General features: G+C 62.6%; 43 protein-coding genes. 9 read left to right on the forward strand and 34 right to left on the reverse strand.

The window, feature by feature from the left end; genetic code table 11:
• Positions 1-325 precede the first annotated feature (325 nt).
• The 8 genes from Q0K12_RS04955 to hsdR all read right to left on the reverse strand — a co-directional run bounded on the left by Q0K12_RS04955 (position 326) and on the right by hsdR (position 12084).
• Positions 326-970, reverse strand: a complete 645-nt coding sequence (locus tag Q0K12_RS04955; RefSeq protein ID WP_297260661.1) for a flavodoxin — start codon at positions 968-970, stop codon at positions 326-328.
• A 112-nt stretch (positions 971-1082) separates the two neighbouring features.
• Positions 1083-1589 (reverse strand): cupin domain-containing protein, encoded by a 507-nt coding sequence (locus tag Q0K12_RS04960; RefSeq protein ID WP_297260662.1) that lies wholly within the window; start codon positions 1587-1589, stop codon positions 1083-1085.
• 401 nt (positions 1590-1990) lie between these two features.
• Positions 1991-3223, reverse strand: coding sequence for a sensor domain-containing diguanylate cyclase (locus Q0K12_RS04965; protein WP_297260663.1), 1233 nt, complete (start codon positions 3221-3223; stop codon positions 1991-1993).
• Positions 3224-4367: 1144 nt separating this feature from the next.
• On the reverse strand, positions 4368-4922 hold the full coding sequence (locus tag Q0K12_RS04970; RefSeq protein ID WP_297260664.1) for an NAD(P)H-dependent oxidoreductase: 555 nt from the start codon (positions 4920-4922) through the stop codon (positions 4368-4370).
• 442 nt (positions 4923-5364) lie between these two features.
• On the reverse strand, positions 5365-6015 hold the full coding sequence (locus Q0K12_RS04975) for a TetR/AcrR family transcriptional regulator (protein WP_297260665.1): 651 nt from the start codon (positions 6013-6015) through the stop codon (positions 5365-5367).
• Positions 6016-6047: 32 nt separating this feature from the next.
• Positions 6048-7412 (reverse strand): restriction endonuclease subunit S, encoded by a 1365-nt coding sequence (locus Q0K12_RS04980; protein ID WP_297260666.1) that lies wholly within the window; start codon positions 7410-7412, stop codon positions 6048-6050.
• Positions 7409-8827: an N-6 DNA methylase gene (locus tag Q0K12_RS04985; RefSeq protein ID WP_297260667.1), complete on the reverse strand. Its 1419-nt coding sequence runs from the start codon at positions 8825-8827 to the stop codon at positions 7409-7411. The genes Q0K12_RS04980 and Q0K12_RS04985 overlap by 4 nt, the downstream gene beginning before the upstream one ends.
• On the reverse strand, positions 8824-12084 hold the full coding sequence (hsdR, locus tag Q0K12_RS04990; protein WP_297260668.1) for a type I restriction-modification system endonuclease: 3261 nt from the start codon (positions 12082-12084) through the stop codon (positions 8824-8826). The genes Q0K12_RS04985 and hsdR overlap by 4 nt, the downstream gene beginning before the upstream one ends.
• Positions 12085-12281: 197 nt before the next feature.
• On the opposite strand from hsdR, the gene Q0K12_RS04995 reads away from it, so the two are divergent.
• The gene (locus tag Q0K12_RS04995; RefSeq protein WP_297260669.1) at positions 12282-13193 is read left to right on the forward strand and encodes an AraC family transcriptional regulator; all 912 of its coding nucleotides are present in this window, start codon (positions 12282-12284) and stop codon (positions 13191-13193) included.
• 391 nt (positions 13194-13584) lie between these two features.
• Here the strand turns inward: Q0K12_RS04995 and Q0K12_RS05000 are convergent, their stop codons facing one another.
• The 8 genes from Q0K12_RS05000 to Q0K12_RS05035 form a co-directional block, all read right to left on the reverse strand.
• Positions 13585-14085, reverse strand: a complete 501-nt coding sequence (locus Q0K12_RS05000; protein WP_297260670.1) for a cyclophilin-like fold protein — start codon at positions 14083-14085, stop codon at positions 13585-13587.
• Between the two features lie 198 nt (positions 14086-14283).
• Entirely contained in the window at positions 14284-15570 is a 1287-nt protein-coding gene (locus Q0K12_RS05005) for an aldo/keto reductase (RefSeq protein WP_297260671.1), read from the reverse strand.
• A 158-nt stretch (positions 15571-15728) separates the two neighbouring features.
• Positions 15729-16700, reverse strand: a complete 972-nt coding sequence (locus Q0K12_RS05010; RefSeq protein WP_297260672.1) for a DUF6282 family protein — start codon at positions 16698-16700, stop codon at positions 15729-15731.
• 46 nt (positions 16701-16746) lie between these two features.
• Positions 16747-17115 carry a putative quinol monooxygenase gene (locus Q0K12_RS05015; RefSeq protein ID WP_297260673.1) on the reverse strand — a complete coding sequence of 123 codons (369 nt, stop codon included), beginning with the start codon at positions 17113-17115 and terminating at the stop codon, positions 16747-16749.
• A gap of 142 nt (positions 17116-17257) precedes the next feature.
• Positions 17258-18007, reverse strand: coding sequence for a glucose 1-dehydrogenase (locus Q0K12_RS05020; RefSeq protein WP_297260674.1), 750 nt, complete (start codon positions 18005-18007; stop codon positions 17258-17260).
• Positions 18008-18069: 62 nt separating this feature from the next.
• On the reverse strand, positions 18070-18951 hold the full coding sequence (locus Q0K12_RS05025) for a carboxymuconolactone decarboxylase family protein (RefSeq protein ID WP_297260675.1): 882 nt from the start codon (positions 18949-18951) through the stop codon (positions 18070-18072).
• Between the two features lie 401 nt (positions 18952-19352).
• Positions 19353-20255 (reverse strand): aldo/keto reductase, encoded by a 903-nt coding sequence (locus tag Q0K12_RS05030; RefSeq protein ID WP_297260676.1) that lies wholly within the window; start codon positions 20253-20255, stop codon positions 19353-19355.
• A 23-nt stretch (positions 20256-20278) separates the two neighbouring features.
• The gene (locus tag Q0K12_RS05035) at positions 20279-21415 is read right to left on the reverse strand and encodes an aldo/keto reductase (RefSeq protein WP_297260677.1); all 1137 of its coding nucleotides are present in this window, start codon (positions 21413-21415) and stop codon (positions 20279-20281) included.
• A gap of 588 nt (positions 21416-22003) precedes the next feature.
• Here Q0K12_RS05035 and Q0K12_RS05040 point away from each other — a divergent pair.
• The 8 genes from Q0K12_RS05040 (at position 22004) to Q0K12_RS05075 (ending at position 32967) form a co-directional block, all read left to right on the forward strand.
• Positions 22004-22222 carry a hypothetical protein gene (locus Q0K12_RS05040; RefSeq protein ID WP_297260678.1) on the forward strand — a complete coding sequence of 73 codons (219 nt, stop codon included), beginning with the start codon at positions 22004-22006 and terminating at the stop codon, positions 22220-22222.
• Positions 22223-22228: 6 nt separating this feature from the next.
• A complete protein-coding gene (locus Q0K12_RS05045) occupies positions 22229-22813 on the forward strand; it encodes a hypothetical protein (protein WP_297260679.1) in 585 nt (194 codons plus the stop codon).
• Positions 22810-24333 carry a type I restriction-modification system subunit M gene (locus Q0K12_RS05050; RefSeq protein ID WP_297260680.1) on the forward strand — a complete coding sequence of 508 codons (1524 nt, stop codon included), beginning with the start codon at positions 22810-22812 and terminating at the stop codon, positions 24331-24333. Before Q0K12_RS05045 ends, Q0K12_RS05050 begins: the two co-directional genes overlap by 4 nt.
• Positions 24320-25396 carry a RhuM family protein gene (gene rhuM / locus Q0K12_RS05055; protein ID WP_297260681.1) on the forward strand — a complete coding sequence of 359 codons (1077 nt, stop codon included), beginning with the start codon at positions 24320-24322 and terminating at the stop codon, positions 25394-25396. Before Q0K12_RS05050 ends, rhuM begins: the two co-directional genes overlap by 14 nt.
• Positions 25397-25769: 373 nt before the next feature.
• The gene (locus tag Q0K12_RS05060) at positions 25770-26963 is read left to right on the forward strand and encodes a restriction endonuclease subunit S (RefSeq protein ID WP_297260682.1); all 1194 of its coding nucleotides are present in this window, start codon (positions 25770-25772) and stop codon (positions 26961-26963) included.
• A gap of 148 nt (positions 26964-27111) precedes the next feature.
• Positions 27112-28602 carry a P-loop NTPase fold protein gene (locus tag Q0K12_RS05065; protein ID WP_297260683.1) on the forward strand — a complete coding sequence of 497 codons (1491 nt, stop codon included), beginning with the start codon at positions 27112-27114 and terminating at the stop codon, positions 28600-28602.
• Positions 28603-28867: 265 nt separating this feature from the next.
• Complete coding sequence (locus Q0K12_RS05070; RefSeq protein ID WP_297260684.1) at positions 28868-32146, forward strand: HsdR family type I site-specific deoxyribonuclease; 3279 nt, start codon at positions 28868-28870, stop codon at positions 32144-32146.
• A gap of 11 nt (positions 32147-32157) precedes the next feature.
• On the forward strand, positions 32158-32967 hold the full coding sequence (locus Q0K12_RS05075) for a SprT family zinc-dependent metalloprotease (protein ID WP_297260685.1): 810 nt from the start codon (positions 32158-32160) through the stop codon (positions 32965-32967).
• Positions 32968-33284: 317 nt separating this feature from the next.
• Here the strand turns inward: Q0K12_RS05075 and Q0K12_RS05080 are convergent, their stop codons facing one another.
• From Q0K12_RS05080 to Q0K12_RS05165, 18 genes are all read right to left on the reverse strand, one after another.
• Complete coding sequence (locus Q0K12_RS05080; protein ID WP_297260686.1) at positions 33285-34058, reverse strand: hypothetical protein; 774 nt, start codon at positions 34056-34058, stop codon at positions 33285-33287.
• A 2-nt stretch (positions 34059-34060) separates the two neighbouring features.
• The gene (locus tag Q0K12_RS05085) at positions 34061-35035 is read right to left on the reverse strand and encodes a serine/threonine-protein kinase (RefSeq protein ID WP_297260687.1); all 975 of its coding nucleotides are present in this window, start codon (positions 35033-35035) and stop codon (positions 34061-34063) included.
• A gap of 237 nt (positions 35036-35272) precedes the next feature.
• Entirely contained in the window at positions 35273-36016 is a 744-nt protein-coding gene (locus Q0K12_RS05090) for a PP2C family serine/threonine-protein phosphatase (RefSeq protein ID WP_297260688.1), read from the reverse strand.
• Positions 36013-36939 (reverse strand): lytic transglycosylase domain-containing protein, encoded by a 927-nt coding sequence (locus tag Q0K12_RS05095; RefSeq protein ID WP_297260689.1) that lies wholly within the window; start codon positions 36937-36939, stop codon positions 36013-36015. The genes Q0K12_RS05090 and Q0K12_RS05095 overlap by 4 nt, the downstream gene beginning before the upstream one ends.
• A gap of 324 nt (positions 36940-37263) precedes the next feature.
• Positions 37264-40809 (reverse strand): type VI secretion system membrane subunit TssM, encoded by a 3546-nt coding sequence (tssM, locus tag Q0K12_RS05100; RefSeq protein WP_297260690.1) that lies wholly within the window; start codon positions 40807-40809, stop codon positions 37264-37266.
• The gene (gene icmH, locus Q0K12_RS05105) at positions 40806-41705 is read right to left on the reverse strand and encodes a type IVB secretion system protein IcmH/DotU (RefSeq protein WP_297260691.1); all 900 of its coding nucleotides are present in this window, start codon (positions 41703-41705) and stop codon (positions 40806-40808) included. The genes tssM and icmH overlap by 4 nt, the downstream gene beginning before the upstream one ends.
• A 3-nt stretch (positions 41706-41708) precedes the next feature.
• Positions 41709-43040 carry a type VI secretion system baseplate subunit TssK gene (gene tssK / locus Q0K12_RS05110; protein ID WP_297260692.1) on the reverse strand — a complete coding sequence of 444 codons (1332 nt, stop codon included), beginning with the start codon at positions 43038-43040 and terminating at the stop codon, positions 41709-41711.
• A gap of 9 nt (positions 43041-43049) precedes the next feature.
• The gene (gene tssJ / locus Q0K12_RS05115; protein WP_297260693.1) at positions 43050-43763 is read right to left on the reverse strand and encodes a type VI secretion system lipoprotein TssJ; all 714 of its coding nucleotides are present in this window, start codon (positions 43761-43763) and stop codon (positions 43050-43052) included.
• Entirely contained in the window at positions 43760-45100 is a 1341-nt protein-coding gene (tagH, locus tag Q0K12_RS05120; protein ID WP_297260694.1) for a type VI secretion system-associated FHA domain protein TagH, read from the reverse strand. The genes tssJ and tagH overlap by 4 nt, the downstream gene beginning before the upstream one ends.
• Before the next feature lie 40 nt (positions 45101-45140).
• A complete protein-coding gene (locus Q0K12_RS05125; protein ID WP_297260695.1) occupies positions 45141-46619 on the reverse strand; it encodes a sigma-54 dependent transcriptional regulator in 1479 nt (492 codons plus the stop codon).
• A complete protein-coding gene (gene tssH, locus Q0K12_RS05130; protein ID WP_297260696.1) occupies positions 46616-49282 on the reverse strand; it encodes a type VI secretion system ATPase TssH in 2667 nt (888 codons plus the stop codon). The genes Q0K12_RS05125 and tssH overlap by 4 nt, the downstream gene beginning before the upstream one ends.
• A complete protein-coding gene (tssG, locus tag Q0K12_RS05135) occupies positions 49276-50334 on the reverse strand; it encodes a type VI secretion system baseplate subunit TssG (RefSeq protein ID WP_297260697.1) in 1059 nt (352 codons plus the stop codon). Before tssG ends, tssH begins: the two co-directional genes overlap by 7 nt.
• Complete coding sequence (gene tssF, locus Q0K12_RS05140) at positions 50301-52061, reverse strand: type VI secretion system baseplate subunit TssF (protein ID WP_297260698.1); 1761 nt, start codon at positions 52059-52061, stop codon at positions 50301-50303. The genes tssG and tssF overlap by 34 nt, the downstream gene beginning before the upstream one ends.
• Positions 52058-52450, reverse strand: coding sequence for a type VI secretion system baseplate subunit TssE (gene tssE, locus Q0K12_RS05145; protein WP_297260699.1), 393 nt, complete (start codon positions 52448-52450; stop codon positions 52058-52060). The genes tssF and tssE overlap by 4 nt, the downstream gene beginning before the upstream one ends.
• A gap of 3 nt (positions 52451-52453) precedes the next feature.
• Positions 52454-53929 (reverse strand): type VI secretion system contractile sheath large subunit, encoded by a 1476-nt coding sequence (tssC, locus tag Q0K12_RS05150; protein WP_297260700.1) that lies wholly within the window; start codon positions 53927-53929, stop codon positions 52454-52456.
• A gap of 29 nt (positions 53930-53958) precedes the next feature.
• Positions 53959-54528, reverse strand: coding sequence for a type VI secretion system contractile sheath small subunit (gene tssB / locus Q0K12_RS05155; RefSeq protein ID WP_297260701.1), 570 nt, complete (start codon positions 54526-54528; stop codon positions 53959-53961).
• A gap of 16 nt (positions 54529-54544) precedes the next feature.
• Positions 54545-56083, reverse strand: coding sequence for a type VI secretion system protein TssA (tssA, locus tag Q0K12_RS05160; protein WP_297260702.1), 1539 nt, complete (start codon positions 56081-56083; stop codon positions 54545-54547).
• Positions 56084-56632: 549 nt separating this feature from the next.
• Positions 56633-56884 (reverse strand): hypothetical protein (locus Q0K12_RS05165; protein ID WP_297260703.1); only part of this gene is annotated, 252 nt, incomplete at its 5' end.

Raw genomic sequence — 56884 nt, forward strand, 5'->3', positions numbered from 1 at the left:
GCTGTCGATGTCCGTAAGGCTCCTTTGTCGCCTAACGGACACGGCCCTTTGGGCCGCCTTTCGGTCGCCGCCGGCGCTGGAGGGGTTCCCCTTCCCCCCAAGCCCCCCATCCCTTCCCCAGCGCGCTTTTGCCGCTCACTTTTGGCCGGGTGGCGCTATGTTGCCGCCTCGTTGCCAGCCTGTCTGCGAAAAAAACTGCCGCCGTCACGGAAAGTCCATGATGGCGGCAGGTATCCGCACGGGGGGACGCAGGGGGGAAGAAGGCGGCCGGCCATGCGTCCGTCCGGGCCGCGGGGGCATGCGACTGCGGCGGAAAAGCGGGGCCTCAGATGAGCCCCAGCTCCGACAGCCAGGCTTTCACGGACGGCTCCGCGCCGTCCACGCGCGAGCCGCGCACCTCAAATCCTTTCAAAAGGCGGGCCTGCGGGCAGAGACGCCGAAGATCCTGTTCGCTCTTGCCCAGGCGGCTGCCTTCATGCGTGCAGAAGGGGACGAGCGTCCTGCCGCCCACCGGATGGCTTTCCAGAAAGGTGAACACCGGCATGGGAAAGGTCCCCCACCAGTTGGGATAGCCGAGAAACAGGGTGTCGTAATCCGCCGGGTCCGGCTGCATGGGCGCGATGGCCGGACGGGCGTTGCGCCGCTGCTCCTGTTTGGCCATCTCCACCACGGCGTCGTAGTCCTGCGGATAGGGGGCGAGGGGCCGGATCTCCGCCAGGTCGCCGCCCGTCAGCCGCTGGATGCAGGACGCGAGCCGGCGGGTATGGCCGGAATGGGAAAAATAGACGATCAGCATATTTTTTCCTCCTGTAGTGGCCGCATGGGCCGTATGTCCCCGCAGCAGCGGAACAGTCGCAACGGCGACCGCGCCAAGGGCGGCGCTCCGCAGGAACTCCCGCCGCGAGCAACGGCCGTTGCGCTGTGGCGTGATGAGGTGGGCGAGCATGGTGGGGGGCGATTTTTGGGACATGATATCCTCCTTGTGCGGTAAAGCGGCGGCAGAGACGGCGTGAGGCGGCGACAAACGTGGGCGAGGCGCGGCCTGCGCGCCTGTGCCGCGTGTCGCGGGAGATCCTCGGCGGCTACTTGCTCTCCACGTTGCCCGCGTACTGCTCATCCGTCACCGGTTCCAGCCACTCGACGACCTTCCCCGGCTCCTTCTCCTCGCAGATGGAAATGTGCGTCATGGCGCTCCCGGGAGCGGCTCCGTGCCAGTGCTTGACGCCCACGGGGCAAATGATGACGTCCCCGGCGCGGACCTCCTGGATGGGCTTGCCCCATTCCTGCGTCCTGCCCACGCCGGAGATGACGATGAGCGCCTGTCCCACCGGATGGACATGCCAGTGCGAGCGGGCCCCGGGCTCAAAGGTCACGCTGCCGCCGCTGGAACGCATCTCATTATTGGCCGGATAGAGCGGGTCGATGCGGACGCTGCCGGTGAAGTACTTGGGCGAGCCCTTGACGGCGGCCTGTTCGCCGCAGCGGATGATGACCTGCTCTCTGGCGTTCTCCGCCGCGGCGGGCTGGCTCATGCTCATGGTGGCGGCGGCGGAAAGGGAAAGCAGGCTGGCGAGTACGGTCTTCTTCATCACATCTTCCTCCTGAAATTGTCCGTGGTGATGAAGAGAGCATACGCTTTGGCTGCGGGCAGGCCATTCACGATACTTGCAACTTTTTGCCTGATCCTCGCACGCGCCCGCCGGATCCGGCAAAGCGGCCAGTGTCGGGAAGCGGAAGGCATGTCAGGCGGTGGTGGCGGAACGGGAGAGGGCGCTTTGCCTTTTCAACGGCCAACCGTTTTCAAGGGGGAGGGCTGGTACGGACGGCGTGGCGCAAGGGCTTGCGTGCGGCGGCCGCCGGACGGGGCAGGGCGGGAAACGGGGACACGCCGGCGGGGCGACCTCTCCACCGCCGGCGCGCAAGGGAGAACAAGAGCGTGGGCGGTACGGCGGGAAAGAGCGCCGCTCGGGACAGGTTGCGGACTCCGGGCCTAATCGCCGCCAGCGGGCGCAAGGGCGTCGGTCTGCCCGAGGGTATGGAAGGTCCTCTTATCGGAATACATGGCCTTGTCCACCTTTTCCACGAAGAACTCACCCAGGGTCAGATGGCCCCGCTCTTCCGCGAGCATGTCGCTTTGCGGGGAAATGGCCCCAAAGCCAAAGGAGATATGGAGCTTGTTGCCGTTTATTTCATATTCCTCCTCAAGTCGCAGCTTGATGTGCTCAAGCTTCTCCGGGAGGAGCCATTCCTTGTTTGGCGTGCAGTAAAAGACGGCGACGAATTCGTCTCCGCCAAAGCGCGAGGCGAAATCATGGGACGAGAGGCCGTCCGAAAGTCTGCGTGCGAACTCGACAAGCACCTTGTCCCCGATGATGTGGCCGTAGTCGTCGTTTATCTTCTTGAAATCGTTCAGGTCGAATACGCACAGGAAAAGGCGCGGATCGCCGCTCGCATAGATATGCTTGAGATGCCGTTCAATGGCTGGCTCGAGCAGCTCCCAGAAGGAGCTTTTATTGTAGAGATTGGTGAGGGAGTCCGTCCTTGCCTGTCGGGATATTTCCCTGTTCTTGTTGAGAAGCACGGCAAACTGCGTCACCACAAGGGAAAAGAGAAGGCAAAGGGAGAACGCGGTGGCGGCATACAGCATGACTTTCCGGGAATCGATCCAGCCGTGCACGGGGCTGATGTCGAGGTACCAGGTCACGTTTTGCAGTGTAATGGCTTTTTGCCGGACAGCTGCGCCGTCCAGCGGCGTGCCGGAGGCCAGCAGGACGGATCGCTCGCCGCTGGCGGGGTCCTTGCGCCAGAGCGCCCAGGAAAAGCCGGCGGCGGCCAGGATGCCGAAATCGACCCGTGTGGTGAGGATCTGGGGAAAACGATAGGTGACGATGCAAAAGCCCCAGAAGGTCTTTTCCCGCTCCCCGGGGCTGCGCGGCAGGAAGATGGGCTGCCGGAAGGCGAGTCCCGTGCCGCCCTGCGGCAGGTCGAACGGGCCTGAAAGGGTCATTTTCCTCGATTCCTTGGCAAGGATGGCTTCCTGTTTCCTGTCCTCCGCCCGCAGGAGATTGTGTCCGAGGGCCTGACTGTTGGTCACATAGGGAAAAACATTGCTGACGATGCCGTCTTTCGCAAGATTGATGTTTATGATCTCCGCATTCGCCTTGATGATACCCTCCGCGAGCTGCTCGAATTTGTCCGTCTTGCCGTCCTGCAGGACAAGCATGGTGTAAATGGGGCTGAGGTTTTGCGCCAGAGACTGGAAAAGCAGAGAGATCTTTTGCGAAATGTTGTGACTGTAAAACTGTGACGCCTGCTGCAGATCGCGTTTTTCATGCTGAACGGCATAAATGATCCATGCCGCCGCGACAAGGAGAGAGAGAGAGAGAGCGTGAACGACGCGCAAAATATGGTATATATGTTCAGCTTTTTCGTGTTGTGCGCTAAATGATCATGTTCCATATGCATTCTCGAATGGACGACAAAAGGGAGCAGACTTCCGCAGCGGCACAAACGCCGTGACAGGCAACGGAAAGGATCTTCCGAAAAGGGACAGCAGGCGGGAGACAGACCCGAAAGCGATGAGAACGTCTGCGGGGCAGTAGGCAGTGGGGAAAGGAAGCTGAGCGGGGTGACACATGACGGCTTCCTGCGGAGGGCTGGCGTCCCTCCCTGCCGCCGCGGCAGGGCAGGCGACGCCCCCTTCCCTTCATGCTGGGGAACGATCAGTGGTAACGCAGCGTTTTCACAAGGACTGGCATAGGTATTTTCCCTGGGCAAGAAGAACGTATGCGCAGGCTATATGCAAAAAATACGAACTCATACGACTAATTTGCGTAATCCACGAAAATATTTCCGTCAAGGGATTTGTGCGGGCGCGGGCATATTTTTTGCGTTGCCGCTGCGTCGAAGCGTTCCCGGCAGCGGGAGGGCGTATGTTCCCTCCGCGTCATCGCGCATGCGGCCGGCGGAGGCAGGCGCGTTGCCGTGCGCGCAACGGCAAGACGAAAGGGGCCGCCGGGCGGCGGACAAGGAGGAAGGGCGCTCCGCCGTCTGCCGTGGATCGCCGGAGCGGCAGGGGTAGGCGGGGGCACGGCGCTCCCGGGGCGGCAGGCGGCGGGATCGCCATAAAGCAGGACGCCCCGCGTCCGTGCCGCGTATCAGCGGTCGGAACGGCGGGGCGGGCGTAGCAAGAGCGCTTTCCGGATGCAACGCTTGGCGCTTCACGCCAGGCGGTCTATCGTTTCGCGCGGAACGCGCTCTTCCGCTTGGTTCTGGACGGGCGGCCTCGTGTCGTCGCTCTGCATGTTGCCTTTTTCAACGGCAACACGCTTGAACCGTCCACGGCGCGGTGGGCTGGCGTGTGTCGTTCACAGGGAAGCGCCGAGCGTGCGGGCTTCCCGCAGGGCGGGATGCCCGGCCACCGCGCCCGCCTCAAAGACGCCCCCGGCCAGCACTTGTCCGCGGTCCCGCCAGTGGAGGAAGCCGAGCAGGGCGTGGTAATAGTCCAGCACAGGTTTCCAGTTTTCCGGGCTGTTGCCTTCCGCCGCCATGAGGAGCGCGCAATCCTTGCGCGGATTGGCATAGCCGGGCCGGCATTCGGCCACGGCAAACAGGCGGTCAAAGGCGGTCTTGAGCTGGCCGGAGAAGCCCCAGTAGTACATGGGCGAGGCCAGCACGACCACGTCCGCCGCCGTATAGGCCGGATAGATGGCCGCCATGTCGTCCCATTGCACGCAGGGATGCGCGGCATCCTTGCCGCCCTTCACGCAGCCGAGACAGCCGCGTATGTCCATCCGTTGCAGGTCGAAGCGGGTGACCGTGTGTCCGGCCTCGGCAGCGCCTTCTGCGAAGGCGTCACAGAGCAGAGCCGTATTGCCGTGGAGTCGGGGACTGCCGTTCAGGATGACGATGTGCTTGCTCATGATCTTTTCTCCTTGAGAGCATTTTTACCTGCGGTCTGTCGTTTTGCGGAAAAAACGCGGCTTTTCGTTCACGTTGGGCCGGGTGACGCTGTGCCGCCTCGCCTTTTGCCTTTTTCACAGGCAAACGCTTCATGCGCGGACAAAGGCGGCGCGGCCGCGAGCGAGAACGTCGCCGGCGCGAGGGGGGATCCCTGCCGTACCGCGTATGACATTTTTTTAATGACTACTAAAAAAATGTCAATGGCCAAAGAAGGGCGGATACAGGGCACGCGTGCCCGGCGCGGGCGTGAGCGCATGCTCAGTTTGAAAGGCGTGGCCACAGGGCTTGGCGTTTCGGGGAAAAAACGCGGTTTTCCCGCCTGGTTTTGGCCTGACGGAGCTATGCCGCCGCGCACATGTCGCCTTTGTCAACGGCAACATGCGGGAATGGTCATCAGGGGCGTTAGCGGCCGGAAGCGGGGCGGGGCGGGGGGAGCAGGCGGACGGCAAGGCCCGCAATGGCGGAAAGTTCAGACAGGGACAGACCGTCCCGTGCCTGCAGGGAGAGGCCCTCAAGCAGGGTGTTCAGCGCGCCGGCCAGCGGCCCGACGGGCGTATCCGGGGGGAGCTGCCCCTCCCGGACGGCCCGGCGCAGGCGGTCGGCAAACAGCGTCTCGGTAGCCTGCCGCAGCTCGCGCACGGCGGCGATGATCTCCGTCTCGTCGTCAGCGATGTTGACGGCGGCCAGCACCACCATGCAGCCGCAGGGCGTGTGCGGGGAAAGCAGGATGCGGGCCGCGTCCCGAAAGAAATGCGCCACGGCCGTATGCACGTCGGGCTCTTCCTGAAAGCGGCGGGACGGGGCGTCCCAGTAGGTATGCTCATAATGGCGGAGCGCCTCAAGGAAGAGGGCGGCCTTGTTGCCGAACGTGGCATACAGGCTGGGGGGATTGATGCGCATGGCCGCGCACAGCTCCGCCACGGAAGCGGGCGCGTAGCCCCGCCGCCAGAAGACTTCCAGCGCGCTGTGCAGGGCCTGCGCCCGGTCAAAGGCGCGAGGGCGGCCCTTGCCGCGGCTGGGGGAGGACTGGGGGGCGCGAGACTGAGCGGACATGACGTTCCTGAAGGTAGGGGAAGGGCGACGGCTCAGGGACGGGACGGACAGTCCGCCCGGCCCAGCTCGCCCCGGAAGGCGCGGGCAAGGATGGCCTTTTTCATGCGCTCGATGTGCGCCACGACGGCATCGGCGGCCTCCCTGAGGCGCTGCTCCCTGCCGAGGAGATCGTCGAGGATGCGGACGATTTCCCGCTGTTCGGGAAGCGTGGGGAGAGGAATGGTTAGGCCTAATAATTTTTTTTGAGAAATATTCCTCATTCCATCCTGATTTCCTGATGCGGCATTTTCAATTTGTCTTCTATATTGTTCTGACATAGAAAAAAACAGAAGGTAGTTTTTTAGTGTGCATCTATCAATAGAAAATCTAAGAATTTTATCTGATAACATCAATTTTTTTGTAATGTTTTCGACGATGACACAATTTCCAACCAGCTGGATAGTATTTGCCCGGCTAAATAAAAAGTCTCCTCTTTTTATCTGAATATTTTCATTATATAATGATGCGTCTGGACACGTTTTGCTCTCCATTTCATTAAAAAAACCCCACGTTACAGCACTGACCTTGATAATGCCTACTTCATTTTCGTGTGGAGGCCTTTCCTCACACCGTATATTTTTCCCAGCCTCAATGTTCGTAATAATGTGGGCAAAGTCTTTTTCTTCCCAACTCTCCTTGCTTATCCCCTGTTCCTCCCGCCATTTGGCCGTCAGTTCTCCCGTGAACGCCTTGTGCAGGATGGCAGCCCTGCGGAGGGCCACACTGTCCCGCACTGCTTCCGCCTTTTGCCGGGCCTCGTCCAGCCGGGCAAAGAGGGATTCGATATGTCCGACGATGCGTTCTTGCTCCTCTCGCGGAGGGAGGGGGATGGGGTAGCGCCGTACATGCTTGGGCTGTGCTCGCATTAGTGAGCCACCAACACCTGAGACATTGGAAAGCATGTATTCTCTAAAGTATGCTGATTGCATACATAGCATTATATATTTTGATGAAATATCTTTGTTTCGGAAAACTATCCATTCCGAAGACGCAGCAAGACGATTAGCTGTGTATCCGACAACACGCCAAACACGATTTATACGTGGATTTATTTTACATAATAAGACATCACCTAGCTCGACAGATTGCTTTGAAGAACCGATTTCCTTACCTGAAAGAATTTCCGGATAACCGGTGATACAGCTGGGAACGCTGTAAAGTTCAAAGATATCTTCTTGAAAAAGTGCTGGATTGATGGTTTCGCCCGCATAATGATTGCAATCTCCCAACCGCACCCATTTCCAGCCCTCGGGCAGAGGGTAGGGCTGTTCCTGCACGGGGATCTCCGGCAGGGGGGCGCTTTCCGGCAGCAGAGAGGCGCGGGACGCGGCGGCATTCTTGCGGGGGCGGGCCATCATTCCGCCTCCTTGCCGGTCAGGCGTTGCAGCTCACGCACTACGCCCTGCATCAGGTCCATCGCCTCGTCGAGCAGGGCAAGGCATTCCTCGCCGCTCTCGACGGGGTCGGGCAGCTCGGTGGCGTCCACCAGCGCGGCGTCCCGGATCAGACCGAGGTCCAGACTGTCCCCCCGCGCCGCGATGGCCTCCCGGCTGAAGGCGCTCCAGCGTTCATCCCGCACGGCGTGGCGGTCCGGCGCGGCATAGGCCGCCTCAAAGGCGGCGAAGTGCTCCGGCCGGAGCGGGTTGGTCTTGCCGAACGAGGGCATATTGGTGCGCAGGTCATAAAACCAGACCTCGGCGGTATTGCCCCTGTCGCTCTGGCCGCGCGCAAAAAACAGCACATTGGTCTTGACGCCCTGGGCATAAAAGATGCCCGTGGGCAGGCGCAGGATGGTGTGCAGGTCGCATTTGTCCATGAGGTCCGCCCGGATGCGCGCGCCGTCGCCGTCGGCAAAGAGCACATTGTCCGGCAGCACCACGGCGGCCCGACCGCCGCGCCTGAGGCTGCGGTAGATATGTTGCAGGAAATTCAGCTGCTTGTTGCCGGTGGGAAAGGAAAAGTCGTCCCGGCTGGCCCGCTCGCCGCCCTTCTTGGTGCCGAAAGGCGGATTGGTCAGCACGAGGTCGTAGTCCTTGAGGTCCTTGCCCGCCGTGGACAGGGTGTCGGCAAGGCGTATCTCCCCTTGCAGGCCGTGCAGCATGGCATTCATGAGGGCAAGGCGGTGGGTGTCGTGCACCAGTTCGCAGCCGGTGAAGGCCTGCGTTTTCTGGAAAACGGCCTGCTCCTCGTCCAGATCGAAATAGTCGTCGGTACGCGCCTTGAGGTATCTGTCCGCGGCGATCATGAAACCGAAGGTGCCGCAGGCCGGGTCATTGCAGCGCTCCCCGACTCGCGGCTCCATAAGGCGCACCATCACGTCGATGAGCACGCGCGGGGTGAAATACTGGCCCGCGCCGGACTTCTTTTCATTGGCGTTCTTTTCCAGCAGGCCTTCATAAAGGTTGCCGAGGCCTTCCTCCTGCGCGGAATACCAGTCCAGCGCATCGATGCTGGTGATGATCTTTTCCAGATTCTTCGGCTCGTCGATGTTGGACACCGCGCCCTGATAGATCTCCCGCACGCGGCCCGTGCCGGTCTCGCCCAGCTCGGCAAGCGCCCGCTTGTACACATGCTTGAGCTCGACGCCGCTGCAGGCGGTCAGCGCATCCCAGCGGCAGGCGGCGGGGATGTCGTCTTCCCTGCCGGTCTCCTTGGCCATTTTCAGGAAGAGGAGATAGGTCAGCTCGGTAACGTACTGGTGGTAGGTAATGCCGTCATCCCGCAAAACATTGCAGAGGGTCCAGAGTTTGGCGACGATCTCCTGAGTGGTCATGCGGCAAGGCCTCCATCATCGTACAGATAGGCATTCAACTCGTTCACAAGGTTTTCCAGCTCATTGCGGAACAGCTTGTTCAGCGCCGCAAAGCCGCCCCTGTCGCGAAAGACGACGCTCTCGTCAAAGGTGCGCACGGACAGCACGGACTCGTTGAGCAGATATTTTTCCATGCGGTCGATCCATTTTTTTTCGGCGGCGGAAAATTCGTGGGCCTGCTTCAGCCGGGCCACGGCGCGGCGGACGCGCTCCTCGTGGCCGAGCAGCTCCGCATTGACGCCGTAACAGCGCACAAGGCCGATGATGTCCGCCGCAATGTCCGTATTGCTCATGCGGGACAGGGCGGAATTGAGCTGCCGGACGGTGAAGCCCTCCCGCCCCAGGGTCAGGCGCAGGCTCTTAAGGCTCTCGCGCGTGAGGTCGGCCGGGCGCGTGCAGATGAGGTTCATGGCCGCGATCTCGTCGCGGTGCTCCCGCACGAAACGGGCAAAGGATTCCAGATAGTCGGCGGGGCGCAGATGATCCTTGCCGTAGCCCTGCGTATGGCTGGTGAGCGCGTCCGGCGTATCGGAAAGGACGATGGGGCGGCTGCCCGTCCCGTCCGACGCCCGCAGAAGGGCCAGCGCATCCCGCCGGGCCAGCAGAAGGTCTCTGGCCTCCAGGGGCTGCGCCGTCCGCACGCGCCGGATGAGGGACTCCGGCGTGTCGCCGCAGAGGTCGGCAAACTGCTGCCGGGCCTCCTCCGGCAGGCGGCGCCTGCGGCGTTGCAGCAGGCCGAGGATCTGGCTGACCTGGCTCTGGATGTGTTCCGGCTCGTCCATGACCTCCAGCCCGTCCAGCAGCAGATCAAGGCTCGCCGAGGGATTGCTGACCACCGGCCGCATGCTGGTGAGCGGCTCAAGGGCGCTGAACTGGCCTACGGCGTCGTAGACCTCGAAATGCGTTTTGCCGATGGCCGGGCACAGGCGGGTGGCGCGGCCGAGCATCTGCTCGAAGAGGATGCGCGACTTGACCCGCCGCAGGAAGACGAGGCGGGTGATCTCCGGCACGTCGATGCCGGTAGTGAGCAGGTCCACCGTGACGGCGATGCTGGGAAAGCTCTCGTTCCTGAAACGGCGGATGGCCGCATCGATGTTCTTGCGGTTGCCGATGCTGCCGGTGATCTTCATGACGGCATCCGTATCCACCAGCTCCTCGGCATAGATCTCCTTGAGGATGCGGACGATCATGTCCGCGTGACGGTCGTTGACGGCGTAAATGAGCGTCTTGCCGGAGGAGGCGTCCTCCGGGTCGATGCCCTTGGCGATCTCTTGCAGGATCTCCCGGTTGAAATGCTCGTTGATGACGGTGCGGTTGAACTCGTCCACCTCGAAGTCGAGTTCATCGTCCAGAAGGGCGGCGTTGGTGATCTCGCCGGTGGCGGGGTCGAAGAGGGCCACGGTATCGCCGGGCTTGTAGTGTATGCCCTGCTCGCTGAGGCGCGTGCTCAGCTGGTGCGGGGCGTCGTAATCCGCCAGAAAGCCGTCGATGACCGCCTCACGGTACGAGTAGGTGAACACGGGCGGCCCGAAAATCTGCGTGGTCTGGAGCGCTGGCGTGGCCGTCAGGCCGATCTTGACCGCCTGGAAATAGTCGATGACCTCGCGGTATTTGCTCTGGTAGTCGCGCTGGTCGCGGTAGAGCTGCTCGCCGTCGGTCATTTCCCGGTCGAGGATGTAGCCCCGGTGGGCCTCATCGACGATGACAAGGTCGTAGTCGCTGACCGAGGGCATGCTGTCGCTGCCTTCGCCGTAGAGGATGCGCCTGACCATGCTCTGCACGGTGGCCACATGCACGCGGGTCTCCGTATCTATGCCCGTGTCCGTCAGGCCGCATACGGAATAGATGCCGCTCAGCGGCTGGAGTTCCTCCAGCTTCACGTCCTTGAAGACGTCCAGCGCCTGCGTGCCCAGCGCGGTACGGTCCACAAGAAAAAGGATGCGCCGGAAACGTCCGCTCTTCAAAAAGCGGTACATCAGGCCCAGCACCGTCCGGGTCTTGCCCGTGCCCGTCGCCATGGCCAGCAGCAGCGCCTGCGCGCCCTCCATCACGGCCCGTTCGGCCGCCGCAATGGCGCGAAGCTGGTATTCACGCAGATTGAGGCCGTCTTTGTCGGTCAGGAAATCGGCGGGCAGGGCGGCAAGACGCTGGTTGCCCCGCTCGTCGTCCCGCGTGAGCAGCGCCTCCAGCCCGGCGGGGCTCATCCAGCCGTGCAGGGCACGCGGCACGCCGGCGGCCTGCCGCACGTCCTGAAACCAGATGCCGGACGTTTCCGCATACTGCCGGATATAGGGCCTGCCGTTGGCGGCAAAGAGGAAGGGAACGCGGAAACCCCGCCATTCCCCGATGACATGGGCCGCGTGTTCCGCGCGGATATGGCGGGCGTAGTCCTTGCACTGGTGGTCGAGCACGGCGGGGATGTCCTTGTGGCGGGCTTTGGCCTCGATGATCCCCACAAGGCGCGTCCCCACAAAGAGGGCGTAATCGGCATAGCCCCTGCCGCCCGCCTCGGCATCCGTGGGCCATTCGGCTATGGCCAGATTGCGCCCGGCCTGCGGCCGCGCGCCGAGCGCGTAGCGCAGGCTCTCGGAATCGGCCTCCCAGCCCACCTTTCTGAGCTGCTCGTCGATGAGATAGCGCGTTTCGGCCTCGGATATGCGGCGAGCGCCCGCGGCAGCGGCGGCACGTCGGCGGCGCACGTCTTCCGGCTCGGCGGCGTTGCGCGCGGCATGGGCGACGGCCTGTTCCGCCAGTTCCGCATCCTGCCCGGCTTTGCCGCCGTCTTCCTGCCGGGCGTCGTCCGTCGCGGCGGGCGCTACAAAAGCTTCCGGCCGGGAGGTCTCGTCGCCGTAGGTCTGGGAGAACCAGCCGCACAGGCTGTGCGCGATCTGCAGGAGGACGCGCGTCTTTTCCGGGGAAAAGGGGCCGCCCTCATGCGCCGCCCTGTTGCGCTCCTTGCGCAGCAGATGAAAGGCCGCGGCCACGTCGGAGGGCAGCACGTCCCGTTGCTGCAAAATAGCGATGCGCGTCGCCGCGTCGCAGCGTTCGGGCAAGGGAATATGATCCTGCGCGCACATGACCCGGATCATGCCCTCACACAGCAGGCCCGTCTTCATCAGGCAGGATTGCGGGTCCGAATGCAGATAGCGTTCGGCCAGCATGCCGAGCTCGGCCAGCTCGGGAAAGCGTGCCCGCAAAAAGGCGAAATTGGATGCCATATCCTCTCCCTCGGAAAAAAGCTCTGCCGGGCAGGCGCGAACGCGCGGCGCAGCTTCCCGCCCGCCGTGCGGCATGACCGCGCAAAAACCGATGCTGTCAGTCTATATCGTTTCCGGCAAAAAGGCAAAGCGGGCCGCCTCCCCCGACGTTGCGGCGCGGCGCGGAAAGGCATACGCTGGACGACGGGAGGCATGCCATGACTGATGACGGACAGGCGCTCATCAACGAGCTCAACGAACGGCTGAAAGAGATCCTGCTACGGCATGTGCCGCGTCCCGCGGTGCTGCCCGGGCCTGTTGACGGGGTGTTCCTCGTCCGGCGGGAAGCCGTCAACTGTTCGGAAAGCTGCTTCACGCGGCCGCTGGCCTCGCTGATCGTGCAGGGCGGCAAGAAAGCCGTGCTCGGGTCGCGGGAATACACGATCCACGCCAATCAGTGTCTGCTTGCCGCGGTGGACATGCCGAGCCTCTCCCATGCCGTGGACCCCACGCCGGAACGGCCCTTCCTTTCCCTCTTCTTTTATCTGGACAGGCAGATGCTCGGGGAGCTCATCATGGCGATGACGCCGGAAGAGCGCGCGGCGGGCGTGGACGACAGCGGGGTGGCCGTGGCCGATGCCGACCCGGATCTCATGGAAAGCGTGCTGCGGCTCGCCGAACTGCTGGACAAGCCCCGGCAGATCGCCGTGCGGGCCCCGCTCATCCTGCGCGAGCTGCACTACCTGCTGCTGGCCGGGCCGCAGGGCGGCATTTTGCGGGGACTGTACGCGCATGGCGCGCAGAACGGCCAGATCCTGCAGGCCATCGCCCTCATGCGGCGGAACATGACGAGGCCCCTGCGCATGGACGCGCTGGCACGGCAGGTCTGCATGTCCGTCTCAAGCCTGCACCGGCATTTCAAGAGCATCACCGGCCTGAGCCCCCTGCAATATCACAAGCAGCTCCGCCTTTACGAGGCGCAGCGCCTGATGCTGGTGGAAAACGAACGCGCGGCCAGCGCGGCCCTCTCGGTGGGTTACGAAAGCGTGACCCAGTTCACCCGCGAATACAAGCGCATGTTTGGCGAGCCGCCGCACCGGGACATCAGCAGACGGCGCTGTCCGGCGTAGGGGGTATTGACGCTATTCGCTGCCTGTTTGGGGGGAAGGGGAACCCCATCCCTTCCCCAGCGCGCTTTTACCGAGAGAAGCGTCGGAGATATGCGGCGCCCCGCCCCAAAGGCAAGCGGGGTGGCATCTTATCCATGAGAGCATTTTCTCTCTGATACGCTTGGCGTTTACAGCCATACGGCCTGTCGCTTCGCGGAAAAACGTGCTTTTTCCCCCTGGTTTGGGCCGGGCGGCGCTGTGCCGCCTTGCGTGCTGTCTTTCTTAAAGACAACATGTTAAAATAATTTGTAAAATTGTGAAAGTGCGTCCTGGAGAGGCTTCTCCCGCCAACATGCGCTCAGAAAAAAGGCGGACCTGCGGACAGGTTCGCCTTTTGCTACGTTTGCGGCCTTTACTGGCCTTCTCCCTGCCGGGGGATCGGCTCCATCTGGACGGGGACATCGTCAGGGATGCCCGCAAGGTGCTGCATCCCGCTGATTATCCGACCCAGCGGCACAAGCCCTTCGGAGTGCCGGAAGTCCCGGTAAAAAATGGCCAGATTGCCCCACGGGGCATAATAGGCGAACGTGCCGGCCGCCGGGTCGCAACTGGACGGGGAGCCTTTCGTTTGCAGCTTTTTCGGCAGATAGCCTATCTTTTCCGTCTTGTTGTAGTCCTCCAGCGTCAGCCGCAGGGGCAGCATGGCGTAAAAATCCCGGCTGGCGGGATGATCGTCCAGCTGGACGATGGCCTCCCCGCCGTCGAAGCTCAGACGCACGCGCAGACTCTCGCCGTCCTGATGCGCTGCGGCGGGCGAGGCGGAGAGCCGTTCGTTCGGCGTGCCCGCCGTGGCCACGGCGGCAAGGCTGAGAAGGAGCAGGGCGGTAGGAAGGATGTGCTTCAGGGTGTTCATGGCGTTTTCCGGGGTTGTGGTTGGGGATGAGGGCCGGTCTGTCCTCAGAGCGTTTCACCTTTGAAAAAAGGTGAAACACGAGGCAGCGGCACAGCGCAGCCCGGCCAAAAGTGAGCGGAAAAACCGCGTTTTTTCCGCGAAACGCCAGGCCGTATGGTTTGAAAGGCCAAGCGTTTCAAACGGAAAATACTCTCAGGTTCAGAGGCGCAGCTCGCGCCGCACACGCTTCAGCTCCGCGGGGATGTCGATCCCCTGCGGGCACTTGGGCAGGCACTGCCCGCACTGGTCGCAGGCCTGCGGCCCATCGCCGCGCTGGATGGGCGACATGGAATAGCGTATCAGGCGATGGGCGCGGGCCATGTCGCCATCGGCCTTGTACTGGTTGAAGACCATGTTGAACAGGTAGCCTATGGCCACATTGCGGGGACAGGGGATACAGTTGTAGCAGCCGGTGCAGGGGATGGCTCCGTCAAAGGAACGGTACCGCCGCGCGGCGCGTCCGATGACGGCCACCTCTTCCGCGCTCAGCATGCCCGGCGCGGAACGGGACGCATAGGCCAGATTATCCATCACGTTCTGCATGCTGCCCATGCCGCTGAGCACCACGCTCACTTCAGGCATGTTCCACAGATAATCCAGCGCCCATTCCACCGGGGAACGCTTGCGCTCCGCCGCGTCGAAGATTTGCTGGACTTCCGGCGGCGGCGTGACGAGGAAGCCGTTACGCAGAGGCTCCATGATGGAAACGCCCATGCCGTGCGCGGCGGCGTACTTGAGGCTGACGAGCCCCGCCTCGTGTTCCGTGTCCAGATAGTTCTGCTGGATGAGGCAGAAATCCCAGTCCGCATTGGCGTCCACGATCTTTTTGAACAGGGTGACGTTGTCGTGGAAGGAAAAGCCGGAAAAGCGTATCTTGCCCTGCGCCTTGAGACGTTCCATCTTCTCGATGAGCCGGAACGGGACGACCTTTTCTTTCCATCCCCGGTGCATGATCATATGGATGTGATAAAAGTCGATGACGTCCGTTTGCAGGCGGCGGCGCGATTCATCGAAAAAACGTTCAAAGTCTTCCGGGCGTTCCATGATCCACCAGGGCGACTTGGAAGTAAGATAGACCCTGTCCCGATAGCCTCCGGCCAGCGCCTTGCCGGTGACGGTCTCGCTCTGCCCGTCAAGATAGACGTAGCCGGTATCCACATAGTTCAGGCCCTGATCGACGGCATGGCGCACCATGCGGATGACCTGCGCTTCGTCCACGGTCTTGCCGTCGGCAAGCATGGGCAGGCGCAGCATGCCGAAGCCCAGTGCCGAGACGCTGACGCCGGTCAGTCCGTGCGGACGGTAGCGCATGCCGGGCTGATGATTGCGGATATCCGCCGGTTGCTGGGCCGCCGCCCAAACAGCCGAGAGCGGGGCTGACGCGCCGATCACGCCCCCGCCTGCCGCCAGAGTCGCCGTCCCCTTGAGGAATGTGCGTCGATCCATGTGTCGCCTCCGTATGAGCGCATTTTGCGTTTGAAACGCTCTGTGTTTCAAAGCTACGGCCTGGCGTTTCGCGGAAAAAAACGCGGTTTTTCCGCTTACTTTTGGCCGGGCGGCACTGTACCGCCTCGTGTTTTGCCTTTTTTCAAAGGCAAAACGCTCTATTGCAGTCCCACGAGTCGTGCGGGAAGGACCTTGACCATATGTTCCACCTGGGCTCGTGGCAGGCCGCCCGCCAGCAGAAAGCCGATGGCATCCCGCATGCCGGTCAGCGGGTCGGGCAGACCCGCCTGTCCCATGTCCGTGGAAAGGAAGGTGCGCTCCGGCGCGATGCGGGCGAATTCCACAAGCTTTGCCGGGGACATGGGCGGGAAGGGCAGCGGCGTTTCCGGCCCCCAGAAGCAGGGCAGGCAGCACAGTTCCACATAGCCGCCCAGTTCGACGATGCGGTCTATCTGCGCCGGAGTCATGGTCCAGATAAGGGAATTGACGTGGGTCGCCACGAACTTGCGCACGCCGACCTCCCGCGCCGTGCGGGCCAGGAGGCAGCTTTCTTCCGGCGAACTGTGGCCGGTGGCAAAGATGATGTCCGCCTCGGCACAGATCTCCATGACCCGCACCACCTCCGGGAGCACCCGGCGCGCGGCGTCCAGCACCGGGATGCCGGGCCCGCGCCGTTCATGCGCGCACTGATAGGCGGCGTCCTGCGTCGGCATCCAGATGCAGCGGCAGAGATTGCCGGTGGTTTTGAGCGCCTGCCGGGCCGCATGGACGTTCACCTTTTCGCCCAGCAGACGGTTCATGATGATGCTGCCGAAGACCTCGATACCGGGGAGCGCCTCTCGCACGAGGAAGGCCCGGTCATGACAGCTCCAGTCATTGGACTTGTACATGATGGCGCGGTACCCGGCCTGTTTGGCAGCACGAGCAAAGGCCAGTTCGTTGATGGCGCGCGGGCGGGAGTCCGGCGCGGCATGGATGTGGATGTCGCTCACCCCGGCAAGCAGGTTGTCGTCGCCGGCAGCCGTGCCCCCGTTCGCCCTCGCCGCTTCCGTCAGCAGGGCGCATCCCGCGGCAAAGCCGGTGGCCATGATGAATTCCCGCCGGGAGAGACTGTGTCTTTCCTGTTGCATACGCTTTCTCCATGATGTCGCGTTCTGCGCTCTTGGGCGGCATGGCCTACTGTTGCGGGGGAGTTTCACCGGAGGTATGCTTGTCTCGCAGCTCCACGGGAACAGCCTCCAGCAGGACGCGCCGGGCGATCATGTCCTTTGTGGTCTGGAAATACTTCTGGAAATGCGGCGTGTTGCGATGCCGCTCATAGGCGGCATCATCGACATACATCTCAAAGAACGTCAGCTTCGTCGGGTCCTGTTTGTCGGCAACGGCATACAGGGCGATGACGCCCGGCTCGACGCGCAGCGATGCGGCCATTTCCTCTCTGACGGCGATCAGGAAGGATTCCAGGCATTCCGGCTTGATGTCCAGCCGGGCGATGCGGACGGATGTGGCCTCCGCCGCATGGATGATAGGTGATCCTGTCAGCATGAAACAAACTCCCATAAGCAGGGAAAGCGCCTTTTTCCTCATGATCCAGCCTCCCCACGGCGTGTATGTACTAAACGATGCGGGCCGCCTGCGGCATGGTTAGCGTGTGGGCGGGGCCTGTTCCAGCCGCCGCCCGCACGGCTTACTGCGCCGTATAGCCGCCGTCCACCGCGATGCCCTGACCGGTGACGAAGCCCGCTTCCTGACACGACAGCCAGACGACGCAGGCGGCCACTTCATCCGGAGTCCCCACGCGCCGCATGGGCTCGATGACGTCGGTGATGGCCCCTGTCCGCATCATGTGTTCCACCATAGGCGTCATGATGGTGGCGGGGCAGACGGCATTGATGCGGATGCCGCGCGCGGCGTATTCCAGCGCCGCGCACTTGGTCATGCCGAGCACGGCATGCTTGGAGGCGTGGTAGGCGACACGCCCGGGCATGCCGATCAGGCCGCCGATGGAAGAGCAGTTGACGATGGAATAGCCGTCCCCGCCCTGCGCGAGCATCTGCCGCAGTTCATATTTCATGCAGAGGAACATGCTGCGGAGGTTGACGTTGATGACCCTGTCGAACTCGTCGGAGCTGACTTCCGCCGTTTCCACGTCGTCGCTCATGATGCCGGCGTTATTGTAGGCATAATCCAGCCGTCCGAAGGTCCGGCATGTCGCCTCGATCATCCGTTTCACCTGCTCCTCGTCCGTGACGTCGCAGGTCACGCAGGCGGCGGCATGTCCCTCGCCGCGCAGTTTCTCCACGATGGCGCGCAGCAGCTCCTCCCGTCTGCCGGCCAGCATGACGGACGCGCCCCTGCGGGCAAACATGATCGCCGTCGCCTCGCCTATGCCGCTGCTGGCTCCGGCCACCAGCACGACCTTGCCGTGAATGTCCATGTCTCCTCCCTGAAAGCTGGGCTTGGGGTATGTGTTTCTGTTCGCTTGAACGGGCTGTCGCATCAGGAGTCCTGCAGGACGGCATTGACGCAGGCAAGGGCGTTCAGCGTCCGCGGGAAGCCGATATACGGCAACATCATGGCCAGCGCGTCGATGAGGTTCTGCTTGCTGTTGCCCACATTGGCGTTGCCCTGCACATGGGCCTTGACCTGCGCCTCGCAGCCGCCCAGCGCGCTGATGACGGTAAAGGTCAGCAGTTCGCGCATCTTCAGATCGAGCCCCTTGCGGGTATACACGTCGCCAAAGCAGAAGGCGGAAAGGAAGTTGACCATGATGTCCTTCTGGCCCTGCGGGGTCGCGGCGTGCATCTTGTCGATGGCCTCGCCGAAAATGCCCTTCTGTACCGCCAGACCGTCCGCAAAGCGGCTGTCTTCCGTCACCGTGCCCTGATTTTCCAGCGGCAGGGCGATGCCGTGGGCGGCAAAGACCTCATTGACCAGGCGCAGGGCGCTTTCCGTGCGGGGAAAGCCGATATACGGCGCACACTGATACAGCGCCTCGCGGATCTCCACGGGGCTGACGCCGCAGCGCAGGGCCGCTTCCGTATGTTCCTTCACCTCATCCAGCGTCTGGATGGCGGCAAGGGTCACCAGCGCCACAAGGCTCTTCTGGCGCTTGTCGAGCGTGCCGCCGTCCACGATCTCGCCGTACACGAGGCGGTCACGCATGGCGGCGAGTTCGGGGTCCGTCTTTGCCAGAGACGAGCCGGCCTCGCCCATGAGGGCCTGCCGGTTTTGGGCCGCCGTGCTGATCCTGTCCATGTTCTTTGCTCCCTTGTCGTGTGTTGTCGCCGCCCATGCCGGCGGCAGGTTGCCCAGCAGGAGGGTCATCCCGCAGAGAATGGAAAAAAGATGCCGGGCCGGTGAGATGCCGAAAACCTTCATGCTGTCCTCCTGTGTGGCGTGCCGGGCGGCACTGCGCTGTCCGGGGTATCCTGTTTGCTGTAATGGAGAGTAGGCCAGTCCCGCAGGCGGCGGAAGGAACGATCTTCGCAAAAACTTGCCTGATCTTCTCAGACGGCCAGCCTCGCCACAGCCAGGCAATATAACTTTGCACATAATTTCAATAAATAAACGAGCCGTACACGCTCCTCTTGCCTTTGGGGAGAGGCTGCCTCGTGTCCCCGACGCTTCCCACGATAAAAGCGCGCTGGGGAAGCGATGGGGGCCTGGGGGGAAGAATGACGGGAAGGCCTTTTCTCGTTTCGCTACGAAAAGACTGGGCCCTCCCGCGCTACGGGGTTCCCCTTCCCCCCAAAACACGCAGCATATAGCGTTGACAGGCCCTACGGGGCGATGACCACGGGATAGGTCCGCTCCGTCACCGTCTGCGGATCGTCGCCGCCGCGCCTGCCGGTATCCAGCCCGTCGATGGCGGCCATATCGGCAGGGGAGAGGGCAAAGTCGAATATCGCCAGATTTTCCGCCATGCGCTGCGGATGCACGGATTTGGGGATGGCCGAATGTCCCCGCTGGATATGCCAGCGCAGGACGATCTGCGCCGGGGTCCTGCCCAGCCGCCGGGCCAGGGACACGATGACCGGGTGGTCGAGCACATGGCGCGCCTTGCCCGGCGCGGCGTCATAGATGTTGACCCCGCCGAGGGGAGACCAGGCCTGCGTCACGATCCCCAGACGCGCGTGGGCCTGCGCCAGCTCTTTCTGCGGGAAGAAAGGATGGAGTTCGACCTGATTCACGGCCGGGGCAAGCGAGGTCTCGGCCATGAGGGCTTGCAGATTGGCCGCATCGTGATTGCAGACCCCGATGGCGCGGATGCGTCCCGCCGCAAGGTGCTGCTCCAGCACCCGGTAAGAGGCGACGGTCTGCGAAAAGCGGGAGGGGAGCGGCCAGTGCAGGAGGAACATGTCCACATAGTCCAGGCCCAACTTGCCGAGGCTCCTGCCCAGTGCGCGCGCCGCGGCGTCCTGACCGTAGTCCGTCGGCCACAGCTTGCTGGTCACGAAGATGTCGGCGCGGGGTATGCCGCTCTGTCGGACGGCTTCGCCGACCTCCCGTTCATTATTGTAGGCGGCCGCCGTATCGATGAGGCGGTACCCGGCCCGCAGGGCCGCCAGAACGGCTTCCGTCGTCATTTCCGGGGCGATGCGGTACACGCCGAAACCGAGGGACGGCATCATGACGCCGTTATTCAGCCGCAGCCGGCCTTCGTTTGGCAAGGCTTCGTTCATATGCTGCTCCTTTCCGGCAAGAGTCATTTGTCGATCTGGCTTTCCGTGAAGGCGTCCGCACGATGCCCCACAAGATGGATGCGGGAAAGGTCGGACGCGAATTCCTTGAGTTCCGCGGGCGACAGACTGACGGCGACGGCTCCGGTCAGCTCGTCAAGATGGGCCGGGTTGGTGGTGCCGGGGATGGGGGCTATCCAGGGGGCTTGCGCCAGCAGCCAGGCCAGGGCGAACTGGGCCATGGTGCAGCCCTTACGCTGGGCCCATTCGCGGACCAGATGCGGCAGGGGCATATTCCGCTTCAGGGCTTCGGGCGTGAACTGCGGCAGCGTGGACAGCCGCCCGCTGGGGAAGCGGCTGTTCTCGTCGATGGCCCCGGTCAGGAAGCCGCGGCCCAGCGGGCAGTAAGGCACAAGACCGATGCCGAGTTCCCGCAGGGTTGAGAAGATCTTGGTTTCCGGTTCGCGCCAGAGGAGGGAATACTCGCTCTGCACGGCGCTCACGGGCTGGACGGCGTGCGCCCTGCGGATGGAACGGGCGCTGGCTTCGGACAGGCCGAAGTGCAGGACCTTGCCTTCCTGTATGAGGTCCTTCACCGTCCCGGCGACGTCTTCCATAGGCACGGCGGGATCGACGCGATGTTGATAGAGCAGGTCGATGCGGTCGGTACGCAGACGCCGCAACGAGCCTTCCACCGCGCGGCGGATATGGTCCGGCCTGCTGTTCAGGGCGGTCGGCTTTCCTTCCTCGACGCCGAAACCGAATTTGGTGGCGATGACGACCTTGTCCCGGACCGGCGCGAGCGCCTCCCCGACCCATTCCTCACTGGTATGGGGGCCGTAGACCTCCGCCGTGTCGAAAAAGGTCACGCCCCTGTCGAAGGCCCGCCGGATCAGGGCGATCATGTCCTTTTTTTCGTATGTGCCGCCGTAATAGCCCACCATAGGCAGACAGCCCAGCCCGATGGCGGAGACCTCCAGCGTCCCCAGCCTGCGGGACGGCATGGGAGCGGGCTGCCGTCCGATCTTCGGCTGTGCGTCCTCTCCGGCGGCCCATGCCGCGCGGGGCAGGGCGTGGGCAAGGAGCGTCATCGTGCCGAGGGCCAGCCCCCCGGCCAGAAAACCACGGCGACCCGACAGGGAAAGTTCCTTTGCAGCGTCCATGATTGCCTCCATTGCAAAAGTTCACTGTTGCTTTTCCGTATAGCCGGGAAAACGGCGGCAAAAAACGTGCGTTTTTGGCAAAAACTTGCCTGATCCTGTCACAGGGAGAAGGGCGGAGGGCGGCGGACAGGCGGAACGGGCAGGACAGCGGAGGAGGGTGGACAGCCTGCCGTGGCCGGAGAGAAGGGCAAGGCGAGGCGGCCGCCCCGCGTATTGCCGTTTTCAGAGGCAAAATGCCCCGGGCCATGGAAAAATGATCTATTGAAATTATGTGTAAAATTTGTGTCGACAGGTCCGGGGTGGTGGCTTCACGGTATCCGCAAAAGCGATTTTTTTCTAAAAAACAATATTATTTCAATATATTATATCGTTATTTTTTGAATTGTCCGTGCGCATTGACAAGAAAAAAAATTATGGCTATTTTTCATATGCAGCATTAATGATGCTGCAAAAAAAGAGATGGAACGCCGTGAGCGCACCGCACGGATCCGCCCAAAGGAGCAGGGCGGCCCCGGCGCGCGGCAGCCTGGCAGGCGATGCTCGAACCGCCCCGGTCCCTGAACCGCTCCGCATCCGCAGGGAGTAAATATGGTTTTCAACGTTAACATGAAGACTCAGAAGGTCAAAGTTGACAGGACGGACGTGATCTTCACTGTTCGTGAAGATCGCTCGAAGCTGGGTGACCTGCATATCTCCAAGGGGGCTGTCGTCTGGTTTCCCGCCAATGCCCAGAGGGGCCACAGGGTCAGTTGGCGCGAGCTGGCCGCATTCATGGAAGAGGATGGAGAAAGATGTGAGACCCGCTGAGCAGCCATGATCCTTCAGCTTTCACAGATCGCCGAGGTCCGGCCGGGCTTTCCCTTTCGTAGCAGCGTCGAGTCGGACCCGGCGGGCGACGCGCTTGTCGTCCAGCTCAGGGACGTCTCCCGCGAGGGCGGGCCGAACTGGCCCGCCCTGCTGCGCACCCGGCTTTCCGGGCGCAAGCCCTTTCCTTTTTTGCAGGATGACGACATCCTGCTGTCCATACGGGGCGGCAAGTATTTTGCCGTCCATCTGGCACAGGTGCCGGAACCGGCGGTAGCGGCCCCGCATTTTTTTGTGTTGCGGGCCGGCCCGGCGGTTTTGCCCGCCTTTCTGGCCTGGCAGCTCAACTACGGCCCTGTCCAAACCTATTTCCAGCAGGTACAGGCCGGGAGTCTGCAATTGGGCCTGCGCCGCCAGGATGTGGAAGAGGCCCCCGTGGCCGTGCCGCCGCGTGAGCGGCAGGCCTGCCTTGCGGCGCTTGCCGGCAACATCCGCCGCCAGCAGGATATTTTTCGTCAACAGATCGCCAACGCGGACCGCCTGCTGCACGGGCTGGCCGCATCCCTGCACGATCAGGAAAGGAAGGACGCATGAGCGAGACCGTTACCGCCATCGAACAGGATACCATCAACAAGGCCGTGTGGGCGGCCTGCGATACCTTTCGCGGCACCATCGACGCCAGCGTGTATAAGGACTTCATCCTTGTCATGCTCTTTCTGAAATTCGTTTCCGACGTCTACAACGACGAGCACACCCGGCTCATGCAGCAGTACGACAACGAGAAACTGGTCACGGCCATGATGCGGCAGCAGCGTTTCACACTGCCCCACGAAGCGAACTTCTGGACGCTCCACGCCCAGCGGCACGCGCCGGGCAACGGCCAGCGCATCAATGAGGCGCTGGCGGCGCTGGAAGAGGCCAACGGCAGCAAGCTGCGCAACGTTTTTCAGGACATCAGCTTCAATACCGACAAACTGGGCGAGGAGAAGCAGAAGAATACGCTTCTGCGTACCCTGCTGGAGGACTTCGCCAAGCCGGAACTGGATCTTTCGCTCTCGCGCGTGGGCTCGCTGGACATCATCGGCAATGCCTACGAGTTTCTCATCGGCAAGTTCGCGGCCGATGCGGGGCGCAAGGCCGGGGAGTACTACACGCCGCCGGAAGTGTCCGACCTGCTGGCCCGCCTGCTGGACCCGCGACCCGGCGAGAGCATCTGCGATCCGGCCTGCGGCTCCGCCTCCCTGCTCATGAAGTGCGGCCGCCGCATCTTCCAGAAGACCGGCCAGCGCGATTATGCCCTGTACGGGCAGGAGTCCATCGGCGCGACCTGGGCCCTGGCCCGAATGAACCTCTTCCTGCACGGGGAGGACAACCACCGTCTCGAATGGGGCGACACCCTGCGCAATCCCAAGCTGCTGGACACGGACGGACGCCTGCTGCACTTTGATGTGGTGACGGCCAATCCGCCGTTCTCGCTGGACAAGTGGGGCATCGAAGAGGCGGAGCACGACCCGTTCGGGCGCTTCCGCCGGGGGCTGCCGCCGCGCACCAAGGGGGATTATGCCTTCATCCTGCACATGATAGAGACCCTCAAGCCCGGTTCGGGCCGCATGGGGGTGGTGGTGCCGCACGGGGTGCTGTTCCGTGGCGCGGCGGAAGGCCGCATCCGCAACCAGCTCTTGCGGGAAAACCTGCTCTCCGCCGTTATCGGTCTGCCGGAAAAGCTCTTTTTCGGCACGGGCATACCGGCGGCCATCCTCATTTTCCAGAAGCGCAAGACGGACGAGGATGTCCTGTTCATCGACGCATCCCGCGACTTCCGCCCCGGCAAGAATCAGAACCAGCTTGCGCCGGAGCATATCGAGCGCATCGTGGAGACCTTCACGGCCCGCCGGCCCGTGGAGAAGTACGCGGCCCTCGTGCCCATAGCGGACATCCTCAGCGAGCATGACGGCAACCTCAATATCCCCCGCTATGTGGATACTTTCGAGGAAGAGGAGGAGATAGACCTGCTGGCCGTGCGCGCCGAGCGCCGCAAGCTGGATGCCGAGCTGGCCGCGCTGGAAACGCAAATGGCCGCCTACCTCAGGGAGCTGGGCTATGGCGATGCGTAGGCTCCCCCCCATGCCGGAGATCCTGCCGCCGGAAACGCCGCCCCCGCCGGACGCCGCGCCGGGCGTGGCCGTCTTTGCCACGGCGGACGGCAGCGTGCGGGTGGAGGTGCGCCTGCAGGGCGGGACGGTCTGGCTGTCCCAAAAGCAGCTTGCCCAGCTCTACGGCGTCACGGTGTCCAATATCAATAAGCATCTCAAGGCTATTTTCGAGGATGGCGAGCTTGAACCAGCGCGAACTATTGAGCATTACTCAATAGTTGCAACTAATGGAAAACATTACACAACAAAACATTACAACCTGGATGCCGTCCTGCATGTGGGCTACCGGGTACGCTCCACGGTGGGGGCGCTGTTCCGGGCCTGGGCCACGGAACGGCTGACGGAATACATGGTGAAGGGCTTCACCATGAACGATGATCAGCTCAAATACGGCGACGGCTACGAGGAGCACTTCCGCGAGCTGCTGGCCCGCATTCGGGACATTCGCGCCTCGGAGAAACTCTTTTACCAACAGGTGCGGGATCTCATTGCCGCTACCAGCGTGGACTATGCCAGGAACAAGAACGAGGAACCGGTGCGCAACTTCTTTGCCCATTTGCAGGATTGCATGCTCTATGCGGTCAGCGGGCATACGGCGGCGGAACTCAAGTTCCTGCGGGCGGATGGCACAAAACCCCATATGGGGCTGACCTGCTTCCGGGGCGGCATGCCGTGTCTGACGGATGCGGATGTGGCCAAGAATTATCTGACCGCCGCCGAACTCGCCGACATGAACCAACTGGTAACCATGTTTCTGGACCATGCGGAAATGCGCGCCCGGCGTCATCAGGACATGACGCTGGCGGACTGGCAGGAGCAGGCCCGGCGCTTTCTGGAATTCAACGAACGCAGCATGCTTTCCGGCTACGGCACACGCCGCAGCGAGGATGCAAAGCAGTATGTGCGCACGCAGTACGCCATCTATCGGCAGCGTTGCGCGCTGGAGGAAGCACAGGCCGACGCGGCGCAGGATGCCGAGGACGCGGCCCGCCTTGCCGCGCTGGAATGTCGTCAGGGTGGATAGGGGCGGTTTTATATATTGAGGGGGGAAGGGAAAGCCCTCGCTCTGCTGTCGATGCCCGTAAGGCTCCTGCGTCGCCTAACGGACACGGCCTGCGGCCGCCCGTCGGGTCGCTGCTAGCGCGAGAGGGGTTTCCCTTCCCCCCTCAAACTCCCCCTATCCCTTCCCCAGCGCGCTTTAATCAGGTTAATCAGGCGCTGCGATAACGCCGCCGCTTTCCTGATGCACAACGTCCCCGCAGGAGGCGTACCACAGCGAAAAACCGTAAGCCCCCAAAGGTGAGGGCCTGCCTTGCCTGAGCCTTGCCGTTTTTGTTACTGTTCAATCAGCCGCCCCGACAGCCTGCGCGGGCGAAACAGAGTGTGAGGATGACGCTATGCTGCCGGAAGGGTGGAAAGAGACTACGCTTGGTAAATGTGTAAAAATATATTCTGGATACGCACCTCAAATTGTCGATCCCAAGGATGACGGGACTTATCCGTATGTCAAGGTTGATGATTTAAATAATTGTGATAAATATCAAAAAAATAGTAAGCAGTATTTTTTTGATGAAAAATACTGTATTCCTCTTATGTCTGTTATTTTCCCAAAACGTGGGGCGGCAATAATGAATAATAAGGTTCGTATTGCGGCAACCCATATCGGATTGGATACAAACATGATGGCTGTTTATCCAATTGGTTCTGTATGTCATACAGAATTTATTTATTATTTTATAAAATATTCTGGGTTATATCGAATTGCTGACATATCGTCTATTCCTCAAATTAATAATAAGCATATACTTCCGTATAAAATTAATTTGCCTCCTCTTTCTGAACAAAAAAAGATAGCCGCCATCCTTTCCACATGGGATAAGGCCATCAGCACGGCCGATGCCATGCTGGAAAACAGCCACCAGCAGAAAAAAGCCCTCATGCAGCAGCTTTTGACAGGCAAGCGCAGATTGCCGGGATTCAGTGGGGAGTGGGAACTAGTAAAATTAAAAAAAATTGGAACTACGTATGCAGGCTTGACTGGAAAATCAAAAGAGGATTTTGGTCAAGGAACCCTTTTTATACCTTACTTGAATGTATTTAAGAATTCATTTGTAGATAATACAAATTTTGAAAAAGTTATAATTTATGATAATGAAAAACAAAATTGTGTCAAATATGGCGACATATTATTTACGATTTCATCAGAAACCCCACATGAAGTAGGAATGTCATCTGTTTTTCTTGATCATATTGAAAATGTTTATTTAAATTCTTTCTGCTTTGGTTTTAGAATGAAAAATTTTTCAATACTCTTACCTCAGTATGCTCGCTTTTTGTTTAGAGGTAACAAATTTAGAGGAAACATAGCATCTCTTGCTCAAGGAGCTACTCGATATAACCTTTCAAAAACACAATTTCTTGAAATTGCTGTTTTACTCCCTCCCCTCGACGAACAACGCGCCATTGCCGCCGTGCTGGATGCGGCGGACAGGGAAATAGCCCTGCTGGAACAGAAGGCCGCCCGCCTGCGGGAAGAAAAGAAAGCCCTCATGCAACAACTGCTCACCGGCAAGCGCCGGGTGCGGGTCTAGAGCGTTTTTTCTTTGAAAAAGATAAAACGTGAGGCGACAGCAAAGCCGCCCGGCCAAAGCAGGCGGAAAGACAGCGATTTTTCCGCGAAGCGCCAGGATGGTGTGAATCGCGAAGCCTTTCAAACGGAGAATGCTTTAGAAGATGCGTATGGACGCTTCGGTTTCTCTTGAAAACATAACGTTTGCAGACCGTGATGAATTCAATCGCAAGGCCATTGCCGAAAACATCATCAAGCTGCTGGATGCGGATGTGGACTTCTGCCCGATGGTCATCGACGGCGGTTGGGGCACGGGCAAGACGGAGTTCTGCCGCAAGCTCATCAATCTGATAAAGGAGCAGGACGCCCAGCGCCAGGCGAGCGCCCAAGAGGTTACTGCCCGTGCGGATCGGACAGCGGCAGGCGCGGCCGGTGGCGCCATGCCGGGGGACACCGCATCCCAGCCCGCAGCGGACGAGAGTCGCCCCGCGGCCGTGCAGGCTGCGGCCCTGCCGCCGGAACGGGCCATCATCTATCTGGATGCCTTCGCTTCCGAGACCGTGGACGATCCGCTGCTCTGCATCCTGGCCGCCATCCGGGCCGAGTTCCCCGAAGAAAAGAAAAAAGAAATCAGCCGAAAAGCTTTGCCCGTGGTGAAGACGCTGGGCAAGGTCGCGGGCAAGGCCGCGTTTGCGCATCTTTTCAAGCAGGATCTGGAAGAAGTTTCCGAAGAGCTGGCCGAGGCCGCCAGTGAGGGCGCTGATGCGCTTGTCGAGCAGACCGTGGACAAGCTGCTGGATCAGTATGCCAATGCACAAGGAAATATTGATGCCCTGAAAAACGTCATGGCCAAGGCCGCCGAAGAACGGCCCATCCTCTTCTTTATCGATGAGCTGGACCGCTGCCGGCCGGACGTTGCCCTCAGCATTCTGGAACTTGTCAAACATGTATTTGACGTCCCCGGCATCAAATTTGTTTTTATCGCCAATATGCAACAGCTCAAGGCTGTGATCCGCAAGCGCTACGGACAAGACGTGGACGCGGACGTGTATCTGGAGAAGTTTGTCAATTTATCTATCAACATCCCTTCTGTGCACATAATAAACCATCAAAGTGCTGCCAGTATTTTGCTTAAAAATGAATTCAATGATATAGAAGTGCTCAGAAAAGAAGAAAGTTTTTGTAAAAGAATTTCTGACCATATCATTGTGAAGCACAATATAAGCTTGCGAGGTATTGAAAAATTTGTTAAAAATATAAAAATATATAAAACCATCGCAGATGATTTCTCATTACAGGACGATAATATAGATAGCTTTATATTTCTATTGTCAATGTTTATTTTTTCATTTGACAGAGATATTACCAATAAAGTTCTGAATGACAATATTGACGACAGTATTGTAAAGTTTGTTGGAGAGTCTCAAGATGCTGAACTTGCCAGATGGATATTTTGCTCTGTAAATGTTATACAACATGGAATTCATATTTTAGATAATAAAATAGGGCTGACTAATTCTGATATGTATATAATTAGAGATATACTAAACACATCTGATAAAACTTTCAATGAGTCTAATTTTAAAAATAAATGTTTTTATTTGAAAGCAAATTTTATTAATTATATACGGAAAATGAACATGATTTCAATTAAATGGTGATACTACATCCGAGGTCTATATCTGGTCGAGGGACAGCGACCTGGCCGCGTATGGGCGTTGCTGCTGAACTTTTGCTTTTTCGCCTCGTCCATGCTGCCGGGGGACGGTTGCCGAAGGGAAAGCGACCGCGTTACCGTACCTCTGATCGACCTGAATAAAGCGCGTTGGGGGAAGGATGGGGGGCGCGGGGGGAAGGAAACCCCCTTGCGCGCCAGCCAAGGGGGTTTCCTTCCCCCCGCAACATGCCCCCAGAGGACAGACTCACATGCACCTCACACCGGAAGACCGCCTTTCCAAGCTGCCCGCGCTGGCATTGCTGTGCGGCATGGGCTATCGTTATCTTTCGCCGGAGCAGGCCAATGCGTTGCGCGGGGCGGCCGATGGCCGGGGCGGCGCGGTGGTGCTGGTTCCTGTCCTGCGGCGCTGGCTGGAGGAGCGCACCTTTCAGGTGGGGGGCGCGGCCTTTTCCCTGTCCCCGGCCAATGTGGACAAGATCGTCGCCGCCCTGTGTCCTCCTCTGCGGGACGGGCTCGTGCCCACCAATGAACATATCTACGACCTGCTGCGCCTCGGGATCACGGTCACGGAAGAGATCGACGGCAGGAGCACGGACTGCACCATCTCCGTGCTGGACTGGGAACAGCCGGAAAACAACGTCTGGCACGTCACGGAAGAGCTGGCCGTGCTGGATGCGGCGGGCTTGCACAAGGTCGTGCCGGACATCGTCTGTTATGTGAACGGCCTGCCGCTGGCGGTGGTGGAGTGCAAGCGGCCGGATCTGCCCGGCTGCGACGGCAAACCGCCGTACACGCAGGCCATTTCCCAGATGATCCGCAATCAGGGGCGCGAATACATCCCGCAGCTTTTCATCTATACGCAGATGGCCCTTGCCGTGGACGGCGCGGACGGCAAATACGGGACGTGCGGCACGCCTGCGCGCTTCTGGGCGAGCTGGCGGGAGGAGGAGACGCCGGATGCCGCCATAGCCGCCTGGAAGCGGGGCGCGAACGCGGACGATGCCGCCGCCATCCTGACGCGGCGGCCCGCGGACGCCGGGGAGGCCTGGCGCGTGGCGCGGCAGGGCGTGCTCACCGGGCAGGATCGCTGCATAGCGGGCCTGCTGCATCCGCGGCGTCTGCTCGACGGCATGCGCTACTTTACCTTGTTCGAGACCGGGCGCGACGGCCTGCACCGGCTGGCGGCCCGCTATCAGCAGGTCTTCGGCCTGCGGGCCATGCTGCGCCGCTTGCAAAACGTGGAGAACGGCAAGCGCGGCGGCGGGGTCATCTGGCACACCACGGGCAGCGGCAAATCGTATACTATGGTCATGCTGGCGCAGGCCCTCGTCCTGCTGCCGGAGCTGAAGCAATGCCGCATCGTGGTGGTCACGGACCGTGTGGATCTGGAAAGGCAGATCCTGAAAAATTTCCTGAAGAGCGGCATCCTCGGCAAGAAGGAGGCGGCCGAAGCCCGCGTGCGCACGGGCCGCAAGCTGGCCGAAAAGCTGGGCGGGGGAAAGGAGCGCATCCTCTTCACCATCATCGACAAGTTCCACAGCGCGGCCCAGCGCGCGGAATGCCGCAACGACAGCCCGGACATCATCGTGCTGGTGGATGAGGGCCACCGCAGCCAGAGCGGGGAAACGCACCAGCTCATGCGCCGGGCCCTGCCCAATGCGGCCTTTATCGCCTTTACCGGCACGCCGCTGCTGGAAAAGGAGCGCTCCCGAACGGAAGAGACCTTCGGCCGCATCATCCACGCCTACACCATGCAGCAGGCCGTGGCCGACGGCACGGTGACGCCCCTGCTGTACGAGGAGCGGATACCGGAACTCTCGGTCAACGAGGAAGCCATAGACGCCTGGTTCGACCGCATCACCGCCCGCCTGACGGAAGGGCAGCGCGCCGACTTGAAGCGCAAGTTCTCCCGTTCCAGCCAGATCGACAGGGCCCGCGGCCGCATGGAGCTCATCGCCGCGGACATCGCCTCCCACCTGCTCACCCTGCCCAAAGGCATGAAGGGGCAACTCGCCTGTTCCAGCAAGGGCGCGGCCGTCGCCTATCAGGAGATATTCGAGCGGCAGGGGCTGATCTCCTCGGCCGTGGTCATCTCGCCGCCGGACAGCCGCGAAGGGCACGAGGACGTGGACGCCGAAAGCCGGGATGCCGTCAAGGTCTGGTGGGACAAGAACGTCGGCCGGGAACCGGAACCCAAATACACCCAGCGCATCCTTGACCGCTTCGCCACGGACGGGGCCCCGCAGCTGCTCATCGTGGTGAGCAAGCTGCTCACCGGCTTTGACGAGCCGCGCAATATGGTCCTTTACATCGACAAGCCCCTGAAGCAGCACGAGCTGCTCCAGGCCATCGCTCGCGTAAACCGGCTGCATGAAGCGAAAAGGTTCGGCTATCTGGTGGACTACAAGGGGATACTCTCCGCGCTGGACACCAGCATCGCCAGCTACGCCGAACTGGCGGAGCGCGTGCAGGGCTACCAGGAGGAGGACGTGCGGGGGCTGTGCGTGCCCATGTCCACGGAATACAAGCGCCTGCCGCAGCTGCTGGAGGCGCTGGACGCCCTGTTCACCGGCATCGATCCGGCGGACGCGCAGGCGCTGGTGCAGCGTCTTGCCCCGGATATGGGACTGCGGGACGGCAAACCGGAGGACAGGAACCGCAAGCGCCGCGACGATTTCTATCTTGCCCTGCGCGCCTATGAGAACTGCCTGACCGTCGCGCTGCAATCCGCAAGCTTTTATGAGGACCGCTCCTTCAGCGATGCGGACAGGGAGCATTTCAAGCAGGCGGCGCGCCGCTATGCCGCCGTGCGGCAACAGGTACGCCGTCTGGCGCAGGAAAGTGTGGACTACGACGCCTATACCGCCAGCATCCGCGATCTGCTGGACAAGCACATGGCGGGCGTCGCCATACAGGAGCCGGAAGGCATCTACCGCGTCGACGATCTGGGCAGGGGTGATCCGGCCCGCTGGAGCGACGGCAAGGCCCGTTCGGAAGCCGCGGCCATCGCCAGCCGCCTGACGCGCAGCATCGACGTGAAACTGGCCGACGATCCGTATGCGCACGCCTATTTTTCCGAGCTGCTGAAACAGGCCATCGCTCGCAGTCAGGAGCTGTTCGACGCGCCGGTCAAGCAGTACCTGCTGTTTGCCGAACTGGAAAAAACGGTGCAGGCCAACCGCGTGCCGGGTATCCCCGCCGGGCTGGCGCAACATCCCGATGCCCGCATCTGGTTCGGCATCCTCAAGATGCGGCTGGGCGGCCACACCCCGGACGAGGCGGCGGACGACGGCGCGGCCCTTGACGTCTGGACGGAGCTGGCCCTGCGCATGGAGGAGATCACCACACGGGCGCGGAGGGAGTTCTCCCTCAATATGGATGACAGGGAAAGGGCCATCAGCAAGGGGCTGCTCGAGCTCTTTTTCAGCGGGGACGCTCCGGCCTGTCTGCAGGAGGCCATCGAGACGGCCCAGGCCGTCATCAGCGACGTCATCCACAGTCTGCGCGTGCGCGGGCAACAGGCCTGACGCGGGGGGGCATGGTGTCCGGCAAATCCGCAGGTCTGCCGCAAGAGGAGGAAGTCTCCTTCCTCTATGGCGCGGAGCGCTTCACCTGCCGTCTTGTGCGGCGTGCGGCGGCACGCGGCAGCCTGCGCATATCCGTGACGCCCGCGGGGGAGATACGCGTGGCCGCCGACGCGTCGCTGCCGCTGGACAGCATAGTGGAGAGCCTGCGGCAGCGTGGCCGCTGGATCCTTGAAACGCGTGAACGCTTCCGGGCGCAGCGCGCCCATGCGCTGCCTTTGCGCTTTGTGGGCGGCGAGACGCATTTTTATCTGGGGCGGCGGCATCAGCTCCACATCGTGGATGAAGGGCAGGGCAAGCATGTTCGTCTGCTGCGCGGCAAACTGCTGGTGCCCAGCCGCTACCCGTGGAGTGAAGCGCCGGACGTGCAGGCCCTGCGCGCGGCGGAGGTGCGCCGCCGTCTTGACGACTGGTACCGGCGGCGGGCGGCGGAATTGCTGCCGCAATATCTTGCACGCCAGCTCCCGTTCGTCCCCTGGGCGGACAGGCCGCCCCTGCGGCTGGTGCGCATGAAAGCCCGCTGGGGAAGCTGCACCCCGCAGGGCGTGATCCTCCTCAATCCCGATCTTGTGCGCACGCCGCGTCACTGCATCGACTACGTCATCCTGCACGAGCTTTGCCATCTGCGCGAACACCGGCATTCGCCTTTTTTCCGACAGCTGCTGACGCAGGTCTGCCCGGACTGGCAGGCTCGCCGCGCCGAACTGGACAGGATGGCGGAGATCTGGCTGGGGCGGGAGGAGGGACGCAAGACCCGGGACTGAGAGAGGCGGCACGGCGGAAGCCATGCCGCACCTCGTCCGTCAGAGCGACGCCGGCGTGGCGGGCTGCTGCATGCCCGTGGCGCTGGACGCGCTCAACGGCCGCCAGCCGCTGGAGGGCATCCCCCCGCCCGTGCTCCTGCACGTTTGCGGCCTGTCAACACCATCAGTTACTTGTTTGGGGCAGGGACATGAGGCAACCCTGCCCCGAAGGCAAACGGAGCGTGTAGGGTCTGTTTATTTTATCTATTGAAATTGTTTGAAAAAGTTGTGTTGACACGCCCTGGAGCGTTTTGGCGTTTTCAATGACGGCCCGTCCATCAGGCGATGGCGAAGGGGAGCAGCTCCACCTCCCCGTCCTGCTCCGTCTCCGGCAGATAGTTGCCCAGAAAGACGCCACGGGGGATGCCCTCCACCTTGCAGTAACAGGCCTCGTTTTCCCCTATGGCATTGCGGGCCGCGCAGGCGGAGAAGGGGATGCCGTTCATGGTCCCCTGTATGCCCGACACGGGATAGTCAAGCCGGCTTTTTTGCGGAACCGCGCCGCGCGGCCCCACCCCAAAGGCGCTTATCTCCGCTTCCGTAACGCCGATGGTGAAACCTTCCTGCCGTCCACCGGCGGGGGCGATCTCCAGCCACAAGCCGATCAGGGGGCTGAGGATAGCCCGCACATGAAAGGGCGTGGCGAGCGTCGCGCCCGGCCGGAACCGGGCGGCCATGAGCTGGGCCGCAAAGGGGGCATGCGCCGGGCAGACTTTCGCATGGCGCATGAGCGGCGGCAGCGCGGGCATCCGCCCCTGACCGTAGAGGACAAAAGCCGTGCCGGGCTGGCTTTCCCGCCGCAGCGAGAGGGCGAGCAGGCTTGTCATGCGCAGCACATCCGTGCCGAAGGCTTCCGGCTCGCCGGCCATCACCCAGGCCTGCACGGCGGGATCGTCAAGTATTTCGGAAAGCTGCATCCAGTCCTGCGTCCGGCCGGCGAGTTCCTCCCAGCGCAGGACGGCGGTAGCGAAACCCGCCTGTCGGAGCTGGCTTTCTTCTTCATGGGCGGGAGATTTTCCCAGAACGCAGAGCAGAGCTTTGGGCAGGGGCATGGTCAGACCTCCTTTGGGGTGAGACGGGCGCGCAAGGTGGCAAAGCACCTGGCGGCAAGGTTGTGGGGACGAAAGGCATCTTCCAGTTCCGGGGCCGGGGGACGCCGGGACGGGGAAAAGTCAAGGCCGCGCAGCAGCATTTTTCCTTCCGGCGTGCTGCCGATGGACAGGCGCGGCCGGGGCATGCCGCTGTTTCTGGCTTCCAGCGCCGAGCGCCGCGCAAAGGGGTGGACGCCGTCGAGCAGCTCGGCGATCGTGCAGCAGGCGGAAAAGACGTCGTCGGCAAAGGACGGCGGGCCGCCCTCGAGGCGTTCCGGCGACGCGTGCAGCAGGCTGTAGGTCGTCAGGCCGAGATGGGAGCGCAGGCTCTGGCTGATGGGGGAGGCGGCGCGCCCCGGCTGGGGGAGGACTTCCGCCGTGTTGAAATCGAACAGGACAAGGCGGTCGTCCCGTTCCAGCATGAGGTTGGCGGGCTTCACGTCGCCATGCGCTATGCCCAGACCATGCAGCAGGGCCAGCGAGCGGAACAGCTGCCGCGCAAGGGGGATGGCCGCCGTCCCCAGTCCCGCCGGATGCCGACCCAGCATGTCGTACAGCGTTCGGCCCGACAGGAGCTCCATGCTGAGGCACAGCCGGCCTTTTTCCTCGTGCAGGTCATGGACGCGCACCACGCCGGGATGCGACACATGGCGGACAACGAAGAACTCCCGGGCCAGAAGGCGGCGCGCCACGGGCGAATGGGCAAATTCCGCACGCAGGCATTTTACGGCGACCTGCGGAAAGCCGTCGTCGTATTCCAGCCTGAGCAGATCCCTGGCGGCATGGACCTCGCACAGTCCCCCGACGCCGAGCCGGCGTTCCGGCAGGAAGCGCAGGGAGGCGTGTTCTCCGCTGGCGCGCGCCGTGCGGACGCCGGTTCCGGTCTGTGCCGGTCCCTGATCGCGCCGTGAGGGAGAGGCTTTTTTTCTGCTGCGCATGCCGTTTCCTCTTTTACAAACAATTTCAATGAATACTCAAAGCAAAACGTGCATACCCCGCGTGCCTTTTGGGTGGGCTTGCCTGGTGTTTCCGACTCTTCCCACGATACAAACGCGCTGGGGAAGGGAGGGTGCTTGGGAGGATGGATGACGGGGAACGCCTTTTTTCGCTTCACTGCAAAAAGGCTGGCCTCCCGCGACGGCAGCGCCCCGACGGGCGGCAGCGGGCCGTGCCCGTTATGTCCAGACAAGGGTGATCAGGGTCACGTCATCCGGCGGGGAGCAGGCTGCCAAGCTTTCCCGGATGCGTTCGGCGCAGGCGCGGGCATTGCCCTGGCGCAGCAGCGCGGCGAGCGTCGTTTCGTCCAGAATGCCGGTCAGCCCGTCGGAACACAGCAGGAGGCGATCGCCGGGACAAAGGGTGAAGCGCACTTCATCTATCCTGGCGGCGGATGCCCCGATGGCCTGAGTGATGATGTTTCCCCGCACCATGCGGTAGGCCTCCGGGACGGTGAGTTCCCCCTTGTCGATCTTTTCCTGACGCAGCGTATGATCGCGTGTGCACTGGTACAAAACGTCGTGGCGCAGCAGATAGCAACGGCTGTCGCCCGACCAGAGGCAGGCGGCCTGTTCTCCGTGCGCGAGCAGGGCGACGATGGTGCTGGCCGCCGTGCCGGGCCACAGGGCATGCGAAGCGAGCAGGGCATTGGCCTCCTCCAGACAGGCGCGGGCATTGCGGACATGGCTGTCCAGCGAGGCGGCTTCGGGGATGGTCATGAGTTTTTCCACAAGCAGACGGCTGGCATTGCCGCCGTAGGCGCTGCTGCCCACGCCATCCGCCACGGCCCAGCAACGGCGCTCCGGCCAGTTGAGGAAGGCGTCTTCATTTTCCGTTCCGCGTCCTCCCTGCCGCGACCATCCCCAGGAATTGAGCAGGGGAGCGGCGCAGGGAGCCGGACGGGATGCGGGAAAGCTGTTCATCGGGATAACCTCCGCATGGCGGGAACCTTTGGGATGGGCACGCCGTCACTGGCGGACGGCCGGACAGGGGAAGAGACCTTCCTTGGAGGAGGGGCGGCATGCGCCTGCCGGTCTGACCACCGGGGCGACGGGCGCGGCGCGGCCGCATCGGCTCGCGATATATGGCCGCCGGCCAGCATGACGGAGGCCGCGGCGACGAATTTGGGGACAAAGCACAGGGTCTCCTGTGGCACGATGCCCCGGCCGGCAACGGACAATTCCCCCAGACTGCGTGCCCCGCATTGGCGCAGAAAGCCGGTCATGGCCCCTTCGCCGCAGTTGTAGGCGGCAAGCGCCAGAGGCCAGTCCCGAAAATGACCATTGAGCCACCGCAGATAGCGGGCCGCGGCTTCCGTGGCCCGGCGGGGATCGAAACGTTCGTCGCATGACGCATCGACCGTCAGCCCGAAACGGCGGGCCGTGGCCGGCATGAGCTGCCACAGTCCGGCGGCCCCGGCAGGAGAGACCGCCTGAGGCTCGAAAGCGCTTTCCACGAGGGGCAGGGCGGCCAGTTCCGGCGGCAAGCCCTGCTCCTTCAGGATGGCGGAGATCATGGGCAGCAGACGGGCCGCTCTGGCCAGCACCCTGCCGGTCACCGTCTTCTGGCTGACGGTGAGACGGTAGACATATTCCCGCATGCGTCCCTGTTCCGAGGGCGGCAGCCACGCGGCGACGGAAAAGCACGCCGCCGGGGGCGCGCAGGGGGAGACGTCGCCATAGGCGGCAAGCCGGACCTGCTCCTCGCGGGTGAGCGGCATCCAGAGCGTGGCCACATCGGCCATGCGTTGCGGCGGCCGGATGGTCTGACCGCCGAAAGGTGGAAGATACTCCCGGCGGAGCGTGACGGCGCGCGAAGCCGGTATGCCGCGACCTTCCGGCGTCATGCCGGCCGTACAGCCCGCGAGGACCGCAAGCCACAAAAGGCCGCAGAACATACGCAGCGGAACGGGAGGCCTGTCCGGAGGGAGGCCGGGCTGCCGCAAACAGACGCGGGACGGGACGAAGGTCATGTCATTCCTTGCGGCGCGTTTCGCGCAAAGACCGCCCGGGTTTTCGCGCCGTCGCCGCCGGGCGCGTGCGGGAAGACTTCCGCAAGAGGGGCGGAAGGCTCCCCGCGGCGCGCGAGGCCGCCGGCGGGCGGTCCATACAAACCCTGTCATGGCGCGGCGCTCCCGTTGCGGGATATGCGGACGGGGTGGGGCCGGACATCACTGCAGCGAGGCCGGCAGGGTGAAGGAACACACGGCCGGATCAAAGGGGTTGAGACGGTTTCGGAACTGGATCAGGAACTGGGCCCAGCTGCCGTTTTGCCGTATTTCGATGAGGCAGGTGTTGTTTTCCTGCTTCTTGATGACGCCTGTCTGCAGGATGCGGAAGATCGCCCAGTTGCCGCGGGCGTCGCCGCGCTTGGCAATGCCGTTGAGATCCGTCATTTCCAGCCATGCGCGGCTGTGATCGCCGGGCCATGAGAAGTTTTTCCCCTGCACCATGCCGTGCCAGTAGCTCACGGTCTCGTTATCCACGGCGAACGTCACCTGTTTCATGGCGGCATCGAGCGCGTAGGGCTCCAGCGTGAACGTGATGCCCAGATCCCGGCCGGAGGAGAAGAACGCGCTTTGTACGCGGTTGGCACGGGTAAGCTGGGTCAGCGCCTGGGGGGAAAGCGGCAGCGTTCGGCCCATGATGCTGCGAAGCGTGCCGTTGCCGTTGACGAAGGGACGCAGATAGGCGTCGTAGAAGCTGTCCAGCGTGCCGCCGGAGCGGAAGAAGGCGCTGAACGCGTCAAGGCTGACGTCCTTGCCGCTTTTGCCGTCAAAGGGATAATAGGGACTGAGATCGCGTTCATAGACCTGGACGACACGCTGCGCGTAGGCCTGGTTGATATGCTCGGCGGCAAGGTAGAGCATGCGTCGCAAAGCGCCGGAGGGGACGCTTTCGTACCAGCCCCGCACGGGCGAAGGCAGCTTCCCGGCCGCATTTTCCAGTTCCCGCAGGGTCTCATCCTTGCCGTCCGCGATCTCCAGCAGCGCGGCAAAGATGCGCTGGGCGGGGTCATCGCTGCTGTGCAGCTTCGTCAGGTACGCGCCCACGTCCGTCATGGCGTCGTGCGCGGCCTTGAGCGCCGGGGCGGCGTTGCCGTCGGCATCTATGAGGCTGACAAGGGGAAGAAAATACTGGCGCACGGCGCGAGCGTCCTTTTGGGCCTCGTCCCGCGCCTTGGCGCGGGCGGCGGCCAGCTTGTCGGCGGCGCTCCTGGTAACGGCCTTGCCGGCCTGTGCGCCGAGGACGCTCCCGGCCTTGCGCGAAGCCTTTTTCTGGGCCTGCGCTTCCAGTGCGTCGGCCACGGGTTCCGCTTCGGTCTCGGCAAGGATGAGGTCGGTATTGTTGCGCACTTCCCGCAGCACCAGCGTCACCGGGGATATGCCCGAGGTCAGCCGTTCCGCCGTGCTGGCGGCGGCGGACAGCGTCCGGGGGGAGGGCACGTCGAGTTTGCGCACGGCTTCCGTCCAGTAGCGCGTATAGTCGCGAAAATACATGGCGCGGACATCCTTGTAGATGCGGTCCATGTCCAGCGAGCTGAGCGTGAGCGGGCTGGAACCGAAGATCCAGCTGTCGTCGGTCAGGCTGCGGATGATGGCGGGGCAGCGCTCCACGCAATACTCCTCATAGCCCTTCCGGGTATAGAGATAGGGGATGGGGTGGGTGTCGCCGTCAAAGGGCGACATGTTCTCTCCCAGACTGGCCCGGAAGGTGAAGGGCGGCTTGCCGCTTTCCTGCGCTTCTTCCTGAAGCTGCTGATAGGCCAGCTCGGCCAGCGGGATCTTCAGCAGGGCCTGGCGCGCCTTTTCCAGCAAGGATTCATCAGGGGCGACGGGGCGGATGCCGTGGAGCATGGCGTAGTCCATATGACGCGCAAGCTCGCGCTGCGTCGCCGCATCCCCCATGAACTGGGCGGACCACTGGCGGCCGAGCCATTCGGACATGAAATCCCGCTTGAGGCGTTTGGGTTCGCAGAGCATGAGGTAGGCGCGCAGGGCCGGTTTCAGCTCCCCGACGTTGGTCAGCGACTGTTCGATCTTCTGCGCGGCCGTGCGGCGCACCTGCGGGAGCAGGCGATCATTGAGCTCGTCCAGATAGGCCGTCCGCGCGGCCTGCACCACGGTATCCCCCTGATAGAGGCCGAGGCCGTAGGCAATGTCGGAGTCTTCTTCGGGGGAAAAGACGTGCAGGGTCTTTTCCAGCGTGTCCAGCTCCGGCAGCACGGCCTTGGCGTCCGACGGCAGGGGGAGGGCGTCGCGCTGCTTGGCGAAGGCCGCATGGATGCCGGCGACGGACTCCACGCCCACATAGTTGTTCATGAAGCTGATGCCCAGAAAAGTCGCCAGAAAAAGGAAGAGACCGGCGGCGGCCAGCTGCAGCCCGTGGCGGCGCAAACGGAGGGCCCAGGGGTGCTCCTTGTCCGCCCCGGCCAGGCGCGCTTCCGGGATCACGCAGTCCTGGAGGAGACGGTGGATGAAGAAGCCCTTGGCGTAATCGCCCTGAGAGGGCTGGAAGCCGGTCTGGAAAGCCAGTTCGCCGCCGCGTGCGGCGGACTTGAGGACATCCTGCGAGGACAGGGCGCTGGTGAAGAAAAAGCCCCTGAACATGACAGGCCGGTGATAGCGCGAGGGCCCGAAGGCCTCGACGATGAAATCCTCGATGGTGGGGCCAAGCGCGGCCAGCTCCTGCGGGAAGCGGAATATCTCGCCCCGCGCCGCAAGGTCGCGTTCCTGATGGATCTTGGCGACGATCTGCGCGTTGAGGGTCTGGAGCATCTCCCCCGCTTCTTCGCGCAGCCTGCTCATGTCCATGTCGGTCCCGTCGCCCGCGGGACAGCCGAATATCTGTTCGCGCTCCACGCGCGGCAGCTGGGCGAAGAACTGGGCAAAGCCGGGGATGACGTCGCATTTCGTGAAGACCAGAAAGACGGGGACGTGGGTTTTCAGCGTCTGGAGGGCCTCGCTCAGCCTTTCCCGGATGGTGCGGGCAAGGTGCTCGCGTCGGGGCGCGTCGTCATCCCGCATGTCGCGCATGCTGACGCATACGATGATGCCGTTGGCCGGACGGGCGGGACGGGACTGGAACAGACGCTTGAGAAGCAGACGCCAGAGAGCGTGCGGCCCGCTTTCCCGCTGCGTGTCCGTATAGGCCCCGGGCGTGTCGATGAACACGGCCTGATTGGCGAACATCGTTTCGCAGCGCGTCGTCGCCTTGAGCTGGTAGAGGTGGCGGTCCGCCTGTTCGTTCAGCGGGAATTGCAGCCCGGAATTGAGCAGGAACGAGGTTTTGCCGCAATTTTCCGGGCCAATGACCAGAAACCAGGGCAGGGAATAACGGGACCGCTTGCCGCCATAGAAATTCGAGCGCGTGACGATGCGGAGGGCCTGCCGGATCTTGTCCCTGAGGTAGTCGCGCTCCTCGCGCACCGTGAGGCGCTGCCGCCTCACCTGCTCGGCGGCGGCCGCCTTGTCGGGATCGGCAAGCTCCCGCTTCTTGCGGCGGGAGGTGGACAGGGCGACGAACAGGCCCCAGAGGAAAACCAGCAGCAGGGTCGCCACCAGCCGGGAGACGAGGCTCTCCAGTATCTTGTGGTCCGCTATGGCCACATAGGGCCCGCAGAACCAGACGCACAGGACAAGGCAGAGCGTCACCGCAAGGGCAAGCACCCAGGGAACGGTCAACGCGTTGGCGACGGCCCGGAAAAAGGCTCTCATGGCAATACCTCCCGGGGGGAGCCGGAAAGGGCGGACATGCTGTCAAGCAGAGGCAGCGTCTGCCTTTCCAGAATGACGGAAAAACCGGCAAAGGTGACGCCGATGGCAAAGAGGAAGACGGCAAGCACCAGCCATACCGGGATATAGGCATGGATATGGTGCCGCCCGGCGGGCTGCTCCACCCCCGGGGACAGATCTTGCGGCGGTTCGCCGCGCAGGAGGCGGATCTGTTTGTAGACCTTGTCTCGCAAGGCTTCCAGGGCGATGGGGCCGCGTTCGCGGACGCCGAATTTCCCTTCAAAACCAAGGCTCAGGAGAAGGTACATGAGTTCCAGGATATACAGATTGCGCGCGGGCTGCTGCATGCAGCGATCCAGGATCTGAAAGAATTTCTCGCCGCCCCACGTCTCATTGTGGAAGGTGGAAAGCAGGCCATGCCGGCCCCATTCGCCGTTTTCCCCGGACAGCGACGTGGAGACGGCTTCGTCCACAGCGGTGCACAGCACATAGCGGGAAGCGATGATCTGCGCCTGCTCTATGTCGGAAGACGCCAGGGCGCGCCCTTCAAAGGCGCGGATCTCCGCTTCCAGCCCCGCGCGGAGATGTTCGATGTCCTCGTGACCTTCCGGGGAGGAGGGATCCCCGGGGGCATAGGCCGACGGCCGGCGCGTTGCGCGGATGCGCACGATGGCCAACAGCAGCTCCGAGGCGGCGCTGACCAGCGGATTGAGACCGGCCACGCTGGGGATGACGGAAGTCTGCTGCGCCACATAGGGGATGGCGCTGCGCGTTTCTTTCATGACCGGCGTCGTTACCCTCCTGAAGGAAGGAGGCAGCTCCGGAGCGGGCTCCCCCTTGTTCAGGAAGACGGTCTGATCGATGTCCGCCTGCTTCATGCTTTACTCCTTGATGGCCCAGAACTGCAGCTGGAGTCCCGGGAACGTCCCCGAAACATAGAAGGCGAAGCCGCCGGAGAGCTCCATTTGCGCCAGCTCTTCCGACGTGAACTCCAGATGGAAGTAGCTTTTGCCGGCATGGAAGGGGATCTGGCGCGGCGCAACGGCCAGGGCGGCGATCCGGATGCCCGGGAGCTGCCGGTTGACGAGGTCGCGGATGTTTTCCACCGTGCCGATCTTCAGCTGGCGCGGCAGCGAGGTGCGCAAGGTCTCCTGGTCCATGTCGGCCGAGGCCACAAGGATGAAGCTGGCGGCGGTAAGGAGGTTGCGGTCGTGGATGGGAGAAACGGTGATGCCGTACTTGCGCTGCTGCAGGGGCAGCTCGACCGCGTGCTGCTCAAGGACCATGCTGAGGGCAAAGCGCGCCAGCTCCATGAGATCGGTGAAGCACTGGTACTGCGCCCGGTGATTGTATCTGGGCAAGTCGCCCGGACGCTTGCCCGCCTCGACATAGGAGGCAAGCTCGCCCACCAGGGAAAGGAGCTGGAGGTAGCAGTCCTCCGGGGTGACGTTGGGGGTGGTGTCCAGATGCTTGAAGACCGGTTCGGCCCTGTTCAGACACTGGAGCAGCATGAAATCGGCGATCTCGGCCGTGCCCGTGCTGCCGGCGCTGCTGATGCGGCGGGCGAGCTGGTCGGCCCGGTGGCTGATGAGGCCGATGAGTTCGCGCAGATAGCCGGAAAGCAGCGGCGACGCCCCCATATGCATGAAGGTCGGGGTAAAATCCTTGTCCGCCAGGATGGATTTGTCCGGACGGCATTCCACGATATGCAGGATCGGCAGGATGACGTAGCCGTTCTGGCTGACGTCGTCCGCAAACATCAGCTTCAGGTCGGGTCTGGCGCACTGTATGGCGCGCTCGCGCGTGTCCGCCGCGATGTTGGAACGCACGGTCACCGCATGCGCGACATAGCGGGTCGAAAGTCCTGTATTCTTTTCCTCCCGGATCTCCGACGATCCCTCCAGGGCGATGGGGAGCGCCAGCACGACCTGGCGGTTCATGACCCCGGGTTCGACGTCGAGCGACAGGCCCTCCTGACCATGCCCGATTTCGAACAGGCTCCCGTCGGGCAGGATGCCCTGCGCCTTGCTGAGAACCACCTTGCCCAGATTGAGGTACTGCTCGTCGATGACGAACTCGGTGAAGCCCCAGCCGTAGCGGGGCAGCAGCAGGCCACGCTGCGCCAGCTGGGATTCGGTATACCTGTCCTGCTGCTGGAAATGCACGGGACAAAGCTGGAGCCCTTCCGTCCAGACGACACGTTCAGTCAACATGGCGCGTCCTCACTTATCGCTGATTTGCCGGGATCTGGGCAGCGCATTGCCGGGAGCGGACGTTTCCTCCCGCCGGGGCGAAGGCTGCGCCTCCTGTCCGGACTCGGCGGCGGGGGCGGCCGTCGCTTCCTGTCCATCCCCGGCGGGGGCGGGCTTCGCTTCCGGCCGTTCTTCGCCGCCGGTCTTTCCGGGATGTTCGGCCTTCCCGGGGCGTTCGGCCTTCCCCGTGCGTTCCTGATAGCTGCGGACGCGCTCCTCCGACGACCAGTCGGCGTCCGCCTCGATGACCAGCAGGGAGGTGTCGTTGAGCTCGATGCGGATCAGATTGTCCTCCTCCGGCACGACGGGGAGCGCCGCCCGCCATCTGGCGCGCTCCATCTGCCGGAAACCGGCCAGTATGCCGACATAGCGCGTTTCCGGCATGGGAGAATAGGCGACGGTGCGGGCTTCGCCGGGGACGAAGGTCAGCTCGTCCGCGGCCACCAGATCGGCCCCCAGCACCTTCATGGGTTCCATGAAAAGCGTCTGGAAGTCTCCCTGCCGGAACGCCAGGTCATTGCGCATCTCGTATATCTTGACGATGACGGGAGAAGGGCGGCTGGAGCTGTCGGGATTCACGTTGGGCAGACTGGCGACCTCCAGACCGATGCGGGGAGAGGAGCAGCCGTTCAGCAGCATCAGCGCCGGCAGCGCCAGCAGCATGAAGAGGGTACGGAAGTTCATTCAAGATCTCCTTGGCGGTTCATGCAGGCCGGATTGAGCGTTCTGACCTGCATCTCATAGGCTCGGGCAAAATCATCCAGAAAAAAGGAGGTGAAACCGTTGTCGTCGTCACGCAGGCCCGCATGGAGTTTGGCAAAGGCGCTCCACAGACGCCGCATCCGGGCAAAGCGCACCGTGCCCGTCGCATCCAGGCGGGAAGCGACGGCCTCGGGGCTGATCCGCGCGAGTATGGCCTGCGCGACGGCGCGCGCCCCGGCGATCAGCCCCAGATTATGGCTGTGCAGGTCGTCAAAGCCGTTCAGCATGGCCTGAGCAGGCGGCAGAAAGCCCTCCTGCGGCGGGGCCAGCAGATAATTGAGGGCGGCCTTGCCGGTGGGCGAAAATTTCAGAGGATTGTTGCTGGCCAGCGTCATGGTGGTCACGGGCAGCCGCAGCTCGTTCTTGCTGTCGGCTCGATTGCGCAGGGCCTGGAGCATGCCCTCCACCGCGGCGGCCGTCAGTTCCGCCGTCCGCAGCATGATGCGCTCCCGCTCCTCACGGGAATCGGGCGAGGCGGAAAATCCCAGGGCCCGGAAGAAGGCCTCCACTTCGGGGGCCGGCGCATCGGGATCTTGCGGGATCCGGGGCGGCGCGACGTCCTCCGGGATCGGCGGAACCGGCGGGACGTCCTCCGGGACCGGCGGGACGGCGGGAGCGGCGGAGCGCGCATCCGGCCGGGGCGACGGCGCCGGAGCGGGGAGGGGCTCCGCGTCGTCGTCCTCCTCCACGTTCCAGTCCTCCGGGACGAGCGTCACCGCCGGCATGGCCCCGAGCGAGGCCTCCGTATGATCCGCCTGAAAAGTCTTTTTTTCAGGCGTCGAGCCCAGCAGATCATTGTAGAGACCGAGCCGTTCCCGGGCATTGAGTTCGTCCTGCTGTTCCATGGCGAGCAGGGGATCCTCCGCCAGGACCTCGCCGGCGGGTATGATATCCCCGTTCTGGATGCTCTGCTCGGAGAGGTAGGACCCCGGCTCGTGCAGGAGTCTGGCCTGTATGCTGTATTCGCCTATGACATAGGTGTTTCCATGCTCGATGCGGTATTTCTGTCCCTTGGCGAGTCGTTCCCTGCCCAGGGCGCTGTAGATGCCGTTGGTGCTCAGATCCTCAATGAAGAATGCGGCATGCTCGAAACTGACAAGGGCATGCCGGCGTGAGATCTGCTTCGTCTTGTCAAGAAGCACCCACTCGCATTCCTTGTCGCGTCCTATGTAGCCTCCGACTTCGCGGAAGACATGCTGCACATTGCTCTGATGAAGAGAAAATTTTTGTCTGCTGATGATTTCCAGCATGAGTTCCATGAAGATCCTCCTTTATGTCCACACTGCCGCGGGGCCTTCATCAGGGGTGAAGGGAGGACAAACGGCGGCGAATGGTGCGCGGGTGAACATCAAGGGCCCTGGAACATGCCTGAATATCTCCATCGTAGAGTTTCATGGTCTGCTGGATGAACCATTTTTCCTGCATTTCCCGGAAATGGGACAGGGAGAGGTGATGCAGTTCGCGTCCCGTCCGGGAAATGAGGTCGCCGGCTTCCAGCTGGCAGCAGTCAGCGGGAGTGCCGTTGATCGCCTGCTCGATCATGGCCTCCAGTTCGCGGATATTGCCGGGATAGGCATAGCCCAGCAGCAGGAGGCAGGCTTCCGGCGACAGGCGCAAGGGGGGCCGGCCGGCTTTGGCGCAACCGCGCTCGAGGAACAGCGAAGCAAGCTCAAGGATATCCTCCCGGCGTTCCCGCAGAGGAGGGACGTGTATCTTGAGGACGGCCAGCCGGTGATAGAGGTCGCGGCGAAACGCGTTCGCCTTCATGGCTTCCTCCAGATCACGATTGGTGGCGGCGATGATGCGCATATTGACGGGGTGGAATGTCGCGCCCCCCACCGGCCGCACCTTGTGTTCCTGCAGGACCTGAAGCAGCGCGACCTGGAGCGAGGGCGGCATCTCGCCTATCTCGTCCAGAAAGACCGTTCCGCCGTCGGCGCTTCGCAAAAGCCCCTTGTTGTGGGCGACGGCTCCGCTGAACGCGCCCTTGACATGGCCGAAAAGCTCGCTTTCCAGCAGGCTTGCCGTCAGCGCGCCGCAGTTGATGGCGAGAAAGGGGCCGTTGCGGCGGTTGCCGGCGTCATGCACCATGCGGGCCAGCAGGCTCTTGCCCGTGCCTGTCTCGCCCGTGATGAGCAGGGGAGCGGAGGAGTCGCCCACCCGGGCGATGGCCTCGCGCAGGCTGCGCGTCGCCGGGCCGCTTCCGGCGAACGGCAGGTTTTGCCGCGCGCTGTTGTCCGCTTTCAGCTGCCTGATCTCCCTTTCCAGGCTTTGCAGGGCATAGCCGCTTTGCTTGTGGCCGCGCGCCAGTTCGAGCAGCGCGCCGGCATACAGGCAAAGATACTGACATGCTGTCTGACGCGCGCGCGAGGAAGTGCGGCAAAGGCTCAGCACGCAGCCCATGCCGCCGGAACCCAGCTCGGGAACGGGATAGACGTTGCAGGAACGGATATCCGGCGAAGAGGAGACGAGCCGCACCGATTCGGGCAGGTCCTCCGTCAGCGCGAAGGAGGCGGGCATGCCGGTATGCAGGCAATAACAGAGCGGATCGTCCCAGCTCTCGGCGGACAGACGGGGGGTATCCTCGCTTATGGCGCTTTCGGGGAACTGACCGGCAAGAAACAGCGTTTCGCCCGCGTAGTCCCGCAGATAGACGCCCACCGCCCGCGCGTCCTCCAGCTCGCGGACGCTTTCCGCCAGCGCCCGGGAAATGGCGGCATGATCCCCGGCCTGATCCCGCAGCCGGTGGCAAAGGGCAAGCAGAAGCGGAGGCTTCATCCCCGTCCCCCGTCTTTCGTCATGGAGCAGACGAAGCTCCCCCGTTCCTGATCCAGCTCGACGCATATCCGCGCCCGGCCGCCATGTCCCCTGCCGGCCAGCAGCGCCGAGGCGATCCTGGGCAGCAGGGAGGCATTGATGATGTGGTCGATATTGCGCGCGCCGGCATCCGTCACCGTACAGCTTGCCGCAATGGAGGCCGCGACCTCGTCGCTCCAGACCAGAGGGAGGCGGTGCTGAGCGAAAAGGCGGGCCGCGATGCGGGATATCTTCATGTCCACGAGTTCCCGCATGATGTCAGGCCGCAGCGACATGTAGGGGACGATGGTCATCCGTCCGAGCAGGGCGGGGCGGAAAAACTGCGTCAGGGCAGGGCGCAGGGCCTCCACCAGCGTGGCGGGGTCCGGCGGCGTTTCGTCCTCGCACAGGGCCGCCACGATGTCGCTGCCCAGGTTCGAGGTCAGAAAGATCATCGTATTGCGAAAATCCGTCTCCCTGCCTTCTCCATCGACGAGGACGCCCTTGTCGAACATCTGATAAAAAAGATTGAGGACGTCGGGATGGGCCTTTTCCACCTCGTCGAACAGCACGACGGAATACGGCTGACGGCGCACGGCTTCCGTGAGTCTGCCGCCTTCGCCGTAGCCCACATAGCCCGGGGGCGAGCCGATAAGGCGGGAGATGGTGTGTTTTTCCTGAAATTCCGACATGTTGATGCTGATCAGCATGTCTTCGCCGCCGTAAAGCTCATCGGCGATCGCCAGGGCGGTCTCCGTCTTGCCGACCCCGGAGGGGCCCACAAGCAGGAAAATGGCTGTGGGCGCATGGGGATTGTTCAGGCCGGTGCGCGCGGCCAGCACGGCCTTTTCCAGCATTTCCAGGGTATGGTCCTGCCCGCGGATACGGCGAAGGAGGTGCTCCTTGAGGTGGGAGAGCCTGCAGGCCGCATCTTCCGTCAATTTGCCCAGCGGGATGCCCGTCCATTCGGCCACGATCTCGGCCACCAGCTGCGGCGTCACTTCATAAAAGACAAGGGGGGACTCGCCCTGTTCGTCCCGCAGGCGGGCGGCAAGCGTCTCCAGGGAGGCTGATTCAGTCGGGGCGGCGGGCGTCTCTCCGGCCTGTTCCTTCGGCCTGTCCGGCTCGGCGGTCTCCGCCGTCTCAGCGGCCTCAAACACGGCCTTTCGCCGTGCCAGGATGGCCGTTACCAGCTCTTTTTCCCGCTTCCAGCGGGAAGAGAGGGACTCGATGCGCTCCGTCAGCCGGGCGGCCTGTCCCCGCAGGCGGGCATGACGGGCGGCGCTCTCCTCAGTGTCGCCGGGGATGACGCCCTGGCTCTGGTCGCGCTCCAGGGCCTGCAATTCGCGCTGGATGACCGCCAGCTCTTCTTCCAGCGCGCTCAGAAGGGCCGGCTTCGCTCCCAGGCTGACCTTGACGCGGGCGCAGGCCGTATCCAGCAGATCGACCGCCTTGTCCGGCTGCTGGCGGCCGCTGATGTAGCGGGTGGAGAGTTCCGCTATGCTGCGTACGGCGTCATCGCGGATATAGACATGGTGGGCCTGCTCGTAATGGGGGATCAGGCCGCGCAGGATGGCAAGCGTCTCCTCCTGCGTGGGCTGATCAAGACGAACGAGCTGGAAGCGTCTGGCCAGCGCCGCGTCCTTTTCAAAATATTTTTTGTATTCGCTCCAGGTGGTGGCGGCGATGGTGCGCATTTCGCCTCTGGCCAGCGCGGGCTTGAGCAAGTTGGCGCCGTCGGCGCTGCCCGCGGCATTGCCCGAGCCGACGAGGGTATGCGCCTCGTCGATGAAAAGGATGGTGGGCGTTTCGGACGACCTGATCTCGTCGATGACGCCCTTGAGGCGCTTCTCAAATTCGCCCTTGACGGACGCTCCGGCCTGCAGGCGTCCCATGTCCAGTCCGACAAGGCGCGTTCCCGCCAGGACATCGGGCACGTCGCCCTGAACGATCTTCAGCGCCAGTCCCTCGACCACGGCGGTCTTGCCCACGCCCGGATCGCCCACAAGGATGGGATTGTTCTTGCGGCGGCGGGTAAGGATGTCGACCATCTGCCGGATCTGCGGGCCGCGGGCGAAAACGGGGTCGATGTGCCGCCGTCGCGCTTCTTCCGTGAAGTCCGTCGCGTATTTCTGCAGAAAGCTTTCGCCGCGCGGGGCGGAAGTCCCGGCCGGCCGGCCGGAGGAGGCCTCGCCCAGTCCCGCCATGAGGCGCTTCAACGCATCGGCGGGGATGTTGCCCAGTTCGCGGAAGCAGGGCAGCATGCCGTAACGCGCCGGATTGACCAGCAGCGCCAGAACAAGAGTAAAAACGTCGATCTGTTCGCGTCCCAGTTCAAGACTGGCTATGAGGTAAGCCTCCTGGATGAACTCGATCAGCAGGGGCGCGAAAACCGGCGCCGACCTCCCGTGCGGCTTTTCCGGGGAGCGCCGGCCGCCGAACAGGGAGCGCAGACGCTCGAGGGACAGGTCGAACTGGGCGGCAAGATCCCGCATCTCGCGCGTGTCGAGCAGCTTCTCCAGATAGTCTTCCAGACCGATCTCGTGACCGCCCCGGCTGACGCACAGGGCGGCGGCATCTTCCAGCGCATCGCGGCACGTGGCGTCGAGAGCTGTGATCAACGCGGAAAGATTCATGTTTACCATAAGTTCTCCTGATAGCCCGGTTCCAGAATCACGATGCCGTCGCCGCCGTCCCCCAGCCAGGAGGACCAGCCGAGCCGCGTTTCCGAGGCATCGCCGATGGTGAGAGGGCGGATCTCCTCCGGCCGCAGGCGCAGCTCGACGTCAAACTGCAGGCGGGAGCGCAGGACCATCTTCACCAGCATGGCGAGTTCGGCGAAAATGGCCTGATCCGGCAGAAAGGCATTGAAGCGCTGCCACGAGAGACCGGCAATGAGGATGCGGAACTTGCCCGTTTGATCGGCAACATGTTCGCCCAGCAGGCAGTCCCCTTCCAGGCGGCAATTGGCGACGCCGAGACGGCAGAGCTGATCTTCGGGGATGCGCACGATGCGGCGTATGCACTGGACCACATGCACCGCCTCGTGGGAAAAGTAATGGCGCAGCGTGCTTTCCAGCGAGCCGGCCGCATCGCTCTTGAAGGCGATGAGCCCCATATAGGCCAGCAGACGCGACCAGTTGAGCCCTTCCTTCCCGCGCAGCTGCTCATAGCCCATGCCGATGAAGCCGAGGAAGCGCCGCGACAGCGCATCCGTCGCGCCATCCTGATACTGCAGGTAATAGCGGTACTTGCACCATGCGCCGTACAGGATGTCGATAAAGCCGTGATTGAAGATGTCGAAAAAATCCCGCAGCGCATCGGCATCATCCTGGTGCTGGGCCACATGCTCGGAAAAATGGACGGGCAGCGGCGACGCCGCGCCATGCAGGCCCATGAGGTTGAGCGTCAGCATGGCCCGTGTGTCCGCGCCCTGCCCGCTGAAGGTCAGGCTTTCCATGTCTCCCGGCGGAAAGGAAAGATTGGGATTGACGCGAAAGCGCAGGGCCTTTTCCGGCGCGCCGACCCCCTGACAGGCCAGATAGCGGCGCACCATGCGCACGGCCTGCGCAAAGGCGAAACTGCCGGGAGATTCCTCAAGCCTGCTGTAGACGGCGGTCTTTCCCTTGCGCGGGCAAGCGGGGAGGGCGGCCGCCGGCGCCATCACAGCGTCAGCTTGCCCAGTCGTGGCGGCCATATGTACCTTTCTCCGCTTTTTTCCTCGCGCACGATAAGCTGATGGAAGCTGTTCACCGTGGCGTAGAGGGCCAGAAATTCATTGAGCGCGGAGGCGAACAGGAACATTTCCCCTTCACAGGAAAAACTGCGCGACATAAGCGAAAGTTCCGTCACCGCGCCACGCAGGGGGAGCCCTTCATGGATGCGGTCCGTCTCCTGCATGCGGATGCCGGTCATGCCGTCCAGTATCCTTTCCAGCACGCGCGCTCTGCGGCTGTCATGCAGGGCGCGGAAATCGTAGGTGGCCACGATGCCGCGCAGCGCGTTGATGTTGGTCAGCGGAAGATAATTGAGCGACATGTTGGACAGGAGACGCCACAGGGCGTCGCCTTCCAGCGGCGGAGCGAAGGGTGGGGTGACGGGGATGATGTTCGTGAAGGGAATGGCCGCATCGCCGCTGTCCGACGGGCGGCAGATGTCGCCCACGCCCAGCCGCAGCGGCAGCATGCGGTTCGTGCAGACAAGATCCATGGACAGGGTGGCGCTTTGCGGCAGCTCTCCATCGTCATCGGCAACGAGGGAAATATAGGTCTCCACGCTTTCGTCCGTGGCCGAGGGCTGCACGCGCAGCCGGTAGTAGGCGGCCTTCTCGCCGCCCCGCTTGTGCTCGAAGGACTCGAACGGCTGGTATTCCCTGTGGCGCTTGCCCGCCGTGTCCCAGCTCTCCACATGGGTGACGCTGTGGACCGAATAATGATAGGGAAATCTGGGGTCGGGCACGATGCGGTACTCCGTCTGCCTGTGATCCCAGGTGAGCGGCGAGGCGGAGCGGGCAAAGAGATTGATGACGGGCGTGCAGAACAGGCGCACGTTTTCCCGGGAGTAGGACTCGAAATTCGGCGGCAGCTCTTCCAGCACGCAGTGCAGGACAAACTCCCGGCAGCTTCCGGCCCGGCTCAGGTTGTCTCCCGTAAAGCTCTCGCCGAAATCGATGTCAAGAAAATGGAATTTTTCGGGAAAACAGAAATATTCCTGAAGGATGCGATAGCCGGGAAAGGAATTGGGCGGATAGGGATAAAGCACCTCGTCATGCGCGAAGCCCACAGGGCGCACGTTGGGCTCCCATTCCGCAAGGCGCGTGTCCTTGCCTGTCTCGTCCACGGCATGGAGGCGCAGGCAGCGCAGCCGGCGCACAAGCAGGTAGTACAGGGTATGCACGATGCTCGTCTCGCCGGTCAGGAACAGGCGCAGCCGGCGCGGCGCGATCTGGTCCAGCGTGGCGCTCTCGCTGCGAAAGCGCAAGGCCATGACCGCCTCGCCGTCCCGTGTGGTGAAGGAAAGATCGGCAAGCTCAAGGGGCATGACTTCCGTGTCGTAAGCCGTGCGAAACGTACACGGCGTGCCCTCCACGGCTTCCGACAGCACCACGGATTCCCGGGGGATGAAGGCGCTTCGGGAAAGCCCCTCCGACGGCCGGAACTGGATGACGCTGCAGGCGGGCAACTGCCGCAGATAGTTGGGCCAGAGCAGATTGAACAGGGCGTAGGTGATCTCCGGCAGTTCGTCATCCAGCTTTTCGCGCAGGCGACCGGTAAGAAAGGCGACCCCCTCAAGGATGCGCTCCACGTCCGGGTCCCTGCCGGGAGTATTGAAAAAGGGAGCAAGCGCGGGGTTGCTCGCGGCAAATTCCCGCCCCAGGGTCCGCAGGGCGACCAGCTCCCTTTCATAATAATGGTTGAAGCTCATGCTCTGCTCCGGCATTTGCCTTCGTCCACGGACACCGTCCATGTCCAGGGTTCAAGGCGGCCGTCGTGCCGTATCTTTTCCGCCTGGATGGAAAAGAGCAGCGTAAAGGGCGCGTCCTCCCGCATGGGCAGACTGACGACGCGGGGATTGCGGAGGCGCGGTTCATAATCGGCGACGAGCCGTTCTATGGCGGCGCTGAGCATGCTTTGCAGCTCGCTGCGTGACAGGGTGAGATCATTGATGTCGGGGAGTCCGTAAGAAGGCAGCGCCTGGACGGCCCCCTGACGCGCGCCAAGGACGCGGGACAGATTGCCGCGGATGGACTCGTCCTCGCTCATGTCCGCCCCGGCCTGTCCCAGGGTCAGCCTTTCAAACAGACTCCCCGCCACGGTCTATTCCTTCTCCAGCTTGCCCACGAGGGAAAGGGTGAAGTAGGCGCCCATATACTTGAAGTGCGGGCGCACGCTTAAGGAGACGCGATACCAGCCCGGATCCCCTTCGACGTCCGAGACCACGATGCGCGCATCGCGCAGGGGGCGGCGGCTGCGGGTATCGGCGCTGGGATTCTCCTGGTCGGCGACGTATTGCCGGATCCAGGTGTTCAGCTCCCTTTCCAGATCCGAGCGTTCCTTCCACGAGCCGATGTTTTCGCGCTGCAGCACCTTGATGTAGTGGGCAAGGCGGGAAATGATGAACAGGTAAGGCAGCTGCGTGCCCAGACGGTAGTTGAGCTCGGCGTTCTTGCCTTCTTCGGAAATGCCGAAATACTTGGGCTTCTGGCAGGAGTTGGCCGAGAAGAAAGCCGCATTGTCCGAGCCCTTGCGCATAGTCAGCGCAATGAAGCCCTGTTCGGCAAGTTCGTATTCGCGGCGGTCGGAAATGAGGACTTCGGTGGGGATCTTCATCTCGATGTCGCCGAGGCTCTCATAGAGGTGGATGGGCAGGTCCTCCACGGCGCCGCCGGAGCGGGGGCCGATGATGTTGGCGCACCAGCGGTAGCGGGCGAAGCTGTCGGTAAGGCGCGTGGCGAAGGCGAAGGCCGTGTTGCCCCAGAGGAAATTGGCGTGGTTGTCGTCCACGGTTTCCTTGTAGACAAAGGCCCGGACCGGGTTTTCCTCCGGGTCGTAGGGCTGGCGCAGGAGAAAGCGGGGCACGGTCAGGCCCACATAGCGGGAATCTTCCGACTCGCGGAAGGCGTTCCACTTCGTGTACGCGGGGCTGGTGAAAATGTCCTGAAGATCCTTGAGCGCGGGCAGGCGCTGGAAGGAACCGTCCCCCAGGCCGAAAAAGGAAGGCGCGGCCGCCGCGATGAAGGGAGCGTGCGCCATGGTGGCCACGCTGGCCACGCTCTGGAGCAGGCGCATGTCCATGGCGGTGGGGGTGAAATAGTAATTGCCGATGATGGCGCCTACCGGATGCCCGCCGAACTGGCCGTATTCCGCCGTGTATATCTGCTTGTACAGGCTGGACTGGGCGATCTCGGGCGAGTCGATAAAGTCGTCCAGAAGCTCGTCCTTGGTGATGTTGAGCATCTCGACGGTGATGTTTTCCCGGAAATCCGTACGGTCCACCAGCAGCTTGAGGCCGCGCCAGGCGGATTCCATTTCCTGAAAGACCTTGTCGTGCAGCACTTCGTCCATCTGGGCGGACAGACGGCGGTCGATCTCCGCGATCATGTGGTCAACGGCCGCCTTGCGGACTTTCTCGCCGGCGTGGACAGGCTTCAGCATCTCCTCGATGAAGGCGCTGATGCCCAGACGGGCGGCCTCATATCCTTCGTCCTCGGGCGTCAGGGAGGTCTGGCTGATGATGGAATCAAGCAGCGAAGACCCCGTGGACTGGCTTGTTTGCTCCTGCAACTGACTCATGCGTTCATGCTCCTTGGCGGCGGCGCCCGCTACTTGTCGTTATCGCCGGAGGGGGCGTCGCCGGACGCGTCCTCACCCGGTTGATCGGGACCCTTGCCGGATTCCCCGTCGGAAAGGGAGATATTGAGTTCCTCCATGATCTGGCGTCGCTGGCGCTCATCATGCAGGGCGTCCTCCAGCGCGGCGCGGAAGGCCGGGACATTGCCGAGAGGCCCCTTGAGCGAGATCAGCGCGTCCCGCAGCTTGAGCAGGCTGTTCATCTCGGGGATCTGGCGCGCCACGCCTTCCGGCTCAAAGTCGCGCAGGCTCTGGAAGGAAAGACTGACCGGCAGGTCGCCGGGATCCTCGCTGTCCGTCAGCCTGTTGCGTACCGAAAGCCGCACTTCCAGATTCTGCTTTGCCATCACGTCGGCAAAATTGTTCTTGTTGACGCTTACGGGCTTTCTGTCGATAAGCGGCCTGCCGTCATGGCGCTGCAGAAAATCGCCCACGACCATGACCTTGAGCGGCAGTTCTATCTCTTCCTGCGCGCCGCCGGTAGCGGGGCGGAAGGTCACGTTGATCCGCTCCTTGGGAGCGATGGACGAGTCTTTGGCCATTGATTCCTCCGTTTGGTCATTCAAACAATTTGATGGCGGCTTCAGCCTGCAGGGAATAGAGGCGGCGTCGCATGGCCTCCTGCCCCTTGCCTCCGCCGGACTGCACGAGCAGGGCCAGGATCTTCGCCCCCAATTCCGGCTCCCAGTCCAGCAGATCCCACTCTTCCAGCCGGGAATAAAGCTCCTGCAGCAGTTCCCTGCCCGCCTTGGGCCGCCCCGCACGCAGGCAGTAGCGCGCCAGCAGCAGGCCATGCAGGATCGCCTGCCGGCTTTTGCCGGAGACCCCCGGCCCGAGCGAGGCAAGGCCACGCTCGAAATTCTGTTCCTCCGCAATGGCCACGGCCTGACTGAGCAACCTGTCTTCCCGCCGCGCCTGTTCCGCATCGCCGGGCTGCGGGGAGACCTTCTTCTCTTCCTCGGTCGGTATCTTGTTGCGCAGGGTCTCCAGCCACTGGATCGTGGCGGGGGAGGCGAAGGGCGTTCCGTCATGGAATTTGTAGCCGAGCAGCTCGGGATAGCGTTGCAGGAAGCAGCGCAGTATCTGACATACGATGTCCCGCGCATCATGTATCCCCAGCGCGTCAAGGCATTGCACCACAAGATGATGGCCGTCGAACCAGAAAGGGGCCTTGCGCATGGTACGTTCGAGCTGGGGGAGCACGCTTTCGTACTGTTTGCTGCTCACGGCCGAACTGTAGGCCAGGGCCTTGTCCTGCGGCAGCACCATGCGCAACTGGGTGACTTTTTCGCCATTGGCGGGCGGAAGCTGGACGACCGTCGTCCACAGCGCCGTCCGGTGCAGAAGATAGACGCGCCAGTCGCGGATATCCTGACTGAGGTAGTGCATGCCCAGCTGCTGGGTCTGCTCGATGGTGGCCCGCAGCAGCTGCGGCAGGATGGAATCAGGGACACGGCCGTCCCCGTCCAGATTGGCCACCACGCGGGCGCTCTCGGAAGGGAGGACGGGGGCCGGGGCGGGCGTGGGCGCGACCGGGGCGGCGGGCCTGGCGGGCGGCGTTTCCTTTTTGACAGGGATGGCGCGCAGGATATTGCGGAATGACGGCGCGGCTTCCCCCATGCGCGCATCCAGTTCTTCCTGCAGGGCTGACAGGGACTGCCGCAATGCCTCGTAGGCCTCCTGCCGTTCCACGGGAAAGCTCCCGGCGGGCATAAGGATCTCAAGCTTGCCCACCAGCCACAGCAGGGGCGCGGCCCGGCGTGCGGGACGTGTGACCGCCGGGTACAGCTCGTCCCAGCAGGTCGCTACGTAATGGGTGGTGATCTCGATAGCTGCCGAAAGGCCGGAAATGCCGCTCTGCTCATAGACAGCCCGACACCCATAGCAAAAGACCCAGAGATCCTTGACCCTGGTCGACAGCAGGTTTGTCGCCATCTCAAGGACAAGCCCCCAGTCGGTCCGCATGTCCGGTTGCAGGCCGTCATTCTTGTTGACCTCGGCTTGCAGCGCCTCGAAAGCGGGGTCGAAGAGGATGTCCTCCCCGCCGCAGGCTGTGCCGTCAGGCAACGTCGTTTTCCACCCTTCAAACCAGCGCATAGACTTTCCTGATGCCGCGGATGCGGCAATGACCTTTCCGCTTTCGTCCGGCTCCATGCCGTTCAGCCTATCCTCGCGGATGCCACGCCGATGGTGCGGCCTTGCCGGCGCGCCGTCACAAATATAGTTTTATTTATATCAAGACGCTTTTGTTGGCAAGGGGAAACGGTAGGAAAAGAGGAAAAAATAAAACATAGAATAAAGGTAATAGGATAGCTAAAATATGCGGGACCGGGAGATACGTCTGTTTTTTTGCCCGCTCTTCACTGGACAGCGTGCGGACGGCATCCGCGGGAAGCGGGATTGTTTCACAGGCGAGGCGCGGGGAAGAGAAGGGCGAGCGGCAACGGCGTACACCGCATGCTCTATGCAGTCAGGAAGCGTCACCATGCGGGGAAAAGGCTGCTTTGCTGCTGATAGAACGATTCCACATGGAAAATGGGGATTGCTCTGGTAGTCGCGAGAGCGACTGCCCGCAAGCGACACACGAAAAAACCACGTTTTTTCCGTAGGATGAAGGCAGCGTCAGCATGAAAATTAGACATAATTTCAATGCGAATCCGCTCTAGAATAATAGCCCGTGGCATGTGTATGGCGGCAAAAAAGCGGCCTCAGGGACGCCTGAAGCCGCTTTTTTTCGCCATCTTGAAGGAGGAAAGAGCTGGGGGGCCGGTCAGCGGGGGCGGACTCCGCCGCCAGCTCTTGCTCGGCCTCGCGGATAAGGTCGCGGAAATCCTGTTCCATCTGCGGGGTCCAGTTGGCCCACAGGACAAAGTTGGGCTTTACTTCCCCGGGTTTGGG

Origin of the sequence: uncultured Desulfovibrio sp. (assembly GCF_944324525.1) — a bacterium.
In the GTDB taxonomy this organism is placed as follows: Bacteria; Desulfobacterota; Desulfovibrionia; order Desulfovibrionales; family Desulfovibrionaceae; genus Desulfovibrio.

Coding starts and splice junctions, on each gene's coding strand:
- Q0K12_RS04955 (WP_297260661.1), bottom strand. CDS start 970: ATGTCCCAAAAATCGCCCCCCACCATGCTCGCCCACCTCATCACGCCA.
- Q0K12_RS04960 (WP_297260662.1), bottom strand. CDS start 1,589: ATGAAGAAGACCGTACTCGCCAGCCTGCTTTCCCTTTCCGCCGCCGCC.
- Q0K12_RS04965 (WP_297260663.1), bottom strand. CDS start 3,223: ATGCTTGTCCTGCAGGACGGCAAGACGGACAAATTCGAGCAGCTCGCG.
- Q0K12_RS04970 (WP_297260664.1), bottom strand. CDS start 4,922: ATGAGCAAGCACATCGTCATCCTGAACGGCAGTCCCCGACTCCACGGC.
- Q0K12_RS04975 (WP_297260665.1), bottom strand. CDS start 6,015: ATGTCCGCTCAGTCTCGCGCCCCCCAGTCCTCCCCCAGCCGCGGCAAG.
- Q0K12_RS04980 (WP_297260666.1), bottom strand. CDS start 7,412: ATGATGGCCCGCCCCCGCAAGAATGCCGCCGCGTCCCGCGCCTCTCTG.
- Q0K12_RS04985 (WP_297260667.1), bottom strand. CDS start 8,827: ATGACCACTCAGGAGATCGTCGCCAAACTCTGGACCCTCTGCAATGTT.
- hsdR (WP_297260668.1), bottom strand. CDS start 12,084: ATGGCATCCAATTTCGCCTTTTTGCGGGCACGCTTTCCCGAGCTGGCC.
- Q0K12_RS04995 (WP_297260669.1), top strand. CDS start 12,282: ATGACTGATGACGGACAGGCGCTCATCAACGAGCTCAACGAACGGCTG.
- Q0K12_RS05000 (WP_297260670.1), bottom strand. CDS start 14,085: ATGAACACCCTGAAGCACATCCTTCCTACCGCCCTGCTCCTTCTCAGC.
- Q0K12_RS05005 (WP_297260671.1), bottom strand. CDS start 15,570: ATGGATCGACGCACATTCCTCAAGGGGACGGCGACTCTGGCGGCAGGC.
- Q0K12_RS05010 (WP_297260672.1), bottom strand. CDS start 16,700: ATGCAACAGGAAAGACACAGTCTCTCCCGGCGGGAATTCATCATGGCC.
- Q0K12_RS05015 (WP_297260673.1), bottom strand. CDS start 17,115: ATGCTGACAGGATCACCTATCATCCATGCGGCGGAGGCCACATCCGTC.
- Q0K12_RS05020 (WP_297260674.1), bottom strand. CDS start 18,007: ATGGACATTCACGGCAAGGTCGTGCTGGTGGCCGGAGCCAGCAGCGGC.
- Q0K12_RS05025 (WP_297260675.1), bottom strand. CDS start 18,951: ATGAAGGTTTTCGGCATCTCACCGGCCCGGCATCTTTTTTCCATTCTC.
- Q0K12_RS05030 (WP_297260676.1), bottom strand. CDS start 20,255: ATGAACGAAGCCTTGCCAAACGAAGGCCGGCTGCGGCTGAATAACGGC.
- Q0K12_RS05035 (WP_297260677.1), bottom strand. CDS start 21,415: ATGGACGCTGCAAAGGAACTTTCCCTGTCGGGTCGCCGTGGTTTTCTG.
- Q0K12_RS05040 (WP_297260678.1), top strand. CDS start 22,004: ATGGTTTTCAACGTTAACATGAAGACTCAGAAGGTCAAAGTTGACAGG.
- Q0K12_RS05045 (WP_297260679.1), top strand. CDS start 22,229: ATGATCCTTCAGCTTTCACAGATCGCCGAGGTCCGGCCGGGCTTTCCC.
- Q0K12_RS05050 (WP_297260680.1), top strand. CDS start 22,810: ATGAGCGAGACCGTTACCGCCATCGAACAGGATACCATCAACAAGGCC.
- rhuM (WP_297260681.1), top strand. CDS start 24,320: ATGGCGATGCGTAGGCTCCCCCCCATGCCGGAGATCCTGCCGCCGGAA.
- Q0K12_RS05060 (WP_297260682.1), top strand. CDS start 25,770: ATGCTGCCGGAAGGGTGGAAAGAGACTACGCTTGGTAAATGTGTAAAA.
- Q0K12_RS05065 (WP_297260683.1), top strand. CDS start 27,112: ATGGACGCTTCGGTTTCTCTTGAAAACATAACGTTTGCAGACCGTGAT.
- Q0K12_RS05070 (WP_297260684.1), top strand. CDS start 28,868: ATGCACCTCACACCGGAAGACCGCCTTTCCAAGCTGCCCGCGCTGGCA.
- Q0K12_RS05075 (WP_297260685.1), top strand. CDS start 32,158: ATGGTGTCCGGCAAATCCGCAGGTCTGCCGCAAGAGGAGGAAGTCTCC.
- Q0K12_RS05080 (WP_297260686.1), bottom strand. CDS start 34,058: ATGCCCCTGCCCAAAGCTCTGCTCTGCGTTCTGGGAAAATCTCCCGCC.
- Q0K12_RS05085 (WP_297260687.1), bottom strand. CDS start 35,035: ATGCGCAGCAGAAAAAAAGCCTCTCCCTCACGGCGCGATCAGGGACCG.
- Q0K12_RS05090 (WP_297260688.1), bottom strand. CDS start 36,016: ATGAACAGCTTTCCCGCATCCCGTCCGGCTCCCTGCGCCGCTCCCCTG.
- Q0K12_RS05095 (WP_297260689.1), bottom strand. CDS start 36,939: ATGACGCCGGAAGGTCGCGGCATACCGGCTTCGCGCGCCGTCACGCTC.
- tssM (WP_297260690.1), bottom strand. CDS start 40,809: ATGAGAGCCTTTTTCCGGGCCGTCGCCAACGCGTTGACCGTTCCCTGG.
- icmH (WP_297260691.1), bottom strand. CDS start 41,705: ATGAAGCAGGCGGACATCGATCAGACCGTCTTCCTGAACAAGGGGGAG.
- tssK (WP_297260692.1), bottom strand. CDS start 43,040: ATGTTGACTGAACGTGTCGTCTGGACGGAAGGGCTCCAGCTTTGTCCC.
- tssJ (WP_297260693.1), bottom strand. CDS start 43,763: ATGAACTTCCGTACCCTCTTCATGCTGCTGGCGCTGCCGGCGCTGATG.
- tagH (WP_297260694.1), bottom strand. CDS start 45,100: ATGGAACTCATGCTGGAAATCATCAGCAGACAAAAATTTTCTCTTCAT.
- Q0K12_RS05125 (WP_297260695.1), bottom strand. CDS start 46,619: ATGAAGCCTCCGCTTCTGCTTGCCCTTTGCCACCGGCTGCGGGATCAG.
- tssH (WP_297260696.1), bottom strand. CDS start 49,282: ATGGTAAACATGAATCTTTCCGCGTTGATCACAGCTCTCGACGCCACG.
- tssG (WP_297260697.1), bottom strand. CDS start 50,334: ATGGCCGCCACGACTGGGCAAGCTGACGCTGTGATGGCGCCGGCGGCC.
- tssF (WP_297260698.1), bottom strand. CDS start 52,061: ATGAGCTTCAACCATTATTATGAAAGGGAGCTGGTCGCCCTGCGGACC.
- tssC (WP_297260700.1), bottom strand. CDS start 53,929: ATGAGTCAGTTGCAGGAGCAAACAAGCCAGTCCACGGGGTCTTCGCTG.
- tssB (WP_297260701.1), bottom strand. CDS start 54,528: ATGGCCAAAGACTCGTCCATCGCTCCCAAGGAGCGGATCAACGTGACC.
- tssA (WP_297260702.1), bottom strand. CDS start 56,083: ATGCGCTGGTTTGAAGGGTGGAAAACGACGTTGCCTGACGGCACAGCC.